Annotated in this window: 44 protein-coding genes and 1 pseudogene (1 of these 45 running past the window's edge); 27 read left to right on the forward strand and 18 right to left on the reverse strand. The window is 71.3% G+C overall.

The window, feature by feature from the left end; translation table 11 throughout:
* From ACH4NX_RS33940 to ACH4NX_RS33955, 4 genes are all read right to left on the reverse strand, one after another.
* Nucleotides 1-915, reverse strand: a 915-nt coding sequence (locus ACH4NX_RS33940) for an amidohydrolase family protein (protein ID WP_398153380.1), incomplete at its 3' end; no start/stop codon positions are given.
* Nucleotides 912-2042 (reverse strand): FAD-dependent oxidoreductase, encoded by a 1131-nt coding sequence (locus ACH4NX_RS33945; protein ID WP_351400083.1) that lies wholly within the window; start codon nucleotides 2040-2042, stop codon nucleotides 912-914. The genes ACH4NX_RS33940 and ACH4NX_RS33945, both read right to left, overlap by 4 nt.
* 23 nt (nucleotides 2043-2065) lie before the next feature.
* Nucleotides 2066-3028: a cyclase family protein gene (locus ACH4NX_RS33950; protein WP_351400081.1), complete on the reverse strand. Its 963-nt coding sequence runs from the start codon at nucleotides 3026-3028 to the stop codon at nucleotides 2066-2068.
* Nucleotides 3025-4026 (reverse strand): fumarylacetoacetate hydrolase family protein, encoded by a 1002-nt coding sequence (locus tag ACH4NX_RS33955; protein WP_351400079.1) that lies wholly within the window; start codon nucleotides 4024-4026, stop codon nucleotides 3025-3027. The genes ACH4NX_RS33950 and ACH4NX_RS33955 overlap by 4 nt, the downstream gene beginning before the upstream one ends.
* Before the next feature lie 127 nt (nucleotides 4027-4153).
* Between ACH4NX_RS33955 and ACH4NX_RS33960 the strand changes: the two genes are divergently transcribed.
* The gene (locus tag ACH4NX_RS33960) at nucleotides 4154-5071 is read left to right on the forward strand and encodes a LysR family transcriptional regulator (protein WP_351017640.1); all 918 of its coding nucleotides are present in this window, start codon (nucleotides 4154-4156) and stop codon (nucleotides 5069-5071) included.
* Nucleotides 5072-5343: 272 nt separating this feature from the next.
* On the opposite strand, the gene ACH4NX_RS33965 is transcribed toward ACH4NX_RS33960, so the two are convergent.
* Both ACH4NX_RS33965 and ACH4NX_RS33970 read right to left on the reverse strand, forming a co-directional pair.
* Nucleotides 5344-6387, reverse strand: a complete 1044-nt coding sequence (locus tag ACH4NX_RS33965; RefSeq protein ID WP_398129775.1) for a LacI family DNA-binding transcriptional regulator — start codon at nucleotides 6385-6387, stop codon at nucleotides 5344-5346.
* Nucleotides 6388-6456: 69 nt separating this feature from the next.
* Nucleotides 6457-7506: a LacI family DNA-binding transcriptional regulator gene (locus tag ACH4NX_RS33970; RefSeq protein ID WP_351400075.1), complete on the reverse strand. Its 1050-nt coding sequence runs from the start codon at nucleotides 7504-7506 to the stop codon at nucleotides 6457-6459.
* Between the two features lie 269 nt (nucleotides 7507-7775).
* On the opposite strand from ACH4NX_RS33970, the gene ACH4NX_RS33975 reads away from it, so the two are divergent.
* The 6 genes from ACH4NX_RS33975 (at nucleotide 7776) to ACH4NX_RS34000 (ending at nucleotide 18073) form a co-directional block, all read left to right on the forward strand.
* Nucleotides 7776-9095 carry an ABC transporter substrate-binding protein gene (locus ACH4NX_RS33975; protein ID WP_398129776.1) on the forward strand — a complete coding sequence of 440 codons (1320 nt, stop codon included), beginning with the start codon at nucleotides 7776-7778 and terminating at the stop codon, nucleotides 9093-9095.
* Between the two features lie 84 nt (nucleotides 9096-9179).
* Nucleotides 9180-10064: a carbohydrate ABC transporter permease gene (locus ACH4NX_RS33980; RefSeq protein WP_398129777.1), complete on the forward strand. Its 885-nt coding sequence runs from the start codon at nucleotides 9180-9182 to the stop codon at nucleotides 10062-10064.
* A gap of 5 nt (nucleotides 10065-10069) precedes the next feature.
* Nucleotides 10070-10978 carry a carbohydrate ABC transporter permease gene (locus tag ACH4NX_RS33985; RefSeq protein ID WP_398129778.1) on the forward strand — a complete coding sequence of 303 codons (909 nt, stop codon included), beginning with the start codon at nucleotides 10070-10072 and terminating at the stop codon, nucleotides 10976-10978.
* A gap of 110 nt (nucleotides 10979-11088) precedes the next feature.
* Entirely contained in the window at nucleotides 11089-13680 is a 2592-nt protein-coding gene (locus ACH4NX_RS33990) for a family 78 glycoside hydrolase catalytic domain (protein ID WP_398129779.1), read from the forward strand.
* A 496-nt stretch (nucleotides 13681-14176) separates the two neighbouring features.
* Entirely contained in the window at nucleotides 14177-16654 is a 2478-nt protein-coding gene (locus tag ACH4NX_RS33995; protein WP_398129780.1) for a beta-glucosidase, read from the forward strand.
* 150 nt (nucleotides 16655-16804) lie between these two features.
* The gene (locus ACH4NX_RS34000; RefSeq protein ID WP_398129781.1) at nucleotides 16805-18073 is read left to right on the forward strand and encodes an ABC transporter substrate-binding protein; all 1269 of its coding nucleotides are present in this window, start codon (nucleotides 16805-16807) and stop codon (nucleotides 18071-18073) included.
* Between the two features lie 1376 nt (nucleotides 18074-19449).
* Here ACH4NX_RS34000 and ACH4NX_RS34005 read toward each other — a convergent pair.
* The 8 genes from ACH4NX_RS34005 to ACH4NX_RS34040 form a co-directional block, all read right to left on the reverse strand.
* Nucleotides 19450-22785: an ATP-binding protein gene (locus tag ACH4NX_RS34005; RefSeq protein WP_398129782.1), complete on the reverse strand. Its 3336-nt coding sequence runs from the start codon at nucleotides 22783-22785 to the stop codon at nucleotides 19450-19452.
* 71 nt (nucleotides 22786-22856) lie between these two features.
* Entirely contained in the window at nucleotides 22857-25742 is a 2886-nt protein-coding gene (locus tag ACH4NX_RS34010; RefSeq protein WP_398129783.1) for an FG-GAP repeat domain-containing protein, read from the reverse strand.
* Nucleotides 25742-28300, reverse strand: a complete 2559-nt coding sequence (locus ACH4NX_RS34015) for a S8 family serine peptidase (protein WP_398129784.1) — start codon at nucleotides 28298-28300, stop codon at nucleotides 25742-25744. The genes ACH4NX_RS34010 and ACH4NX_RS34015 overlap by 1 nt, the downstream gene beginning before the upstream one ends.
* Nucleotides 28301-28388: 88 nt before the next feature.
* Nucleotides 28389-29390 carry a DUF389 domain-containing protein gene (locus tag ACH4NX_RS34020; protein ID WP_398129785.1) on the reverse strand — a complete coding sequence of 334 codons (1002 nt, stop codon included), beginning with the start codon at nucleotides 29388-29390 and terminating at the stop codon, nucleotides 28389-28391.
* A gap of 130 nt (nucleotides 29391-29520) precedes the next feature.
* On the reverse strand, nucleotides 29521-30795 hold the full coding sequence (locus ACH4NX_RS34025) for a DUF2254 family protein (RefSeq protein WP_398129786.1): 1275 nt from the start codon (nucleotides 30793-30795) through the stop codon (nucleotides 29521-29523).
* An 8-nt stretch (nucleotides 30796-30803) separates the two neighbouring features.
* Entirely contained in the window at nucleotides 30804-31166 is a 363-nt protein-coding gene (locus tag ACH4NX_RS34030; protein ID WP_398129787.1) for a SulP family inorganic anion transporter, read from the reverse strand.
* A gap of 78 nt (nucleotides 31167-31244) precedes the next feature.
* Complete coding sequence (locus tag ACH4NX_RS34035) at nucleotides 31245-31646, reverse strand: DUF202 domain-containing protein (RefSeq protein WP_398129788.1); 402 nt, start codon at nucleotides 31644-31646, stop codon at nucleotides 31245-31247.
* A 30-nt stretch (nucleotides 31647-31676) separates the two neighbouring features.
* Nucleotides 31677-33578, reverse strand: coding sequence for an alkyl/aryl-sulfatase (locus tag ACH4NX_RS34040; protein ID WP_398129789.1), 1902 nt, complete (start codon nucleotides 33576-33578; stop codon nucleotides 31677-31679).
* Between the two features lie 170 nt (nucleotides 33579-33748).
* Here ACH4NX_RS34040 and ACH4NX_RS34045 point away from each other — a divergent pair, with 170 nt between their 5' ends.
* The 8 genes from ACH4NX_RS34045 (at nucleotide 33749) to ACH4NX_RS34080 (ending at nucleotide 41604) form a co-directional block, all read left to right on the forward strand.
* Complete coding sequence (locus ACH4NX_RS34045) at nucleotides 33749-34015, forward strand: hypothetical protein (protein ID WP_398129790.1); 267 nt, start codon at nucleotides 33749-33751, stop codon at nucleotides 34013-34015.
* A gap of 116 nt (nucleotides 34016-34131) precedes the next feature.
* Nucleotides 34132-34341, forward strand: coding sequence for a hypothetical protein (locus ACH4NX_RS34050; protein WP_398129791.1), 210 nt, complete (start codon nucleotides 34132-34134; stop codon nucleotides 34339-34341).
* Nucleotides 34342-34551: 210 nt separating this feature from the next.
* A complete protein-coding gene (locus ACH4NX_RS34055; RefSeq protein WP_398129792.1) occupies nucleotides 34552-35133 on the forward strand; it encodes a hypothetical protein in 582 nt (193 codons plus the stop codon).
* On the forward strand, nucleotides 35079-35894 hold the full coding sequence (locus ACH4NX_RS34060) for a universal stress protein (protein ID WP_398129793.1): 816 nt from the start codon (nucleotides 35079-35081) through the stop codon (nucleotides 35892-35894). Before ACH4NX_RS34055 ends, ACH4NX_RS34060 begins: the two co-directional genes overlap by 55 nt.
* 407 nt (nucleotides 35895-36301) lie before the next feature.
* Complete coding sequence (locus ACH4NX_RS34065) at nucleotides 36302-38980, forward strand: LuxR C-terminal-related transcriptional regulator (RefSeq protein ID WP_398129815.1); 2679 nt, start codon at nucleotides 36302-36304, stop codon at nucleotides 38978-38980.
* Nucleotides 38981-39077: 97 nt separating this feature from the next.
* Nucleotides 39078-40715: an MFS transporter gene (locus ACH4NX_RS34070; protein WP_398129794.1), complete on the forward strand. Its 1638-nt coding sequence runs from the start codon at nucleotides 39078-39080 to the stop codon at nucleotides 40713-40715.
* 16 nt (nucleotides 40716-40731) lie between these two features.
* Entirely contained in the window at nucleotides 40732-41265 is a 534-nt protein-coding gene (locus ACH4NX_RS34075) for a hypothetical protein (RefSeq protein ID WP_398129795.1), read from the forward strand.
* Between the two features lie 141 nt (nucleotides 41266-41406).
* Nucleotides 41407-41604, forward strand: a complete 198-nt coding sequence (locus tag ACH4NX_RS34080) for a hypothetical protein (protein ID WP_003972591.1) — start codon at nucleotides 41407-41409, stop codon at nucleotides 41602-41604.
* 48 nt (nucleotides 41605-41652) lie between these two features.
* Here the strand turns inward: ACH4NX_RS34080 and ACH4NX_RS34085 are convergent, their stop codons facing one another.
* Entirely contained in the window at nucleotides 41653-43062 is a 1410-nt protein-coding gene (locus tag ACH4NX_RS34085; protein ID WP_398129796.1) for a DUF2252 domain-containing protein, read from the reverse strand.
* A complete protein-coding gene (locus tag ACH4NX_RS34090) occupies nucleotides 43059-43691 on the reverse strand; it encodes a potassium channel family protein (RefSeq protein WP_142194779.1) in 633 nt (210 codons plus the stop codon). The genes ACH4NX_RS34085 and ACH4NX_RS34090 overlap by 4 nt, the downstream gene beginning before the upstream one ends.
* Before the next feature lie 214 nt (nucleotides 43692-43905).
* Between ACH4NX_RS34090 and ACH4NX_RS34095 the strand changes: the two genes are divergently transcribed.
* Genes ACH4NX_RS34095 through ACH4NX_RS34120 form a run of 6 tightly spaced genes read left to right on the forward strand, consistent with a single transcriptional unit; the run spans nucleotide 43906 to nucleotide 48719 of the window.
* Entirely contained in the window at nucleotides 43906-44562 is a 657-nt protein-coding gene (locus tag ACH4NX_RS34095) for an HdeD family acid-resistance protein (protein ID WP_398129797.1), read from the forward strand.
* Nucleotides 44559-45962 carry a hypothetical protein gene (locus tag ACH4NX_RS34100; RefSeq protein WP_398129816.1) on the forward strand — a complete coding sequence of 468 codons (1404 nt, stop codon included), beginning with the start codon at nucleotides 44559-44561 and terminating at the stop codon, nucleotides 45960-45962. The genes ACH4NX_RS34095 and ACH4NX_RS34100 overlap by 4 nt, the downstream gene beginning before the upstream one ends.
* A gap of 43 nt (nucleotides 45963-46005) precedes the next feature.
* Nucleotides 46006-46479 (forward strand): SHOCT domain-containing protein, encoded by a 474-nt coding sequence (locus tag ACH4NX_RS34105; RefSeq protein ID WP_398129798.1) that lies wholly within the window; start codon nucleotides 46006-46008, stop codon nucleotides 46477-46479.
* A 30-nt stretch (nucleotides 46480-46509) separates the two neighbouring features.
* Entirely contained in the window at nucleotides 46510-46956 is a 447-nt protein-coding gene (locus ACH4NX_RS34110) for a hypothetical protein (RefSeq protein WP_398129799.1), read from the forward strand.
* A 27-nt stretch (nucleotides 46957-46983) separates the two neighbouring features.
* The gene (locus tag ACH4NX_RS34115; protein ID WP_398129800.1) at nucleotides 46984-48459 is read left to right on the forward strand and encodes a diacylglycerol/lipid kinase family protein; all 1476 of its coding nucleotides are present in this window, start codon (nucleotides 46984-46986) and stop codon (nucleotides 48457-48459) included.
* A complete protein-coding gene (locus tag ACH4NX_RS34120) occupies nucleotides 48456-48719 on the forward strand; it encodes a hypothetical protein (RefSeq protein ID WP_031038606.1) in 264 nt (87 codons plus the stop codon). The genes ACH4NX_RS34115 and ACH4NX_RS34120 overlap by 4 nt, the downstream gene beginning before the upstream one ends.
* 225 nt (nucleotides 48720-48944) lie before the next feature.
* Here ACH4NX_RS34120 and ACH4NX_RS34125 read toward each other — a convergent pair whose 3' ends face one another.
* Complete coding sequence (locus ACH4NX_RS34125; RefSeq protein WP_398129801.1) at nucleotides 48945-49655, reverse strand: HAD family hydrolase; 711 nt, start codon at nucleotides 49653-49655, stop codon at nucleotides 48945-48947.
* A gap of 446 nt (nucleotides 49656-50101) precedes the next feature.
* Between ACH4NX_RS34125 and ACH4NX_RS34130 the strand changes: the two are divergent.
* The 6 genes and pseudogenes from ACH4NX_RS34130 to ACH4NX_RS34155 all read left to right on the forward strand — a co-directional run bounded on the left by ACH4NX_RS34130 (nucleotide 50102) and on the right by ACH4NX_RS34155 (nucleotide 55384).
* A pseudogene (locus ACH4NX_RS34130) lies at nucleotides 50102-51089 on the forward strand (IS630 family transposase).
* Nucleotides 51090-51125: 36 nt separating this feature from the next.
* A complete protein-coding gene (locus tag ACH4NX_RS34135; protein ID WP_398129817.1) occupies nucleotides 51126-51677 on the forward strand; it encodes a site-specific integrase in 552 nt (183 codons plus the stop codon).
* A gap of 342 nt (nucleotides 51678-52019) precedes the next feature.
* Entirely contained in the window at nucleotides 52020-53375 is a 1356-nt protein-coding gene (locus tag ACH4NX_RS34140; RefSeq protein WP_351400058.1) for an alpha/beta fold hydrolase, read from the forward strand.
* Between the two features lie 44 nt (nucleotides 53376-53419).
* Nucleotides 53420-54055 carry an MBL fold metallo-hydrolase gene (locus ACH4NX_RS34145; protein WP_351400056.1) on the forward strand — a complete coding sequence of 212 codons (636 nt, stop codon included), beginning with the start codon at nucleotides 53420-53422 and terminating at the stop codon, nucleotides 54053-54055.
* Between the two features lie 72 nt (nucleotides 54056-54127).
* Nucleotides 54128-54907, forward strand: coding sequence for an exodeoxyribonuclease III (locus ACH4NX_RS34150; protein ID WP_398129802.1), 780 nt, complete (start codon nucleotides 54128-54130; stop codon nucleotides 54905-54907).
* Nucleotides 54908-54976: 69 nt separating this feature from the next.
* A complete protein-coding gene (locus tag ACH4NX_RS34155) occupies nucleotides 54977-55384 on the forward strand; it encodes a DUF6278 family protein (protein WP_398129803.1) in 408 nt (135 codons plus the stop codon).
* Nucleotides 55385-55929: 545 nt separating this feature from the next.
* Here ACH4NX_RS34155 and ACH4NX_RS34160 read toward each other — a convergent pair.
* Nucleotides 55930-57671, reverse strand: the final stretch of a protein-coding gene (locus ACH4NX_RS34160) for an SDR family NAD(P)-dependent oxidoreductase (protein WP_398129804.1). It continues 5632 nt past the right edge of the window; the window shows 1742 of its 7374 coding nt (coding positions 5633-7374); its start codon lies beyond the right edge, outside the window — the gene reads right to left on this strand; the stop codon is at nucleotides 55930-55932.

Below are 57671 nucleotides of genomic sequence, written 5' to 3' on the forward strand. Positions count from 1 at the left end.
GTCAGAGCCGAGCAGGACGCGGTCCGCCCCGGCGGCCCGGATCAACTCCCGCAGTACGTGCGGGTCGTGGACGAGCGAGTCGAAGTACAGCCGCTTCAGGTAGCTGCTGGGCGGGTGCGCGCAGCCCGCGCCCGCGTCGGAGCGGGCCGACCAGGCGTGGTCGGAGCGGCCGATGTGGGTGGGCAGGTACCCGCCGCCGTGCGCGGCGATCAGGGTCAGCCCCGGGTGGCGGTCGAGCACACCCGAGAAGATCAGGTGGGACAGCGCGACGGCGTTCTCGGTGGGCTGTCCGACCGTGTTGGACAGGTACCACCGGTCCAGCCGCTCGTCCAGGGTGCAGCCGAAGGGGTGCAGGAAGACGAGCGCGCCGGTCTCCCCGGCCCGGGTCCAGAAGGGCTCGTAGGCCGGGTCGGACAGCTCGCGTCCTGGGGCGTGGCTGGAGATCTCCACCCCGTCCAGGCCCTGCTCCAGGGCGTGGTCCAGGGCCCGGACCGCCTGCTGGGGGTGCTGGAGCGGGGCCAGGCCGAGTCCGCGCAGTCGGTCGGGGGCGGCTGCACAGTGTGCGGCCGTGGCCTCGTTGGCGAGCCGGTACAGCTTCTCGGCGGTGTCCTCGTCGGCCCAGTAGTGGTAGTGCGAGGGGGAGGGGCTGACCAGTTGCACGTCCACGCCCTGGGCGTCCATCGCGGCCAGGCGCACGGCGGCGTCGGTCAGCCGCGGGATGCGCTCGCGGACCATGGGGCCGCTGACGGCGAGGGCGGCGGGGCCGTTGCGGCGGGCGTCCAGTTCCTTGGCCTCGGCGTGGCCGGGCAGGCCGGCGACGAGCGCCTCGACCTCGGGCAGCAGGACATGGGCGTGCACGTCGATGGTGGGCGCGTTCGCCGCGGTCACGGCGGTGGGCGCGTTCTCGGCGGTCACGGCAACTCCCGGAGCAGGGTCATGGTGCGGCCCATCAGGCCGGGCACATCCGCGTCGCGCACCCCGTCGAGCTGCCACTGCCCGATCTGTACGGACGCCTCCACGACCGGGCGGACGCGGGTGATCCGCCGCTCGTAGTACGCCTGGAACAGCGCGTCGTCCCAGTCGTCGGTCCCGGTCAGCATCTGCGCGAGCACCCAGGCGTCCTCCAGGGACAGTGCGGCGCCCTGGGCGAGGGTGGGCGGGCAGCAGTGTGCGGCGTCGCCGACGAGGACGACCCGGCCGCGGTGCCAGGAGCCCTCGACCAGCAGCCGGTCGAACCAGGTGTAGTTGACCTTCGCCGGGTCGGTGATGTGCTCGGTGATCTCCGGCCAGTGGCCGCCGTAGGAGGAGATCAGGCGCCGCATCTCGTCGGCGTACGACTCCGGCGGGATCGACGCGCGGTCACGGTTGGCCTCTACGACGTACGCGTACAGGGTGGTCTCGCTGGTGGGGCAGTAGCCGGCGATGTAGGCCGGGCCGCCGTATGCGAGGTCGGTACGGACGACGCCCGCCGGACGCGGGGCGGCGATGCGCCAGATGGCCATGCCGGTCGGTTCCGGCTTGTTGGTGATGCCGATCGCGGCGCGGGTGCGGGAGCCGAGGCCGTCGGCGGCGACCACGAGATCGTAGCGGTGCTCGGTGCCGTCGGAGAGGCGCACGGAGACACCGTCCGCGTCTTGGTCCAGGATCTCGGCGGTGGTGCCGAGGCGGACTGTGGCGCCGCTGGAGCGCACGGCGTCGATGAGGATCTGCTGGAGCCGGGGGCGCTGCATGCCGACGGTGGCGGGCAGGTCGTCGCCGCCGGTGCGCAGGTCGTCCTGGGCGTGCAGGACGGTGCCGTCGGGGGCGGTGATGCCGACCGAGCCGAAGCCGTATCCGGATGCCTCCACCTGCTGCCAGACGCCGAGTTCGCGCAGGACGCGCAGGGCGTTGCCCTGGAGGGTGATGCCGGAGCCGGCGGTGGCGTTCCAGTCGTCCTTGGCCTCGATCAGGTCCACCGCGTACCCGGCGCGGCGCAGCAGGATCGTGACGGCATTGCCGGCCGCGCCCCCGCCGATCACCAGGACTTTACGGGCTTTGCTCATGGGGAACTCCCTTGTTCCGCTGGTTACTTGACGGCGATCGGGTTGACGGGTGAGCCGACGGCCCCGGTGATGGGCAGGGGTGCGGCGGTGAGCCAGAAGGCGTACTCCCCGTCGGCCGCGCAGTCCTCGGCCAGGGCGTCCAAGTCCCACATCTCGCCGATCAGCAGGCCGATGTGGGGGATGGCGACCTGGTGCAGCGGCTGGAAGGCGTGCTCGAACTCATTCGGGCGGACCTCGAAGCCCCAGGTGTCGGTGGCGATCGCGGCGATCTCGCTGCCGTGCAGCCAGCCCGCCGTGGTGAACGACAGCCCGGGCGCGGGCCCGCCGGCGTAGTCGCCCCATCCGTCGCGGCGCACCCGGGCGAGCTGGCCGGTGCGGACGAGGACGATGTCGCCGCGCCCCACCCGCACACCGTGCGCCTCGGCGGTCGCGGCCAGGTGCTCCTCGGTGATCGCGAAGCCGTCCGGCAGCTCACCGTCCTCACCGACGACCCGGCCGACGTCCAGGAGCACTCCGCGTCCGGCGACGTGCGGGGCCATGTGCTCGATGCCGGTGACCTGGTCGCCGTCGGAGGTGACGACCTGCTCGGCCGGGCGCCCGTTCCACGCCTTGCCGTGGTCGAAGATGTGCCCGAGCCCGTCCCACTGGGTGGAGCACTGCAGCGGCATCGCTATGACGTCGTCGGCGCCGCCGATGCCGTGCGGCAGGCCCTGGTTGCCGAGGGCCGCGTCCGTGCCGGTGTCCAGCATGGTGTGCACCGGATTGGTGCGCTTGCGCCAGCCCTTCTGCGGGCCGTCGATGTCGAAGCGCTGGGACAGGGAGAAACTAGTACCCCGCCGTATCAGGGCGGCGCCCTCGCGGCGCTTGGCCTCGTCGAGGAAGTTGAGCGTGCCGAGCACGTCGTCCTCGCCCCAGCGGTTCCAGTTGGAGCACGCCTTCGCGGTCCGGGCGATCGAGCCCTCGGGGTCGGTGCGGTCCAGCGTCATCGAGCCGCCTCCGCCACGCATCGGGTGCGCTGGGCACCGAGCCCGGTGATGGAACCGTCCATGACGTCACCGTCGCGCAGCAGCCGGCCCCAGTGCATGCCGTTGCCCGCCGGGGAGCCGGTGAGTACCAGGTCACCGGGCAGGAGGCGGGCGGTCTGCGAGGCGTAGGAGACCATCCGCGCCACGTCGAAGATCATGTCTTTGGTCGACTCGTCCTGCATGGTCTCGCCGTTGAGCTTCAGGTTGAGGCGCAGGTCGCCCGGGTTCGCGATCGAGGCGGTGGGCACGATCCAGGGTCCGAGCGGCGTGAAGCCCGGGGCGTTCTTGCTGCGCAGCCAGTCGGTCCCGATCTGCGGCATGTCCCGGCGGAAGACGGTGGCGCGGTCGGTCAGGTCGTTGGCGATCGTGTAGCCGGCGACGTGGCCCAGGGCCTCCTCGACGGACACCCGGTGGGCCGGGCGGCCGATCACCGCGGCCAGTTCCAGCTCCCAGTCGGGCTTCTTCGCCCAGGACGGCAGCACGACGTCGTCGTAGGGACCGGTGATCGCGCTCGGCAGCCCGATGAACACGTACGGCAGATCCTCGGCGGCCCGCCGGTCCATGATCTCGGCTGCCTCCGCGCGCCGCTCTGCCTCCGGCCGGTCGTCACCGGGCGCGCGGTGCGCGACGTGCAGGTCGATGACGTGCTGCCGGTAGTTGGCGCCGGACTGGAACACCTGGCGCGGCTCGACCGGTGCGTGCACCCGGAAGTCCGCCAGGGGCGCGCGTCGTGGCGCGCTGTCGCCGGCCAGGGCCGTCAACCGGGGCAGCACCGCCTCCCAGTCGTCCAGGAGGTCCCGCACGCTCAGGTCGGCGTCGTCCAGGGCGTCCCGCAGGTCGATCACCTGGGCGTCGGAGGTGACGAGAGCAGGGAAGGCGGCCCCGTCGAGGGCCGAAAGGGTGGCGAGGGCGAAGGGTCCGGCGAAGAGGGCGGACGCGGCTTCAGGTTTCACGGACATGTCCTCCTGATTGCGATGGCACTAATCTGGACTCGCCACCCGCGATCAGGGAAATAGATTCCGTGGATGACAGTCATCCATGAGTCGAATTTCCGCAGGTCACCGCCGAACAACGAGAAAAGCCGCCGTGAATCTCAGTCGCCTGGACCTCAACCTCGTCGTCGCCCTGCGCGCTCTCCTCGAAGAGCGCAACGTCACCCGCGCCGGACAGCGCGTCGGCCTCAGCCAGCCGGCGATGAGCGCGGCGCTCTCCCGCCTGCGCCGGCACTTCGACGACGACCTGCTGGCCCGGGTCGGCGGCCACTACGAACTCACCGCCCTCGGGCAGGTCCTCCTCGACCGCGCGTCCACCGCTTACGACCTGCTGGAACGGCTCTTCGCCAGCCAGGCGGACTTCGACCCGGCCAAGGAGAGCCGTGAGTTCAAGCTCGTGGCGTCCGACTACGCGGTCGCCGTCTTCGGCGCCGAACTCGCCCGGGTCGTGCACCAGGAGGCCCCCGGCATCCGGCTGCGTTTCGCGCAGACGCCGACCACCGTGGTGGACGCCACCGACACCCTGCTGAGCACCACCGACGGCCTGCTCATGCCGCACGGCGTCATCAGCGACTTCCCCGCCACCGACCTCTACCAGGACCGGTGGGTCTTCCTCGTCGCCGACGACCACCCGAGCGTCGACGACCGGCTGACCCGGGAGGACCTGGCCCGGCTGCCCTGGGTGACCTACCAGCGCACCTACGACGCCCCGGCGGTGCGCCAGCTCGGCATGCTGGGCATCGAGCCCCGGGTCGAGGTCTCCGTGGACAGCTTCCAGATCATGCCGCTGCTGGTCAGCGGAACCCGGCGCATCGCCCTGATCCAGGCCCGCCTGGCCCGGCTCCTCGCGCCACTCGCCGCCGTGCGCGTGGTGGAGCCGCCCTACGAGGCGGTGCCGCTGCGGGAGGCGTTGTGGTGGCACCCGGTGCACACGCACGACGCGGCGCACATCTGGCTGCGGGAGACGGCAGCCCGGGTCGGCAGGCGGATGGCCGACGAGACCGTGGGATGAGCGAGGCCCCGCACGTGAACGGAGGGCCCTATTCACGTTATGGATGGAATCCATCCGTAAAGTGAATGACGGTGGGGGTGGGCAGGGCCGGCCGGCAGGACGCATGCTCGGACGGGGCCCGTCGGTGCGCTCTTGCTCGACGTCTCTATCCGACAGCCGGAGATGATCATCGTCTCCGCGGTCGACCCTCCCGTACCGTCGGCCGGAGTTTCGCCGTGCTCGTTTTCCATGCCGTACCCGTCATCGCTCCCCACGGCCCCGAGCCGACCCGCTCAGCGAGCGGGAGCCGCCATGGTCGACCGGCGTACGACCAGTTCGGGTTGCAGCACGACGTGGCGGTGCGTGTGCCTGACTCCGTGGGCCGTGTCCTCGATGAGCAGTCGGCCGGCCTGCCGTCCCATAGCGGATGCCGGTCGTCGCACCGAGGTGAGCGGTACCACGGCCGACGCGGCGAACTCGATGTCGTCGTACCCGACCACGGCGATGTCGTCCGGCACTCTCAGACCGGCCTCGTACAGGGCCTGCAGGACACCGAGGGCGAGCAGGTCGTTGGCGCAGAAGACGGCGGTGGGCCGCTCGGGCAGGCCGAGGATGCGGTGCCCGGCGTCCTTGCCGGCCGTCACGGTGAGGGTGTCGCAGGACAGTTCTCTCAGCGCGGTGGACGGCAGGCCGGACTCGCTGATCGCGGTGAGGGCGCCGCGGCGGCGGTCCCTCACCTGCTGGAGGCGGTCGGGGCCGCTGACGTAGGCGAGGGAGCGGTGGCCCCGTTCGAGCAGGTGCCGTACCGCGGCCCGTCCGCCCACCACGTCGTCGATGCCGACGGAGCATGCCGCGGGCTGGGGCGCGTACTGGTCGGCCACGACGAAGGGCACGGCGTTGCGGCGGAAGGCCGCGACGGTGCGCCCGACTCCTTCGCCGGAGGCCAGCACGGCACCGCGGACCTGGTGCGAAGTGATCAGCGACAGGTGACGTGCCGCCTCTGCCGGATCGTGGGCGCCCGTGCAGACCATGACGCCGAGGTCCGCCTCACGGGCGGCCTGTTCCACCCCGGAGGCGAGCGCGGTGAAGAACGGGTTCGCCATGTCGAGCACCATGACGGCGATCACCCGGGAGGCCCAGCCGCGCAACTGCCGGGCGCCCTCGGCCCGGACGTAGCCGAGGGAGTCGATCACTTCCAGGACGCGCGAGCGCGTTCCCTCGGACACGATCTCGGGCCGGTTGAGGACGTTGGAGACCGTACCGAGCGAGACGCCTGCCTCCCGCGCCACGTCCTTGATGCCGACCCGGGGATGTGGGCGGCCGACAGGTCCGGCCACCGCCGTCGCTCCGTCGGAGTCACGTTCGCGGTGAGCTGGGGGAGTGGCGGTCGGTCGCCGGTCCACGGCCTAGCGTCCCTGCGGCGCGCCGGTGGTGGAGCGCACCACCAGACGGGGGGTCATCGTGGTCTGCATGGCTCTGTCCCTTCGGTTTTCGACGCGCTCGACGAGCATCCGGGCGGCGGCGGAGCCCATGGTGTGCCCCGCCTGGTCCACGCTGGTCAGTTGCACGGGGGCCAGGGCGGCGAGCGCGGTGTTGTTGTAGCCGACGAGCGACAGGTCCCGGGGGATGCGCAGCCCGAGTTCGTGCGCCGCGCGGTATACGCCCAGTGCGGCGACGTCCGCACCGGTCATCACGGCGGTCGGCGGACGGTCGGCCGTCAGCAATGTCATGCCCGCCTTGAAGCCGCCGTCGTCGGAGTAGGCGGTGTGGTGGACCCGCGCGAACCGGTCGAGTCCGTGCCGTTGCATCGCGTGCAGATAGCCCTCGCTCAGCACGGCCTCCGGAGTGCGCTTCCACTTGTTTGCCCGGGTGCCCGGGGCCGAGACCAGGGCGATGTCACGGTGGCCGAGCGAGACCAGGTGATCCACCACCAGACCGGCGCCGAGGTCGTCGGCGTCGACGACCGAGTCGTAGGTGTCGGAGGCGTCGTGGTGCCCGATGACCACGGTCGGTGTCGAAGCGGCCGTGTCCAGCACCTCCGCGCGCGGTGTCCCCGGGGCGATGAGGATCAGTCCGTCCATCTGCCGGTCCACCAGGGAACGGATGGTCCTGGCCTGTTCCTCGGGGTCGAAGCCGGCCGCGCCGATCAGCACCGTGTAGTCGGTGTGGCGGAGTTCGTCCCGGATGCCGTCGAGGATGTCGGCGAAGAACGCGTTGCGGACGTTGTCCAGCAGTACGCCGATGGTGTAGGTCCGGCCGCGCATCCCTCGCGCCGCCGCGTGCGGACGGTAGCCCAGGTCGGCGATGGCCGCCTGGACCTTCTCCCGCATGGCCTCGCTCACGCCGTAGGCATTGCGCATCACCTTGGAGACGGCGGCCGTGGACACCCCGGCGTGCCGGGCGACATCGGTGATGGTCACGCGCTTGTTCGGCTTGGCTGCGGAAGCCCCGTCCATGGTCCACGTCCCGAAGTAAGTAGTCGTTGGTGTAACGGTCTACACGTTACTCCCCGCTGTCCGTCAAGCCCTTCGTTGATCACCACGGTGTTACCTGCTTGTGTCTTGACGGTGGCGGGGGAGCGGTGCAGGGTGTTGCCCACTCGCTGTGAAGAACGTTTTACACGGCTCTGCCGGGTCGCTGCCCGCGTGCTGCCGGGCCCCGTACTACGCCCCTGGCGCTGTTTCCCGCACCTCGCCCCGCTCGTCATGATCCTTGGGAGTCCTTCGTGCCCCTTCGTACCTCCCGCGCCCGTCGTGCGCGACTGAGCCTGCTCACCGCCGGCACCGCCTCGCTCGCGCTGCTCGCCACCGCGTGCGGCGGCAGCGGGGCCGGCGGCTCCTCCTCCGCCCCCGAGAACTTCGACTACCTGAGCGTCACCGAGAACACCACCGTGAAGACGGCGCTGACCACCATGTCCAAGGGCGAGTGCAAGGCCGCGAACGACGCTCTGCCGCTGAAGGTGGAGACCGTTCCGCAGGCGAGCCTGGACCAGAAGCTCCAGCTGCTGGCCGGCCAGGACGCGCTGCCGGTGCAGTTCGCGGCGGGCAACGCCCCGGCGCTCACCCAGCAGCTGGCCAAGTCCGGCAAGGTCGCGGACCTGGAGGCGAAGCTCAAGGAGCTGGGCGTTCTCGACCAGTTGGAGCCGGCCGCCGTCTCCACCATCAAGGCCCTGTACGGCGGGGAACTCCAGGTCCTGCCGTACGAGTACAACATCGAGGGCATCTTCTACAACAAGAAGGTCTTCGCGGACAACGGGATCAAGGTGCCGGGCACCTGGGAGGAGCTGGTGTCGGCCGCGGCGAAGCTGGAGGCGAAGGGCGTCCAGCCGTTCTCCGCCTCCGGTCAGCAGGGCTGGCCGCTCACCCGTCTCATCAGCGGCTACCTCTACCGCAGCCTCGGCCCCGATGCCCTGCAGAAGGTGGCGGACGGCAAGGCGAAGCTGACCGACCCGGAGTACGTGAAGGCCGCCGAGGAGGTCGCGGCCCTCGGCAAGAAGGGCTACTTCGGCAAGGGTGTCGGGTCCATCGACTACGACACGGCGATGAACCAGTTCCTCACCGGCAAGGCCGCCATGTTCTACATGGGCAGCTGGGCACTGGCTAACATCTCCGACGACGAGCAGAACAAGATCGGCGCGGAGAACACCGGCTTCATGCCCTTCCCGGCGGTGGCCGGGGGCAAGGGCTCCGTGGACCAGTACCCGTCCAACGTCGGCCTGGGTATCACCTTCGCCTCGAAGTCCTTCGACAAGAAGACCGGCGACTGGGTGTCCTGCATCGCGAAGAACTACGGCTCCACCGCGCTGAAGGACCACGGCTCCATCTCTGGCTTCAAGGTGAACACCGAGGTCAAGGACGCGAACGAGGTCACCACCCAGGTGCGGGACACCATCAGTGCCTCGAAGCAGAACGTGCTGTGGTTCGAGGCCCTGTTCAGCACCAAGGCAACCACCGTCAGCCAGCAGAACGCGGCGGGTCTGGTCAGCGGCAGCACGAGCCCCGAGCAGTTCATGCAGACGGTTCAGGACGCGCTGGCCGCCCAGTGACCGGCCGGGGACGGCCCGCTCGCTCCTGCCCGCCCCGCCGTGCGCGGGCCGTCCCCGTCCCTCCGAAGAAAGTGGACACCACCCATGCACCGCGTACTCGGTGACCGCAGGGCCATCGCGATCCTGCTCGGTCCCGCCCTCCTCGTCTACTCCCTGATCATGCTGGTCCCGATGGTGTGGTCACTCGGGTACTCCTTCACCAAGGGCAACACGATCAACGGCTTCACCGGAAACGGCGTCGCCAACTTCTCCCGCCTCCTCGACGACCCGGCCGTCCACGACGCGCTCTGGTTCACCCTGAAGTACGCCGTCGTCGTCACCGCCGGGCAGGTGGCCGCCGGGTATCTCCTGGCGCTGCTCTACGTCTTCTTCCTCAAGCGCGCCTCGGCGCTCGTCCGCACCCTGGTGTTCTTCCCGGTCGTGCTGCCCACCGTCGCCGTCGGCCTGCTCTTCCAGAAGTTCTTCCAGGTCGCCCCGCAGACCGGCCCGGTCAACTCCCTTCTCAACGCCGTGGGCATCGACTCGATCGACTTCTTCGGCAGCGCCGGCAGCGCCTTCTGGGTCCTGATCGCCATGGACATCTGGCGCTCCATGGGCTTCTACGCGGTACTCCTCTTCGCCGGCCTGGTCGACATCCCCGACGAGGTCCTGGAATCGGCCCGCCTCGACGGAGCCACGGGGCTCAGGCTGGTCCGCCACATCGTGCTGCCGCTGTCCCTGCCGGTCCTGATGTCCTCGCTGATCTTCAGCATCAACGGCACGCTGAAGGTCTTCGACTCGATCGTCGCGTTGACCAACGGCGGTCCCGGCACGGGCACCACCCCGCTGACCCTGTACATGTTCCAGACGTCGTTCACCTACAGCGACTACGGCTACGGCAGCACGATCGCTCTGCTGCTGACCGTCGTGTGCCTGCTGGTGAGCCTGGTCGTCTACCGCGTCTCGCGGCGCGACCTCACGGAGGGCTGAGAGTCATGGCCACCATCGACACACCCGTGAAGACCTCCGCAGGCGGCTCCGGGCAGGCGCCCGTGCGTGCCCCGCGGGCCCGGCGCGGCCGTCCGGGAAGCCGCCTGTGGGTCAAGGTCGTCGTCGCTCTCCTGCTGGTCGTCGAGGTCTACCCGATGATCTGGATGTTCCTCACCTCGCTGAAGTCCAACGACGACTACCTGAACAACTCCACCTGGAGCCTGCCCACCACCTGGGAGTGGGGCAACTACACCGAGGCGTGGACGACCGGCAACATCGGCCTCTACGTGCAGAACAGCCTGCTCGCCGTCGTCCCCGCGCTCGCGCTGATGCTGCTGATGGGCACCGCCGCCGGCTTCGCCCTGCAGGTCATGGTGTGGAAGGGCCGCAGCCTCACTCTGCTGGTCTTCCTCGCGGGCATGATGGTCCCGCCGCAGATGATCCTGCTGCCCCTGTTCACGGTGTACTTCCAGACCGGCCTGTCCGGCACGCTGTGGCCGCTGATCCTCACCTACACCGGCACGGGCCTGCCCCTGACCGTCTTCATGATGGCCACCTACTACCGCAGCGTCCCCCGCGAGCTGTTCGAGGCCGCCACGATCGACGGCGCCGGCATCCTGCGCGCCTTCTGGACCATCAGCCTCCCCCTGGTGCGCAACGCCCTGCTCACCGTCGGCCTGGTGCAGTTCTTCTTCATCTGGAACGACCTGCTCATCGCGCTGACCTTCACCAACAACCAGGACCTGCGCACCATCCAGGTCGGCCTGCTCAACTTCACCGGCGACTTCGGCGCCACCCAGTACGGCCCCCTCTTCGCGGCCATCTGCATCAACGTCTTCGGCACCCTCGTGATCTACCTCTTCCTCAACCAGAAGGTCATGAAGGGCCTCACCTCGGGAGCGTTGAAGGGCTGACCCGGTCCTCGCCCCGGCCTGCCGTCTCCCCGGCACTCGGCTCCGGGGAGTTCGCCGCGCCCACCCGTCACGCTCCCGACTGTGACCACACGTGAAAGAAGGGTCGCCCCTTGCTCCCCCCTCAGCCCTCCCCGGTCAGCTTCGAGCACCTGCCGGACGGACTCGGTATCGGTGTCGCCTCCCCCCGGCTGACCTGGACCTTGCCCGCAGGCACCGGCCGCCAGGTGTCGTACGAGCTGGAACTCGAACGCCGTGGCGGCATCCGCCGCACCGGGCGCGTCGACAGCGCCGAGCAGGTCCTCGTGCCGTGGCCCGGCGACCCCCTGACATCCCGGGAACGCGCCACCGTCCGCGTCCGCGCCTGGACCCCCGACGCCGCAGGCCCCTCGGAGTGGAGCACACCGAGAGACGTCGAGGCCGGACTCCTCGACGCCGCCGACTGGCAGGCCGTACCCGTGGGCGCCGACTGGGACGAGGAACCCGAGGGCGAGCGCCGCCCCGCCCGCGTGCGCAAGGACTTCCGTCTCGACCGGCCCATTGCCCGCGCACGCCTCTACGTCACCGCTCACGGCCTGTACGAGGTGGAGATCAACGGACACCGCGTCGGCGACGAGGCGCTCGCACCGGGTTGGACCGTCTATCCGCACCGGCTGCGGTACCGCACCCATGACGTCACCGCCCACCTCACCGAGGGCGCCAACACCGTCGGTGCCTGGCTCGGCGACGGCTGGTACCGCGGCAAGTACGGCTTCGACGGCGGCACCCGCAACATCTACGGCACCGACCAGTCCCTCATCGCCCAACTGGAGGTGGAGTACGACGACGGCACCACGCAGGTCGTCGCCACCGACCGGACCTGGGAAGCGGCGCCCGGCCCGATCCTCACCAGCGGCCTGTACGAAGGGGAGACCTTCGACGCCCGCCTGCACGATCCCGCGTGGGCCACACCGTCCGCGGCCGGCACGGCGGACTGGACGCCGGTCCGCACGGGCGCACGAGATGCCGGCACCCTCGTCGCTCCTCTCGGACCGCCCGTGCGCTGCACCGAGGAGGTCACCCCGGTCACCGTCACCCGCACCGGCGACGGGCGTCACCTGCTCGACTTCGGGCAGAACCTCGTCGGCCGTCTCCGGGTCACCGTCGACGGACCGGCCGGGACCACCCTCACCCTGCGGCACGCCGAAGTCCTCCAGGACGGCGAGCTGGCCACCCGCCCCCTGCGTGAGGCGACGTCCGTCGACACCCTGGTCCTCTCCGGCGTGGGACCACTGACCTGGGAGCCCCGTTTCACCCTGCACGGATTCCGCTACGCAGAGATCACCGGCTGGCCGGGCGACATGACGTCAGGTCAGGTGACCGCCCGCGTGTACCACACGGACATGCGCCGAACCGGATGGTTCGAGTGCAGCGATCCGCTCGTCAACCGCCTGCACGAGAACGTCGTGTGGAGCATGCGCGGCAACTTCGTCGACCTGCCCACCGACTGCCCCCAGCGCGACGAACGCCTCGGCTGGACCGGCGACATCCAGGTCTTCGCCCCGACGGCGAGTTTCCTCTACGACTGCGCCGGCCTGCTCGACTCCTGGCTCACCGACGTCGGCCTCGAACAGCTCCCGGACGGCACGATCCCCTGGTACGTCCCCGTCATCCCGGGCGAACCGATGTGGACGCCGATCCACCCCGGTGCCGCATGGGGCGACGTCGCCACCCTCACTCCCTGGACGCTCTTCCAGCGCTACGGCGACCTGGAACTCCTGCGCCGCCACTACCCCATGGCCAAGGCGTGGGTCGAGCTGGTCGAACGCCTCGCCGGTCCTACCCGCCTGTGGGACACCGGCGTCCAGCTGGGGGACTGGCTCGACCCTGCCGCCCCACCGGACGACCCGGCCGCAGGCCGTACCGACCGCTACCTGGTCGCCACCGCCTACTTCGCCCACTCCGCGCGACATCTCGCCCTGGCCGCAGAGGAGTTGGGGTTCGACGCGGACAGCGAACGGTACGCGGGAGTCGCCGCCGAGGCAGCCGACGCATTCCGGCGACGGTACGTCCTGCCCTCGGCCCGCCTCACCAGCGACAGCGCCACCGCGTACGCGATCGCCCTCGCCTTCGACCTGCTCACGCCGCAACAGCGCGGACCGGCTGCCGACCGCCTCGCCGAGATCGTGCTCGCCGACGGCGCGCGCATCTCCACCGGCTTCGTCGGCACCCCGCTCATCTGCGACGCCCTCACCGACAACGGTCACCTCGACGTCGCCTACCGGCTGTTGCTGCAGACCGAGTGCCCCTCCTGGCTCTACACCGTCACCATGGGGGCGACCACGATCTGGGAGCGCTGGGACAGCCTGCGGCCCGACGGCACCCTCAACCCGGGCGGCATGACCAGCTTCAACCACTACGCGCTCGGAGCCGTCGCCGACTGGCTGCACCGGGTGGTCGGCGGTATCAGCGCCACCGCCCCAGGCTACCGCCGGCTTTCCTTCCGCCCCCGCCCGGGCGGCGGCATCAGCTGGGCCCGTGTCCGCCACGAGACTCCCTACGGGACGGCCGCACTGTCCTGGGAACTCACCGCCACCGGCATGACGGCCGACATCACGGTGCCGGAAGGCTGTACGGCCACAGTGGAACTCCCCGGCTGCGCACCCCTCGCCCTCGGGCCGGGCGACCACGTCCTGGACACCGCGGAACTCGGAGCGGCGGCCTGACCGTCTCCCGTACGCGAACAGGGACAGCCCGACGCATCACGCGATGCGTCGGGCTGCTATGTGTCTGCTATTTGTCTCGCGAATTCAAATCATCCAGGGCGTCGATGGCAGAGAATTCCATCGGTCCGTTCAATTGAAATTTCAGGGCGCCATTAAAATTCCAAGGCAGGAACCTGCTGGTCAGGGCCTATTTTAAAGAGGAGGTCCCGGAGGGTTGACCTTGCATCGGAGGAGGCCATAGTTTCCAGCCTGCTGGGAAGAACTTCGTGGCCGAATACGGCCGTGGCGCCGAGAGTTCACCGTGGGACGCGGCGAGCACTCTGCCGCCGAGAAGTGAAAAAAGGGAAATGCGATCCCTCGGGGCTCCGCGACCACGCGGTTCTCCCAGAGCCCCATCGAGCCGAGGCCGGCCGTGACCTGACCCCTCGGCCGGCCTCACCTCCCCCAACCCGCGGCGGCGCGTCGTACTGCCGCCATCTCAGTCCGGAGAGCCGCTGTGAACCGACGAACGTTCCTCTCTGCCGCAGCCTTCACGGCCCTGGCCGCGAGCATGGCCCCCGCGGTCACCGACCGAGCGGTCGCCGCGCCGCGGTCCGTGGCGCAGGACCGGGCCGCCGAACTGCTCGCCCGCATGACGGCCGACGAGAAAGAGGCCCTCATACGCTGCGACTTCGCCGCCGTGGCCCACCTCGGCATCCCCGCCCTCACCATGGTCGACGCCTCTGCGGGGCTGCGCGGAGAGACGGGCGTCACCGCCTTCCCCGTACCCGTGGCCCAGGCGGCCACCTTCGACGAGGCGCTCGCCGGCCGGATAGGCGAGGCCATCGGCACCGAGGGCCGGGCCAAGGGGTACAACAACGCCCTCGGCCCCACCATCGACCTGACCCGCACCTGGCACTTCGGCCGTCAGGCCGAGGCCATGGGCGAGGACCCGGTGCTCGTCGGACGGCTGGGCGCCGCCCTCACCGTGGCCATCCAGTCCCAGCACATGGCGGCCACCCTCAAGCACTTCGCCGCCTACACCCAGGAAGTCAACCGCTTCTTCATCGACACCAAAGTGTCCGACAGAGCGCTCCACGAGTACTACCAGGCGCCCTTCCGTCGCGTGATCGCCGCCGCCCCCGCCACCTCGGTGATGATGGCGTACCCGAAGATCAACGGCACGTTCGCGACACGGCACACCGGCCTGTTCGACGACCTGAAGAAGGGCATGGGCCTCCAGGGCTACACCGTGCCCGACTTCTGGGCAGGGGACGACCAGGTCGCCGCCGCCCGGGCCGGCATGGACCTCGCCGGGCTCGGCCCCGGCGGTGTCCAGATCCCAGCTGGTTCCCTCACCGGCGGTGCGATACCGGCCGCCCGGCTCGACGACGCGGCCCGTCGCATCCTCGTCACCATGTTCGCGAACGGCCTCTTCGACCACCCCGTCCCCGCACCCGCCGGCAACGTCAGCACCCAGGCGCACAAGGACCTCGCGCACGAGGCGGCCGTCGCCTCGACGGTGCTCCTCGCCAACCGCTCCGCGGCCCTGCCGCTCACCAGCGCGGTGAAGTCGCTCGCCGTCATCGGCCCGGCCGGGTCCGACACCTTCACCGGCGTGTCCGGCTCCACGTACGTGGACCCCGGGACCTGGACCACCCCGCTCGACGCGATCCGGGCCCGCGCCGGAAGCTCCGTCAAGGTCACACACGCCCAGGGGACCAAGGGTGACCTCCCCCTCACCACGGTTCCCTCCACCGTCCTGCGCACCCCCACCGGGGCGGCCGGACTGAGGGCGAGCTATTACGCCGGTGCCGACGGCACCGGCACACCGGTCACGACCCGCACCGACACCACCGTCGACTTCACCGCCGCCCCCGTCGAGGGCCTGCCGCAGGTGTGGTCGGCCAAGTGGACCGGCACGCTGACGCCGACCACCACCGGCCTGCACCGCTTCTCCCTGCTGCCGTCCGGGACGACCACGCTGAAGATCGACGGTCGGACGGTCGTCTCCGGCACCCGCCAGATGGCCCGCTTCTTCCTCGGCCCCTACGACTACCCGCTCCAGGGAACCGCCGTACTGACCGCCGGACGCGCCGTCACCGTGGAGATCACCTACAACAACGCCACCGCGGAGCCCGGAACGTGCGGCCTGGCCTTCGGCTGGCAACCCGAGTCCCTCATCCTCGCCGCCGTGACAGCGGCCCGCGCGGCCGACGCCGCCGTCGTCTTCGTCAACCGGGTCGCCGGCGAGGGCATGGACCACGACGGATACGCACTGCCCGGAGACCAGGAGCAGCTCATCACCGCCGTCGCCGCCGCCAACCCCCGCACGATCGTCGTACTCAACACCGACGGCCCCGTCGCCACCCCCTGGCTGAACGACGTGGAGGCCGTCGTGCAGGCGTGGTACGCGGGCCGCGGTGCCGGAACCGCCATCGCCGCCGTCCTCTTCGGCGACAGCGACCCGGCCGGCCGCCTCCCGGTGACCTTCCCCACCGACGCCACTCAGGGCCTTGGCACCACCCCCGCCACCTACCCGGGCACGAACGGCACCGTCTCCTACGACGAGGGCATCGCCGTCGGCTACCGCTTCTACGACGCCAGGAAGCAGGAACCCCGCTTCCCCTTCGGCCACGGCCTGTCCTACACGACCTTCGCGCACGGCTCCCTGGAAGCCACCTACGACAAGGCCGCCCAGCAGGTCATCGTCGAGGTCACCGTGACCAACACCGGACGGCGCGAGGGCACAGAGGTCCTCCAGGTCTACGCCACGCTTCCCGCCTCGGCGGCGGCGGAGCCTCGCCGCCTGGTCGCGTTCCAGAAGGTCACCCTTCCAGCAGCCGGCTCCAAGCGACTGAGCCTGACGATCCCGGTCCAGGACCTCAGCGTCTGGTCGTCGGGCGCAATGACGCTCACCCCGGGTGTCTACACCTTCGCGACGGCGCGTTCCTCCCGCGCCGTCACCGCACAGCGTGCCCTCACACTCGGCTGACCACCGTCGGCCCCCTGGGGCGCGGGCGGCTCGTGTGACCGCTGCGCGGTCGAGTGAACGTCACACGAGCCGCCGCCGGCCGACCCAGCCCTGACACCCCACGCCTCGCGCCGGCCAACCTCATTCCTCCTTCCCGCCCGGAGACCGTCCGTGACACGCACCTCACACCTGCTCGGCCTCGCCATCAGCCTGGCGCTCGCGGCCACCACGACCACCGGATGCGGCCCGTTCGGTACCGAACAGGACGGGCCGGTCGAGTTGTCCGTCAGGGCAAGCGCCACCGACAAGTCCGCGATGGACGCCGTTGTCGCCGAGTTCCACCGCCTCAACCCCGACACACACGTCACGATCGACTACTCCGACACCGGCGACCTCCAGCAGAAACTGCCAGGCCAGCTCCGCGCGGGTGACGGCCCCGACGTGTTCACCGTCTGGCCCGGCAACGGCAATCCCGCCTCCGTCACCGCGCTGGTCCACGACGACCTGCTGGAGAACCTGAGCCTTCGCCGCTTCAACCTCACGATGCCCATAGGCGTCAAACCGGTCACTGACGTGAACGGCAGCACGTTCGCGGTACCTGTGACCTTCAGCGGCATCGGAACGGTCTTCTCCACGGAAGCTCTGGACGCCATCGGAGGAGCACCTCCCCGGACCTGGACAGAACTCCTGACCCTCTGTGACAAGGCCCGCGACCACGGCAAGGTCCTCCTCGCCCTGGGCAACGCCACCCCCTGGGTCACCCAACTCATCACCTACGCCCTGGTCGGGACAACCGTCTACGCCGACGAACCAGACTTCGACAACGACATGGAACTCGGCAAGATGACCTTCGCCGGCTCCGGCTGGCGAACCGCCCTGCGTAAATACATGGAGATGGACGAGCGCGGCTGCTTCAACGCCGACCCACTGGACACGACGTACGAGGAGACACTCGACCAGGTGGCCACGGGCCGGGCCGTGGGAGTCGTCCAGGTCGCGAGCGTACTGTCCGAGCTACGTGCCGCCGCCCCCGGCCTGACACTGCGCATGACCGCACTGCCCGCCACAGATGACCCCGACGACACACGGATGCCGGGTGCGGTATCGGCCGCCTATGGCCTCAACCCCGACACTCCACACCGCAAGGAGGCCCTCGCTTTCATCGACTTCCTGGGATCCGATCGCGGACAGAACCTGTACAACCGCTCCGGCGCCACCCTGCCCGCCATCCCGAACGCCTCCTTCACCGTCGACCCCGCGATCAGGGAGGTCGCGGAGCGGCAGAAGGCCGGAACCACCGTTCCCTTCATGGATCAGCGCTGGCGGAACTCCGCCGTCCAGCAGACACATTTTGCCCAGGTCGAAGCTCTGTTCTCCGGGACCACGGACATCGAAGCGGCCTTGGCCGCCCTCGACAAGGCTTATCGGGAGCGAACTTGAGGCAGGCATGGGTAGTGCATCCTTGAGGGCCGGTGAGCGGATATCGTCCAGACCTCGTCGCGACTCCACTCATTCCGGTTCGGCTTCCGATGACATGTCGTGCCCGGCCTTCACGACCAGCGCCCAGCCGTTCCTGTGTTTGAACGCAGTAACAGTCCCCGCTGTACGCACGAGTTGATCGCCGTGGCGCCGAGCACGATTGCTTCGCGGCCGAGCCACAGGGCGTGTCCCCGTAGGGGCTTTGCCGATGATCAGGCGCCATCACAGTTCGGACCGCCCGGGTCAGTGCCGGCTGCTCAGCACCTCACGACGCGGAAGGTGAACCACCATGACGAGTAGGACGAGTAGGACGAGTAGAAAGCACAACTCCCCCTCCGATACGGGTCCGCCGTTCGGCGGGAGGTCGTGCTGGCGTGGACACACACGGCGAAGTCCATGTCGCGGCCGTGATCTCCCCACTGGGTGAGGTCCTGGGAACCGAGTCCTATCCGGCGACGGCGGCCGACTACCGACATTTGCTCGTCTGAGCCAGCAAACGGGGCACGGCGCGCCGAGCCGGCGTGGAGGGCACGGGCACCTTCGGTGCGGGCCTGTCCCGTTATCCGCTCGCTCAGCAGATCCAGGTGTCCGAAGTGAACCGGCCCGACCGCTCGGCCCGCCGTCCGCTCGGCAAGTCGGACCCGCTCCGCGGTAAAGGCCCGCACCCAGGCGGTCAACCAGCTCAAGGCCGTCCTGGTCATCGCCGACCCCGCCCTGCGGGAACGGCTGTCGGGCCTCGGCAACGCCGAGCTGTTCCGCACCTGCGCGCGCCTCGGCCCACCCGGTGGTGAGGGAGACGAGGACGCGGTGGCCCAGGCCACCGCATGACGCTGCGCATGCTCGCCGAGCACCACGCCCCGCAGCTACTCGAACCGGTGGGCATCGGTCCGGACAGCGCAGTCACTGTCCTGATCACCATGGGGGACAACCCGGGCGACTGGACAGCGAGGCGTCCTTTGTCGCCCTTTGCTGAGTCAGCCCCACCGAGTACTCCGTGCGTCGGAGCACGCGCCGACTCAACTACGGCGGTGACCGCCGGGCCAACGCGGCCCTACACCGCATCGTGTTCACACGCCTACGGGTCGATCCCCGCGCCCAGGCGTATGACGAACGCCGCACCCAGGAGGGCAAGAGCCGGCGTGAACTTGTCCGACCCCTCGAGCGGTATGCCGCCCGCGAGGTCTTCAACCTGGTCAGACCGGTTTCCTACACCCCCGCGTTGTATGGGGCGTCCGAGCGGGACCGGAGCAGTGCCCCGGCGCGGCGAGTGCCGGGGACGGTGCAGAGGCGGATGCCGGTCCGCGCACGCGGATGGTGTGCGGAACGGTGCCCGGTGGTCACCGCGCCGATTCCGCCAGCTCGCGTGCCCACCTCACCCAGCGGGCCCCGGCCGGGTAGGGCAGCGCCCGCGCCAGCGATCGGGCACGATCCAGTTGCCGTGTGCCCTCCTCGGGACGCGAGAGCCGGGCGAGGGCTGCTCCGAGGGCTGCCCGGGCCTCCACCTCGGCGAGGCGCTCCCCCGTGCGACAGGTCCGCGTCACCTCGGTCCGTGCGAGGCTCAGGGCGGTCTCGGGGTTGCCGGTGAGGAGACGGGCCCAGGCGGTGAGGACGGGAGCGCCGTCCGTGTGACCGTCGAGGACGCGCAGCGCGTCCTCCGGGCGTCCGGTGTGCAGGGCGAGTTCGGCGCGGGCGGTGCGTGCTTCGTGCTCGGCCTGCCGGTCCCCCTGTGCGGAGACGACCCCCTCGGCACGGTCCAGAAGGATGGTGGCTTTCGTCGCCGCGCCGTCGCGTGCGTGTACGCGCGCCAGCGTCACCAAGGCGTACGGGAGACACCAGGCGTCGTACGATTCCGCACCCGCGACGGCCCGTCCGGCGAGGTCCCGGGCCGGACCGGGTTCTTCGAGCAGCAGCCACAGCTCGGCGAGATTGGCACGTTCGAACGCGGCGGCGGTCGGATCTCCGGACCGTTCGGACAGACCGAGGGCGCGGGTACCGATGTCCACGGCCTCGCGCAGCCGGCCGGCCCGGCGCGCGTTCTCCCGTGCCGTCGACAGGACCGAGCCGAGCAGTGTCGGGTCGCCGTACGCCTCGGCCGGTGCCAGCGCCAGGGCGCCCGCATTCCGGGCCTCGTCGAAGCGGCCGGCCAGGCCGAGGTTGGCCGCCCGCAGGGCGTGGGCGCGTGCCGTCAGTGCCTGGCCCGGCGCGTCGGGTACGAGACGGGCGGCCGTCAGGGCGTCCAGGGCGGCCTCCGCGCCGGCCCCGTACCGGCCCTGCACGCAGTGGACGACCGACCGGGCCAGGTGGTGGCCGGCCGCGGGGGCCGGGGCCGTGTCCGGTGTGACCGGATGCTCGCCCAGGGTCCGCAGGGCCGGGCCCGGGGCACCGGTCTTGACGAGGGTCTCGGAGAGCAGGGCCGCCGTGAGCACCGTGTCGTCGTGGTCCCCGCGCCGCTCGAATTCGGCGAGGGCCGGCCGCAGCGCGTCGGCGGCCCGCTCGAAGTGGCCCATCCTGCGCAGCACATGGGCGTGGGCCAGCCGGGCGCGGGCCGCGTCCACGTCGAGCCGGGCCAGCAGGTCCCGGTAGTAGCGGTCGGCGGTGTCGTTGGCGTACAGGCCGGCGGCGCGCTCGGCGGCCCGGCGCAGGTACTCGGCGGCCCGGGAGTCGTCGGCGCGCGTGTAGTGCGAGGCGAGGGCGTCGACGGCGTCCGGGCGGCGCTGGGCGATGGTGCGGGCGAACGCCGAGTGCAGCGCCCGGCGGCGGACCGCGCCGAGTTGCTCGTAGCAGGTGAGTCGTACCAACGGGTGCCGGAAGGCCAGTCCCGCCTCGGGTCTGCCGGCGACCACCACCTGCCGTTCCTCGACGAGGGAGGCCGCGACGGCGCGCTCAAGGGCCTGGGCCGCGGCCGCTCCGGTCACCGGCGGGAGCAGCCCGTGCGCGGCGACGTTCAGCAGCTCGGTCAGTGCCGCTTCGCCCCCGGCGACGGAGAGCGCCTCCACGACCCGGCGGGTGTCCGGATCGAGCCGTACGAGCCGGTCGGCCACGAGTTCCCGCACCCTCTCCGGGGTGACAGCGTTGTCATCGTCGACTGGGCCGCGGGCGAGTTCCAGGGCGAACAGTGGGTTGCCCAGGGACAGCCGCCACACCCGCAGGGCCCGGCCGTCGTCCGGTCCGGGGCCGGCCGCGTCGCGCACCACAGCGCGGCACGCCTCCTCGTCGAGCCGGCCCAGCTCCTCGCGTACGGCGAGACGCTGCCGCAGCAGGGAAGCGAGGACCGTTCGGCGCGGGTCGCCGGCGGCGAGCTCCTCCTCCCGGAGCGTCACGACGAACCGCAGCGCCGTTCCGCGTTCCCTTGCCCGCCGGGCGAGGTGCCCGAGGAGCTGGAAGGACCCCGTGTCCGCGGCGTGCAGGTCGTCCAGGACGACGAGTACCGGGCAGCGGGCGGCCAGGTCGGCGAGGAACATCGCGCCGGCCCGGAACAGCCGGTCGCGTTCCTCCTCCGGGCTGCGCTCGCCACCGGTGCCGACCCGGCCGAGCGAGGGCAGGAACGCGGCCAGTTCCGGGTACTCCGCGCCGACCCGGGCCCGTTCGGCGGCATCGTGTTCGGCGAGGCGGCCGTCGAAAGCCTCCGCGAACGCCCCGTACGGGGTGTGCCCTTCCGCCTCCTGGCCTCCGCCCCACAGGACGGCCGTACCGTCAGCGGCGGCCCGCCGTGCGGCCTCGCCGGCCAGGCGGGTCTTGCCCACGCCGGCCTCGCCGGTGAGCAGGGTGACGGGCGGTCCACCGGGCGCGAGCAGTCGGTTCAGGAGGTCCTCGCGGCCGCGCAGCGGCGGGGTCTCGGGGGCCGCCCGCAGCGGTGCGGGCAAAAGTGAGGCGGCGGGTACGGGGGCGGGGCCGGCGGCGAGCGCGGCGCGGTGCAGGCGTTCCGTCTCCGGGCCGGGCCGTACGCCGAGTTCCGTGTCGAGCAGTTCGCGGCACAGGTGGTACTGGCGCACCGCGCGCCGGCGCAGTCCCTGCCGCAGCCAGGCGTCGATGAGGACCCGGTGGGCGACCTCCTCGGCGGGGCTGGTGGCGAGGACCTCCTCGGCGGCCGAGGCGGCCTTGGCCGGGGCCCCTTGAGCGAGGTGCTGCTCGGCGAGGCGGAGCAGCAGGTGTTCGCGCAGCTGCGCGAGCTGCCCGCGCCGGTCCGCGGCCCAGGGCGCGTAACGGTCCTCCGGCAGCAGCTCGCCGGTGAACCGCTCCAGCGCCCGGGCCAGTTCCGCCGTCCGTCCGTCGGCCAGGGCCGCCCGGCCGACGACCTCGGCCTCGTCGGCGTCGATCCACACGGTCGCGGGGGAGAGGGACAGCAGTCCGCCGTCCGCGATCAGGTACGAGGAGGCCGCGCGCGGCGCGAGTTCGGGTTCCAGGGCGTGCCGGGCGGCGTGCAGGGCGACGCGCAGGCTGCCCGCGGCCGACCGCGGCTCGGCGTCGGGCCAGCACACCGCCATGGCCTGCTCGCGGTGGAGCCGGTGGCCGGGGATGACGGCGAGCAGTTTCACCAGGGCGCGGGCGCCGGGCCGCGGCCAGCGCTCGGCCGGAGCGGGACCGCCGTCGCGGGTCACCCGGAAACCGCCGAAGAGGTGCAGGCGCAAGCGCGGAGCGGTGGTGTCGTCACCGTCCGGAAAGCGCGCCTTCATGGGACCGCACTGTAATCGAACGTACCGGGTGCTCCCCCCGGGGGTGACCGGGGGGAGCACCGCCCCCCGGCTCAGGAGAGCTTGTACGTGGTGACCTGGTGGATGCCGTTGTCCTGGACCAGGTACCGGCCGCCGAGGTCCTCGGCGATCCGGTCCCGGCCGTAGTCGTCGCCGTTGAGCGAGAGCACCTCGTCGGTGCCGTCGCCGTCGAGGTCGGCGGCCAGATGGTTGCGTCCGCCCATGAGTCCGGCGCTGCCGACGCTCGGCGCGTAGGAGCCCGGGGTGTCGAAGACGTTCGAGTCCCAGGCGTAGACGCCGCTCTCCACGCCGCCGACCAGCAGCTTGCGGCCGCCGGGCCCGGTGGCGAAGCCGGCGGCGTAGGACTGCGGGACGGCCAGGACCGTCAGGTCCTCCTCACCCTCGCCGCGGAACGCCCGGAAGGACGAGGTGCCCGCCTGGTACAGCACGCCGCCGTCGGTGAAGAAGGCGTTGTGCGTCCACAGTCCGCCGATGACGGCGGTGTGCACGACCTCGCCGGTGCGGCCGTCGCGGATCTCCAGGTACTGCTGGAGGCTCACGGCGTCGGTGCCGCCGACCCGCCCCCTGAACGCCCACAGGTGGACGACGGCGTGGCCGTCCGCGTACGGGATCTCGGGGGAGGCGAAGGTGCCCCGGTAGGTCAGGGCGGCGTGGATCACGCCGTCGGTCGACGTGGACGGCGCCTCGGGTTCGGCCTGCCACTCGGCCTCGCCGGTCCCGGCGTTCAGAGCGACCGCTTCCGCTTCCGGGTCGGCCAGCTTGATCGCACCCGTCTTGGAGTACGAGGTGTGGACCCGGCCGTCGGCCACCGACGGATCGGCGAAGACGACCTCGCCGAGGTCCGAGGGCGCCGCGTACGTCCACAGACGGTGGCCGGCTCCGTCGTAGGCGTCGAGCGTCCCGGTCGGCACCAGCAGGTCCCGCACGCCGTCGCGGTCGAGGTCGGCGAGGGTGACGGAACGCACGAAGGCGCCGCCGCCGTCGACCGTGGTGAGCGTCCGGCCGGTGCGGCCGTCGAGGACGACGACGGCGGTGTCGGCGGCGACGACGATCTCGGGCCGGCCGTCGCCGGTGACGTCACCGGTCACCAGGTCGTGGACCGCGCCCGGCACGGTCGCCTGCCACAGTTTCTCGGGCCGCCCGGAGACGAGGGACGGCCCCGAGTAGGCCCACACGCCGTTCGAGGAACCGGCCATCACCACGTCCGACGTGCCGTCCCGGTCCAGGTCGGCGGCCTCGGCGTACCCGATGTCGGCCTGGAGCGGTGTCACCGACCGCTGCTTGCCGTTGCCCAGCTGGAAGGTGCGGACGTTCTCGCCCTGGTCGACGACCCGGATCCGGGTGCTGTCCCCGTTCCGTACGACGTCCTGGTACATCGGCGAGGCGTCGGTGCCCCTCTCCTGCCACTTGACCGCGCCCTTGGCGGAGAACACGGTGAGCGCCGCGAGGCGGCCGCCGCCGACGTTCTCGGACGCGCCGATCTTCTCGTCGTTCTCCCCGGAGGCGATCAGCCGGCCGTCGGCCATCGCGATGCGCCAGACGCTCGCCCCGTTCTGGAGGTTGCCGGGGTCCCGCTTGAAGGTGTGCGACCACAGCGCCGAGCCGGGGGCGTCGCCGTCCAGCGCGCGGACGGTGGCGGCGTTGACGTACAGGTTGTTGTCCAGCGACGACTCGGAGACCGCGTACTCGGCGCCCTCGCGGGAGTCGAGGGCGCCGACGGCCAGGGCGGTGGGCAGCACGTTGACCCGGCTGTCCAGCGTTTCGCGCCGTCCGGAGTCGAGGTCGTACGCGGCGATCTCGTAGCGCACGCCGTCCGTGGGGTCGGCCTGCTCGACGGCGACGATCCGGCCGCGTCCGGCGTCCAGGCGGAGCTGACGGCTGTAGAGCGCGCTGTCCGCGGACCAGGCGACGGTGCCGTCCGCGGTGTCGAGGAGAAGGGTGCGGCCCAGACCTTCGGCGTCGTCGGTCCTGGCCCGGTCCCAGGAGACGACGGCCTTGCCCGTGCCGAGGTCCTGGAGGTCGCCCCAGTTGACGGACCCGGTCTCCCCGGTGTCGTACGTCCACGTCGACGCGGGCGTCAGCGTGCCGTCGGCCAAGGAGAAGCGGATGCCGGTCAGCTTCGCGGTGTCGGCGGCGGGGGAGTTGAGGCTCATCCGCGGGGCGTCGGCGACCAGCAGGGTGCCGTCGACGATCCGGACCGCGGAGGCGTAGTCGTACAGCTTCGACCACAGGGTCTTGCCGGTGGTGCCGTCGACCACGGTGACGAAGGTGCCGGTGGGCAGTGAGGAGCCCGGTGAGGTGAACGGGCGGTAGGGAACCGCGCCGACGCTCGCGGTGAAGACCAGGTCGTCGGTGCCGTCGCCGGTCAGGTCGCCGGTGGAGTACCCGTGGTCGGACGTGGGCGAGAACGGGGAGACCGCGTTGTAGCCCATCAGGATGCGGGCCGGGTAGGGCTCGGTCTGCCAGGGGCGGAGCGGCTTCACCTGCCAGTCCGCGTACAGGGAGCTGTTGGTCCGCTCCCACACCGCGTCGCCGTCGGCGGTGCGGCGCTGGACGCTGCCCAGGCCGGTGAGGGCGAAGTAGTCGCCCTTGCTGCCCACGGACACGGTGGCGCCCATGCCGCGGACGCCCTCCAGGGTGGAGGTGGGGGTGAAGGTGACCGGCGTGGAGGCGTCGGCTGCCGTGGTGGCGGCCGCGGTGTCCTGCTCCGGTGTCTCCCGCACGTCGCCGTAGGCGTCGAGGGTGACGCGGGCGGCGAGCTTCTCGGCCTGGGCGGCGCTGAGCCGTCGGGCCTCGCCGTCGCCGGTGGCGTCGCCGGTGCCGGCGGCCAGGGCCGGCGGGGTGGCGGTCAGGCACAGCCCGGCCGCGACCAGGACGGAGGCGAGCCGCAGGGCGCGCCGGGGGTGGTCGGTGGTCATCACTTGGCTCCCTGGGAGAAGCGGACGGCCGAGCCGTCGGCGAGCACCGGCTGGTCGTGGGTGTACTGGAGGGCGTCGGTACCCGTCTGGTTCTGGAGGCCGACGGTGGCGCCCGCGCCGTGGTCGGGGACCTTCTTGTACTGGAGGGTGACGGAGCCCGTGGCCTCGTCGAAGACGGCCTCGAAGGTGGCGCGGCCGGCGGTGCCGGTGGCGTGGGCGACGTTGTTCCAGACGATGGCGAAGGTGCGGTGGCCCGCCTTGCCGGTGGTGGCGGTCTGCACCGACGACTTCTTGTCGAGGGCCAGGTCGTCCCAGAGCACGGCGATGAAGCCGTTGGGGTTGTTGACCGTGGGCAGCGCGGTGTTGGCGTAGTCGCCGACGCGCGGGGCGAGGAAGTTGAGCATGCCGTTGGTGGTGACGGATGTGCTGGTGTAGGACACCCCGTACAGCCGCACCGGGAAGGGCAGTCGGACGGTGGTGGCGTCCTCGTCGCCGCTGAGGGCGACCTTCTCCTTGCCTGCGACCCACGAGTAGGCGGCCGGGGCGCAGGTGGTGCCGGAGGCGTCGGACCGCGCGGGCACCCGGACGTCCTTCGTCAGGCCGGCGGCCGTGACGGTGGCGGTGCCGGTCCAGGTGCCGTTGCACAGCGCGGGCTCGGCGGGCGTCACGGTCAGGGTGTAGGCGCCCTCGGCGACCTCCGGGATCGTGTACGCGCCCGCGTCGTCCGTGGAGACTGCGTCGACGGGGACACCGGGCAGCTCGACGCGGGCGTCGGCCAGCGGGGCGCCGGTGACGTCGAGGACGGTGCCGGTGACCCGGTGCGAGGCGACCGGGATGAGCGCGAAGTCGCGGCTCAGGGCCTGGCTCACGCCGACCTCGATCTCGGCGGGGGCGGCGTCCGCGTAGCCGTAGCCGCTGACGGTGAGGCCGTAGGTGCCGGGCGTGAGAGTGAGGCGGTAGCCGCCGTCGGCGCCGGTGGTGACCGTGCGGGCGGCGCCGGTGGTGTCGGTGGCCTTCACGGTGAGGCCCGCCAGAGTGGCGCCGGTGTCCGTGTCCGTGACCGTGCCGGTGACGGTGCCCGCGGTGTGCGGGGCCCGGTCGACGGAGGCGAGGATGTCGAGCCTGCCTTCGCCCCACACGTTGTTCATCCCGGCGGTGCCGCCGCAGTGGGTGTCGTCGGCGTCCCGGGCGCCCTGGCCGAGCAGCTCACGGGTGGCGTCGATGTCGCCGATCAGCGACGGGGCCGCCGACCACAGCAGCGCCACCGCGCCCGCGACGTGCGGGGTCGCCATCGACGTACCCGATGCGACGCTGTACGCCGAACCCGGCCAGGTCGAGCGGACGTCGACGCCCGGTGCCGAGATGTCGGGTGTGGCGGAGCCGTCCACCAGGGACGGTCCGAAGCCGGAGAAGGAAGCGATCGCGCCGTCCGCGTCGTAGGCGCCGACCCCGTAGGCCGGGGCCTGGGCGCCGGGGGCGTGGGCGGTCGAACAGGTCGTGCCGTCGCCGTCGTTGCCGGCCGCGAACGCCTCGAAGATGCCGGCCGCGTTCCACGCCTCGATGATGTCCTGGTAGAACGTCGTGTTGCCGCCGCCCCAGGAGTTGTTGACGATGTCCGGCGCCAGGTCGGGGCGCGGATTGCGCCCGTTGCGGTCGGTCGGGGCCAGGACCCATTGGCCGGCCTTGAGCAGGTACTCGTCCGAGCACTCCGAGGACTCGCAGCCCTTGGCCGCGATCCAGGTGGCGTTCGGTGCCACCCCGACGCCGTTCTTCCCCACCATCGTGCCCATGGTGTGGGTGCCGTGGCCGTTGTTGTCGCAGGGGACGCCGGAGATGCCGCACTGCCCGGTGGGGTCGTACCAGTTGTAGTCGTGGGCGAAGGTGCCGTCGCCCGCGGTGCCGCGGTAGTTGGCGACCAGGTCCGGGTGGTCGTACTGGACTCCGGAGTCGATGTTGGCGATGACGATGCCCTCGCCGCGGTCCTCGTAACGGTCCCAGACCTGGTCGGCGTTGATGTCGGCGACGCCCCACTCGGGGGCGGTCGCGGCCGTGCCGGTGTCAGCGTCGGTGCGAGAGGCGGTGACGCGGGAGTCGTCCGGCGTCGGGTCGTCGAGGCGGTAGTGCTGCTCCTTGACGATCCGTGCCACGTCCGGGCGCTCGGCCAGCTCGGCGACGAGCCTGTCGTCGCCGGTGACCTGAACCGCGTTGGTGATCCAGTAGTCCTGGTGGCCGATCTTCTTCTTGTCGAGGAAGGACCGGAGCGGGCCCTGGGTGTCCTCGGCCGTCGCGCGCAGCTCCTGGAAGGCGGCCTTGCCCTTCGCCGCGTGCGAGCCGCGGGCGCGGGCGCCGGTCAGGTCGGCCTGGTCCTTCAGGACGACGAAGAAGGAGGACTCGCCGCCGTCGGCGAAGGCGGCGGTGAGCGCGGGGTCGACGGCGGCCGCTGTCGTGGCGCCGTCGGCCGCGGTGGCGGGTGACGGTCCGCTCAGTACGGCGGTGGCCACGAACACGGCCGCCATCCAGGGCGCTCGGTGCCGCCACGGCGGTCGGGACAGGTGCATCGGGGTGCTCCTCCGCAGGAGGGTCGGGGGAGCCGGGACGCTAGGCGGAGGCCGTTACTCGGGTATTACAGACACCGTCCGAAGGGCCTCATCCACCGACCTTGCCGGCCGTGATCTGCCGGCCCCGTGTGCTGTCGACCACGATGGGGATGCCGTCGGGGAGGTGCCCCTCCAGGCTGTTGAGCAGATCTTCGATCGGGGGCAGGTCGCTGGGACCGCGCACGTGGATGTACAGGGTGCGGGAGCGTGCGTCGACGCTGGTGACCGTCGCGCCGGGGCTGTGCGAGAGCCACCGCTCGGCGGCGCTCTCGGCTCTGAGGGTCCAGGTGTTGAGCAGGACGGTGACGACCGTGTTGGCGCCCAGGGGGAGCAGGACGGCGGCGAAGAGCAGTCCGAGCATGACGTGGGCGCGGCGTGGCCTGTGGTGGGTGCGCCGTCCGGCGGTGTGGGTGTAGCCGAGGGCGGTGAAGACGCTCATGCCGGCGAAGACGAGGGCGAAGAGGTTGGACAGGAAGAGCACCAGGGCGCCCAGCGCCGGCCACCATGCCGCCTGGCCGGCGCAGACGCCGGTGACGACGAGGGGTGGTACGAGGGAGATCGCGATGGCCACGCCCGGCAGTACCGCGGCGACGTCCTTGCGGGCCAGTGCCACGGCGCCGGCGAAGCCCGTGGCCAGGGCGGAGATCAGGTCGAGCAGTCCCGGTGATGTCCGGCCCGAGACCTGGCTGTTGGTCAGCAGGTCGTAGGACTGCGGCACCACCAGTGAGGCCACCGCCCCGACCAGGATCACCAGCAGGCACCCGAGGGCCACGAACGCGGCGGCGGTGGTGCGGCGGCGCTGTACGGCACCGAGGGCGATACCCATGATGGGCGTGGAAAGCGGGGCGATGATCATCGCCCCGATGACGGTGGCGGTGGAGTCCGTCAGGATGCCGCCCGCCGCGATGACGGCGGACAGCGTGAGCATGGTCCAGAAGGCCGACTGCTTCGACCGGCTGTCCCCGGACGAAAGATCGAGGTCCTGCTGGAGGTCGTCCAGAGATCGGCGTTGCCGGTCCGGCAACACTTTGGCGCGGAGTTGGCCGGGCATGTGCTCAGTATCGGGAGCGGGGCGGCCTCCGCCGGGCAGCAACACGATCCCGCCGGTCGGCGTCGCGGTGTGGTCCGCGGGGTGTCCCCCCGGCCGGTTCCGCCCGGGCCGGCTGCTGAGCGCCCGCGGGTCAGGCCGGGCCGCCCAGCCCCTGAGGGTCCTCGATCGCGGCGATGTCGGTCAGGGCCGGGGTGGGCAGTGCGCGGACCGTGTGGTCGAGGGTGGCGCGGAACGGGGTCAGGCTGGTCGCGCGGTGGGAGGGGAGCGTGCAGGCCAGAGCGGCGAGGAGGGCGCGCAGGCGGCGGTGGACCTGGAGGGAGTCGGCGCCGTAGAGGACGATCTCGGCGAGGGCGAGGTCCAGCAGGGCGTGCCAGTCGGGGCGGCTGAGGGTGAGGCGGTCGGTGCCGTCCTCGTTCCGGAAGACGATGGTGCCCAGGGTGCGGTGGGCGAGGCGCAGCAGGGCCGATTCGATCTGGTCGAGGGCCTGGACGGCGGTGGTGGGGTCGTTGACCGCGGGGGAGAGCGCTCTGATGGCGACGTCGACGAGGAGACGGAGGCCGTAGGCGGGGTCGTGGTCGATGCGACGGGCCGGCCCGAGGCGCACGGCGCGGGTCAGAGAGCGCACGGTGGCGTCGGAGGTGGCGGGGGAGACGCGGAGCAGTGGCGCGCCGGGTTCGACGAAGCTGCCGACGGCGACGAGGCAGGTGACGTGGAGGTCGAGGCGGCCGGCGACCGCCATGATGGCGGGGGCGTCGATGTGCTGGACGATGCCGCCGTACGGTGCGGGGATCTCGGCGGTGTCGGTGTCGGTGTCGGTGTGGGGGAGGAGTGTGGGGCCGGTCGAAGAGGGCGGGGTTTGCGGATCGTGCCACTCGTGGTCGAGAGCGGTGTGCAGGAGCTGGCCGACGGCCCGTACGAGGCCGCCGCCGGTGACCAGGTCGCGCAGTCCGGCGAAGCTGCGCAGAATCGCCGCGGTGGACAGGACGACGAAGACGATGGCCAGGGTGACGGACAGCCGGGGCGCGTGGTCTTCGCGGACCTGGGCGAGCACGACCAGGGTGTAGACGGCCGTGCCGGTCAGTGCGCCGAAGAGCACCAGTGAGCGTTCGAAGTAGCCAAGGACTCCCGCGAGTCTGGGAGACATGCTCTGCACGGACTGGATGACGAGGGTGACGGCGGTGAGTACGAATCCGGTGAGGGTGATGGCGCCGGCGGCGATGGCGCCGAGGGTGGCCTGGGCCGTGGCCGGGTCGTAGGTCAGTCCCCCCAGGGAGTGGGAACGTTCCGCGCGCGGCAGCCACCAGCCCAGCAGGGCGCCGCCACCGGCGAGCGCGACCGCCAGGCCGCGGTTGGGCCAGGTTGCCTTACGGCGGCGATGGAGTGCCGTGGGGCGGGGGTGTGGCATGTCAGTCGTCACTCCTGTCGCGTCGGCGACCGGGGGCCCGCGACCGCGGCGGACAGGCCCCCAGCGTGCCGCGGGTCGAAGCTCGCGTCGGGGACGGTGGCGTGGGACAGCACTGCCGCCGCCGACATGACCCCGACGGTCAGGAACCGGGAACGGTCCAGCGGCGCGTAGGAGACCAGCGCCACCGGCGCGGCGTGGAAGGCGTTCTGCGGCGATACACCCGCGATCTGCGCGTACGCCACGCACTCGGGCACCATCAGAGCCCACGCCGTCAGGGTGCCGAGCACATGGCCGTGTGCCCGGCCGCCGCGCGAACACCCCAGGCCCGGCAGCGCCGGGAACCGCGTCGTCCCACCGGGACGTTCGGTCACCTGCGTGTCCTCCCTCCGCGGAGAGACGTGCCGCGCCGGCTGCCGCACACCACCCGCCTCCTCGTCGCGGCCGGCCGTTCAGGGCGCCAGGGCCGTGACGGCGACGACGAAGCCGGCGAGGACCAGCAACGCGAGGGTGAAGAGCGGTGCTCCCGGGCGCCGGCCCGGTGGTTCCGGTCCGCTGATGCGGCGCTGGCGTGTGCGCCACTGCACGAAGCTGGCGACCACCATGGCCATGGCCAGCGTGTTGAGATAGGCGCCCAGCGCCAGGCGCAGACCACGCGGGGTGAGGTCGGTCAGCTTGACGACGGCGAACGATGCGGCCAGCAGGGCCAGCGCGGTGCGCAACCACGCCAGCAGGGTGCGCTCGTTGGCCAGGGTCGTCCGGTCGTCCGGTTCCCGCTGCCGGGAACCGCCGTCCGACGGTTTGCCCTCCTCGGACGGTCCGTCCCGGGCCGGAGGTACGGCGTCTCCGGGCATCTGTGTCTCCCTTGTGTCGCAACCGGGGGTTCAGGGAGTGACGATGGCGAAGTCCGGATCGGGGTCGGTGAGGTGGCCGAGGAGTTCGGTGAGCCTGCCGGGATCGCCCGACACCTCGGCGCGGCCTTGGCGGGCGAGGTCGGTGAGGTCGGCGCTGCCGAGGAGGAGGGCGCGCAGGTCGGCTTCGGTCAGGGCGATGTCGGCGTCGGGGTCGCGCCCGGCGGGTGCCGCTCCGGTGGAGTGGACCAGGACGCCGTTGCGCAGCCGCAGCGTGATGGGGTCGGCATCGCGTACCCGGAAGCGGATCGCGAGGTCGGCGTGCCAACTGCGAGGGCCGTCCACACGAATCGCCAGGGAGTCGAAGAGCTGGTCGAGGGAGAGCGCGCGCATCAGGTCCGGGGAGGCGGTCACGGTCGGGGTGCCGACCAGGCCTTTGCGCAGTTCCAGGGCTCCGGTGAGGTAGAAGTTGCGCCAGGTGCCGTTCTCGCTGCCGTAGCCGAGCTGTTCGAGGGCGTCGGCCTGCAGGGCTCGTGCTTCGGTGTTGTCGGGGTCGGCGAACAGGACGTGGTTGACGACCTGGGCGACCCAGCGGAAGTCGCCTGCGGCGTAGGAGTCGCGGGCACGGCGCAGGACGGCGTCGGCGCCGCCCATGAAGTCGACGTAGCGGGAGGCGGCTTCGATCGGCGGATGCTCCCACAGGTGGGCCGGGTTGCCGTCGAACCAGCCCAGGTAGTGCTGGTAGATCGCCTTGGTGTTGTGGTTGACCGAGCCGTAGTAGCCGTGGGTGTGCCAGGCGCGTTCCAGGCTCGGCGGCATCTGGATGGTCTCGGCGATCTCCAGCGGAGTCAGGCCCTGGTTGAGCATGCGCAGGGTCTGGTCGTGCAGGTAGGCGTACAGGTCCCGCTGCTCGGAGAGGAAGGCCAGGACGCGCTCGCGGCCCCACGTCGGCCAGTGGTGGGAGGCGAAGGCCACGTCGACGCTGCCCGCGAACAGCTGGATGGCCTCGGTGAGGTAGCGGGCCCACACGTGCGGGTTGCGGACCTGGGCGCCGCGCAGGGTGAGCAGGTTGTGGAGGTTGTGCGTGGCGTTCTCGGCCATGCACAGCGCGGCGCGGTCGGGGAAGTGGATGTTCAGTTCCGCCGGTGCCTCGGTACCGGGGGTGAGCTGGAAGGTCATCCGGATGCCGTCGACGGTCTCGCTCTGCCCGGTGCGGGTGACGTCCAAGGTGGGCGGGATCAGCCCGACCGCGCCGGTGGAGGTGCTCTGCCCGAGCCCCGCACCGATCCGTCCGCGCTCACCGGCGGGCAGGGCGGCCCCGTACATGTAGGCGGCGCGGCGGCCCATGGCCGTCCCGGCGTACACGTTCTCGCTGACCGCGTGCTCCAGGAAGCCCTCCGGGGCGATGACCGGCACCCCGCCGTCGACGTCCTCCTGGCTCACCACCCCCTTGACGCCGCCGAAGTGGTCGACGTGACTGTGGGTGTACAGCACGCCGGTCACCGGCCGCTCCCCACGGTGGCGCCGGTACAGCGCGAGGGCCGCCGCGGCTGTCTCCGCGCTGATGAGGGGGTCGATCACGAGAACACCGCGTTCGCCCTCGACGATCGTCATGTTCGACAGGTCGAAACCCCGGACCTGGTAGATGCCCTCGACCACCTCGAACAGGCCATGCCGGGCCACCAGGCGGCTCTGGCGCCACAGACTGGGGTTGGCGGTGTCAGGGCAGTCCCGGTCCAGGAAGTCGTACGCGGTCAGGTTCCAGACCTCGTTGCCCTCACCGTCACGCACCACGGTGTCCTCGGCGGTCCCCACGAACCCCCGGCGGGCGCCCTCGAAATCCTGGGTGTCATCGAAGGCACCGCGCTCACGGACCTCGGCGTTCCGCGCGGCGATGCCGGGTTCCGCGGCTCGGGGCTCCTCGTTCTCGGCCATCGCGTGTTCTTCCTTCCGGGCGGCGGCGCTCGTTCCTGACACAGTCCCTCAACGTTCCGCCAAGGCCGCGGTGGCAGCCAGCGCACGCCGCCGTTCGGGGCACCTCGGGCAGGCGGGGAAGCGATGGCGGAGTACGCCCCATCACCAGTAAGCGGCACGAAGGGACGTTCGTGCCGCCCAACAAGATCACCGTGAACGAGTGGCTGGATCAGTGGCTCGTGATGAAGGCCGAAGACCTGGAGCCGACCACGGTCTACGACTACCGGGTGACGCTGGATCGTGTACGCGGGAAGCTCGGGAACGTCCGGCTGCAGGAACTCACGGAGGACCACGTGGTGGCGTGGATGCGGTGGGCTTTCCATGGAGGCCGTGTGCGGGGCGGGAAGGCGGGAACGGGTCTCGGCATCACCTCGGTTGACATGGCCTGGCCAGACTGAAAGAGCCCTGAACCGCGCTGTCACGCGGTTGTCCAGCCATGGAACGCCTCGTAGGTGGGTGCCTTCGTCGCTGCGATGAAGGGTGCCGCCTGTTCGCGCCGCTGCTGCTGTCCCAGATGGGGCTCCGTCCGGCGGAGGTCTGCGGACTGCGGTGGTCGGACATCGACCTGGACGCGGCCCCGCTCGGCATCGCCAACACCGGGACCATGATGGGCAACCGCACGGTGGTGGAGAAGGACACGAAGAGCATGGCGGGTGCGCGTGTGTTGCCGCTCCCGAGCCTCGTACGGGAGGCGCTGAAGCGGTTCCGCGCCACGCAGGCCTGACAGGGCGGCTGCGTCGGCTCTCTGCGGGCATCGACGGGAGGCGATCTCCTCGTCGGCCGTCCGCACGTCGACGCGTCGTAGACGTCCTACGGAGCACCGCGAACGATCAGGGCCGGACGACCCATGAGGAACGCGGGCGGTGCCCGAAGGGCCCCTGTTGCACCGGATCCCACGGCGTGAGGCTGGAGACGACAGCCGGAGGTGGTCACGATGCGCGGGAACAGAACCATTCGACGGTCTCTGTGGCGCTGGCGCCGCAATCCGTTGCGTCGGCGCGAGGACGTGCTCGAGGCATGGATCCTGCTGATCGTCTGGCTCGTCATCGCCCTGGTGGGCCCCGTCGCAGAAGTGCTCGGGGCACAGGTCTCCGCCCACAGCGCCGCGCAGCGACGCGCGGAACGCCACGCCGTCACCGCCACGCTCGTGTCGGACGTGCCCCACAACGCGCTGGCCGACGGGACGACGGGGGGCCGCGTCGACGCGACCGTGCGCTGGACTGCGTCCGACGGTACCCGACACTCGGGCAAGGCCGCGGTCGGCGGAGGACTCAAGGCGGGTTCCCGAGTGTCGGTCTGGACGGACCGGCAGAACAACTTGACACCCGCGCCTCCGACCGTGACACAGGCAGGCGTGGACGCCGCCTTCATGGGCGCCGCCTCGTCGTTCGCCGTCGCCACGACGGCGGCGGCCGGCTACTACGGGGCCAGGCTGGTCCTCAACCGTCGACGACGCACGGCATGGGAGGACGAGTGGCAGCAGATCGGATCCCAGTGGGGACGCACGGCCAGCTGAGCCGAGCCTCGTGGGGCCTGAGGACCCGACGTCCCGGAGCGTGGCCGGGGAAGAGTTCTCTCCGGGCTTCGAGAGACCGTGAGGCGGAAGGAGAGGCGCTGAGCGGCGTCTTGATCGTAAGGGTGGCTGGTTCCGCCTCGAGTCTCCATGCCATCGCCTGGGCGGCCCGGGATGCCGAAGTAGGGAACCTTGATCTCCGGGTGGTGCACACACGCTGTCCCTGCCCGCGCCTGCCATGGGACACCGCCCCGCCCAGGCCGGTCAGGAACCATTCCAGAAAGGCGGCGGACTCGGTCGTGCGGGAGGCTGAGAACCGGGCGCGGACAGAGGCAGCTGCTGTCAAGGTCTCGGCAGTGGTACTGCGGGGCGAACCGCTCAGCGTGCTTCTGGCACAGTCCCGGTCCGCAGCAGCGGTCGTCGTGGGGCACCGGGGCCTGAACCCGTTCACCGAACTGATTCTCGGCAGCACGACGACCGGGCTCGCCGCACACGCCGAGTGCCCCGTGGTCGTCGTACGGGGAACCGCGGCACGGACAGGGCCTCTGGTGCTGGGCGTGGACGGATCGCCCATCGGGGTGACAAGCGTCCGGTTCGCCTTCGGGTGTGCGTCCCGCGCACGGCGCACACATCACAGCGCTGCACGCGTGGGCAGCCTGGAACGCTCCGCTGCCTGCTCCCACGGGCCCGTACGAGGATGGAGTCTCCCACCGCAGCCCACGAGGCACGGCCGACGGCGGTCGCGAGGACCCTGCCGACGGTAATCTCGAACCGAACCCTCCCGTGCCTCGCGGTTCAACCGCCCCTACGCTGCGCCTGACCGGTTTGTCCAGCAAGCGTTGCCAGGAGTGGGCCGCCCAGATCGCCTTCCTTGCCTGCCCAGGGCCGGTCAAGCCTTCCACATGCCCAGACAGGTGCCGGAAGCGATACTGGTACCAGCCGCAGGGCGGCACCTGCCACGAGTCCCTGGGACTCGGAAGATCCCACGGCCGGCCACCGCGGCGGCGTGGTCGCCGCCGGAAGGGGGCGTCACGATGCGCTATTGGAGCGCCTGCTCGGGCGCACCCGTCACCCTCATCCCGGTCAGCGCGAAGGTGGGCGTCCGTCGGACGCCCCATCTGAACGTGCCGTTCTCGCGTGGGCCTTGCCCCGGGCCGTGGGCGTGAGGGACGTGGGCCCCTCCGACGGCACTGGGCGGTCACCGGCCGAAACGGGCACCGACCCGCTGGGGGACCCGTACCTGCGCACACGGTTCGCGCTTCCCTCTCGGCCCGCCACCTTCTTGCGGCGGCAGCGGCTCGTCGTTCACCTGAACCAGGCCCTACACACACCGCTGACGCTGGTCAACGGGTCGGCTGGCGCAGGGAAGACACTTCTGGCAGCCGACTGGGCCGCGGGGCTGCGGTTGCCGGTCGCCTGGCTGACCGTAGAGGCCGGCGATCACCGGCCCGGGGTCTTCTGGGCCTACGTCTTCGAGTCCCTGCGCGTGTGCGGGGCGCGGGCAGCTGACGCTGCCGGGGCGCCGGCGGACTCGAGCGGCGTGGGAGGCGGTCTGCTGGCATCGCTCGCCGCCGAACTGAACGCCCGCGACGGCCCCGTGGTCCTCGTGCTGGACGAGTACGACCGGATGGCCCTCCCTAAGGTCGCGGAACAGCTGGAGTTCGTCCTTCACCACTCCGGGCAGGGACTGCGCCTCGTGCTTGTCACCCGCACCGAGCCACTGCTCCCGCTGCACCGCTACCGCGCCGCCGACGAGCTGACCGAGATCCGCGGCGCCGAGTTGTCCTTCACCCCGGAGGAGGCCGGTGCGCTGCTGCGACTGCACGGGCTGCACCTTCCCGAGCCCGCCGCGTCCGCCCTGGTGGACCGCACCCGGGGCTGGGCCGCCGGGCTGCGGCTGTCCGCCCTCGCGGCCCGGGAGAGCACCGACCCCGAGCGGTATCTGAAGGAGTTCGAGGCGGACCACAGCACAGTCGCGGACTTCCTGCTGGCGGAGGTCCTCAAGGGGAGGACGGAGGAGACGCAGGACCTGCTGTTGCGGGTGAGCGTCCTGGACCGGTTCTGCCCGGACCTGGCCGACGCCCTGACGCTGCGGGCCGACGCCGAACGCCTCCTCGCCGGGCTGCACCGGGAGAACGCGTTCATCGAGCGGCTGGGGCACTCCTGGTACCGACTGCACCCGCTGTTCCGAGAGATCCTCCGGGCTCACCTCCGTGAACGCCTGCCCGGTGCGGAAGCGGAGCTGCACCTGCGAGCGGCGCGATGGTTGCGCCGTTCCGGCTTCCTCCCGGAGACGCTCGCCCACGGGGCCGCGGGCGGCGACTTCGACCTGGCCGCCGGCGCGCTCGTCGACGACCTCGCGATCGGGCAGCTCTTCACCGGCCTGCGCTCGGACGCTCTGGCCCAGCTCTTCGCCGGCATGGGGCCCGAAGCGCGGAGCCCGGCGAGCGACCTCGTGCGGGCGGCCGGCGCACTTGCCCGACGCGACCTCGGCCACGGTCTGGACCGGCTGCGGCGGGCCCGGGAACAGCTCTCCGAGACCGAGGACCCTCCCGGCCCGGTGGCAGCCCGGCTGAGCTGCACCCTGCTCGAGGCACTCGCCGCCCGGCTCACCGGCTGCCCTCCGCGGGCCGAGCAAGCCGCCGCGACGGCCGAGGAACTGCGCCGGGACCTGCCTGACCACCTGCTGGACGAGCATCCGGAACTGACCGCCCTGCTGATGACACACGTGGGTTCGGCCCGCCTGTGGGAGGGACGCTTCGACGACGCACGCGCCGTGCTGCGCCGTGCGGCCGGTGCCCCGGGCGGATCCGCCACCGTCCTGCCCCGAGTGGAGTCGATGGGGCACCTGGCCCTGCTCGACTATCTGAACGGCTGGCTAGGCCGGGCGGAACGCAGGGCTCTGGCCGCGGTGGCCGAGGCGGAGCGGGCGGGGCTGCCCCGGCCCCCCGGTGCGGGCCTGGGCCGGCTGGTCCTGGCCGCGGTGGCCGTGGACCGACAGGAACTGGGCCGGGCCCGGGTCCTGCTCGACGAGACGGCACGGCTTCCGGCGCGGGAGCACGACCCGGTACCGACGGCGGGCCGGGCCATGACCGTCTCACGCCTTCTGCTCGACGACGGTGAAACGGACGCCGCCGCCGAGGCTGCGGAGCCGACCGTGTCCACGGCGGTGGCGTCCCCTTGGGCGGAGAGTCAAGCGGCAGTCGTCCGCTCTGCCGCCTGCCTCACCGACGGGCGGCCGGACGAAGCCGTGCGCCTTCTCCAAGGCGTCGGTGGCGACCAACCGGTGTGCGCCGTCGAAGCGGCGGGGATCCAGGTCGCCGCGGGGCGTCCCCGCGCGGCGGCAGAACTGCTCGACGCCGTTCGCTCCGAGGGACGCACCGGCCCCGCGGTGAGCGTGGGGGCGGTGCTGGTGCGGGCCCGGGTGGCGCAGGAGTCGGGAGACACGGTCACCGCCCGCCGGCTCGTCGCACGTGCACTTCTCGACGCACGGCGCGAGCGACTGCGGCGTCCTTTCCTCCAGGCAGGAGGCTGGATCGAGCCGCTGTTGGCCGCAGCCCCGCTGCACGAGCTCGCCGAGGGCTGGCTCCCGTCCGGCCGACGACAAACGCACGGCGAGCCGGTGCAGCCCGTAGCCGACCCCGCGCTCCTGGTGCCGGTGGAACTGAGCGGACGCGAACGTGACGTGCTGCAACGGCTGGCCCGCATGATGTCCGCGGAGGAGATCGCCGCCGACCTCTACGTGTCGGTCAACACGGTGAAGACCCATCTCAAGAGCGCCTACCGGAAGCTGGCGGTGAACCGGCGCGGCGACGCCGTACGCCGGGCGCGCGACCTCGGCCTCCTGTGACCTCCCCCGCGAGGGGTGAGGCACGCGGCGCCGCCGCAGAGGTGCGATGGGAGGAACGTGCCGCAGCGCACCGGTCGACCCGGCGAGGTGAGACGACGTGAAGCACTGGCGGGCCCTGGCAGTCCTCGGTACGGCCCAGTTCCTGATGGTTCTGGACACCTCCGTGATGAACGTGTCGATCAGCCAGTTGGTCGAGGACTTCGACACGGAGGTCACCGCCATCCAAGCCGTCATCACCCTGTACGCGCTGGTCATGGCCGCTTTCATGCTCATCGGCGGCCGCTTCGGGGACATCCTGGGACGACGGCGCATGTTCCTGACGGGACTGGCCGTCTACGGGGTCGGGTCGGCCGTGACCGCCGTGGCACCCAGCCTGTGGGTGCTCACGCTGGGCTGGTCCGTCATCGAGGGGCTCGGGGCGGCGATGGTGCTGCCGGCCATGGCGGCCCTGGTCGCGGAGTCGTACCGCGGACGGGACCGCGCCATCGCCTACGCGGTCGTCGGAGGGCTCGCCGGCGCCGGGATCGCGGTCGGCCCCCTGCTGGGCGGCTGGATGACGACCTACCTCACCTGGCGGCTGGTCTTCGCCGGTGAGGTACTCGTCGTCGTGGCCGTGCTGCTGTGCCGGCGGGTGATCGCGACGCCCATCCCTGCCGCGCAGCGACCCCGGCTGGACGGGGTCGGCGCGGCGCTCTCCGCCGTCGGGCTGGGACTGGGCGTGCTCGGGGTGCTGCAGAGCAGCACCTGGGGCTGGGTCGATCCCCGCAACCCTCCCTTCACCGTCCTGGGCTTCTCTCCCACCCTGTTCGTCGTCGGTGCCGGAATCGCCGTACTGGCCCTGTTCCGGGTCTGGGAAGGGCGACGTGAGGCCCGGGGCACCGACCCTCTGGTACACCTGTCCCTGCTGGGCAGGCCCGTACTGCGGGCCGGCCTGACGACCCTGCTCAGCCAGAACCTCATCCTCCTCGGCCTGTTCTTCGCCATCCCGCTCTACCTCCAGGTGGTGCAGGGCTTCAACGCCTTCCAGACCGGGCTGCGCCTGCTGCCGGTGTCGGCCACCATGCTGGTGACCTCCCTGTGCGGGTCCGCGCTGGGGCACAGGATGGGACCGCGCCGGGTGGTGCGGCTGGCCCTGGCGATTCTGGCGGCGGCCGTGGTGTGGCTGCTCGCCACGATCGACCCGGTCATCGACGACGCCCAGTTCGCCGGGGCGATGGCCGTGCTCGGGGTGGGCGTCGGTCTGCTCGCCTCGCAGCTCGGCAACGTCGTGCAGTCCGGTGTCGGTGAGGAGGAACGCAGCGAGGCCGGAGGGCTGCAGTTCACGGCCCAGAATCTGGGCTCGTCGCTGGGCACCGCGCTCATCGGCTCGATACTGGTCGGCGCGCTGGCAGGCGCCTTCACCACCCAGGTCGCGGACGACCCCCGGCTGTCCCCGGCCGCCCGGGACGAGGTCGGGGTCCGTCTGGAGGCCGGCATCACCTTCGTCCCGACCGAGCAGGTGCGTTCCGCGGCCGAGGAAGCCGGGCTGCCGCCGTCCGAGGTCGACGCCGTGACGGACTCCTACGCCTCCGCCCAGTTGGACGGGCTGAAGGCGGCGATCCTGGCCACGGGCGGCGTCGCGCTCGCGAGCTTCCTGGTCACCTCACGTCTTCCGACCGCCCGGGCAGGCCGCCCGTCCGAACACGAACCGGGTGCCGGGAGCCGGACAACCGGGCCGTCCCGCCCGACAGGCTGAGCGCGAGGAGACACAGGTGACCGCGGGCGAGACAGGGACAGGGCGGTCCACGGACCGGCGGGAGCGGCGGGCCGCGCACCGGGCCCACGCGGACTACACCGGCGGTGTCTACGGCTCCATGCTCGCGGCCTCCGTCGTGATCGGCGCCGGCACCCTGGGCTCGTTCCCCCGCGCCGAACTGGTTCTGCTGCTGTTGCTCACCAGCCTGGTGTTCTGGATCGCCCACGTCCACGCCGAACTGTTCGGTGCGCGTCTGGCGCGGCGCCCTCCGGACCGGCGGGTGATCCTGCGGGTGTGCCGCGAGGAGTGGCCCATCGTGAAGGCCGCCGTGCCTCCGGCCGCGGCGATCGCCGTCAGCCCCGTGCTGGGGCTGGACGTCCAGGGCACCCTGTGGCTGGCGCTGTCCGTCGCCGTCACCGGGCAGGTGGGCTGGTCCGTCGCCGCGGCACACCGCGCGGGCGCCCCACTGCGGCTGATGGCCACCACGGCGACGGTCAACGTACTGCTCGGTCTGGCGATCGTCGTTGTCAAGATCGCCGTGACGCACTGAAAGGCACGGGGCCTGCGCCGGAGTCACCTGTACCGGGTGAGGGCGCCGGAGGGCGAGAAGGCGCAGGATCGTCGCACAGGACACCGTCCGCCCCGGAGCCCCGGACGGTGTCCCGAGCCCCGTCCGGTGGAGGGACCGCTCGTGCGCTACGAGATCCGCATCGAGGGACACCTGTCGGAGACGCTGGCCAACGCGTTCCCGGAGCTGGAGCACGTCGTCATGTCCGGCCAGACCGTCCTGTTCGGCACGGTGATCGACGAGGCCCACCTGTACGGGCTGCTCACCCGCTGCCAGTCACTGGGACTGCGCGTCATGGAGATGCGGCAACTCCCGGAATGACGCCCACGGACGGCGTGCGTCGGCCCGCTCGTCGTTCCACGGCCGGCCTCACACCCGGGCGGCCGTGATCCGGCCGGAGCGGCAGGCCGCCGTCAGGGCTTCGTGGTCGCGTTCGTTCTGGTCGGCGTAGGCGTGGGCGAACTCGGTGAGCGCGCGGTCGAAGCGGTCGCTGCCACCCAGGTACGCCGCGAGCGCGATGGGGTCGCCGGAGCGGGCATGGGCTCTGGCCAGGCAGGCTCCACACAGCCGGGCGAAGCGGGAGAGCAGTTCGGGCCCCATGGTCTCCGGTCGCGCGATGCCCTTCCAGTCCCACAGTTGGCGTACGTAGAAGTCCCGGCCCTTCCCGTCGAGGCCGGTGACGTGCGTCCAGCCGAGGAAGATGTCGCTGGTGGCCTGGATCAGGCGTTGGCCGGTCACGACCCGGCGGCCCTGGTTCGCGTGGCGTTCGCCGCCCGTGTGGGCCGCCAGCACCGATTCCGAGGCTTCCTTGGCCTGGAGCAGCAGGGGGTCGTCGTCGTCCCTGCCGAGCAGGAGCAGTACCCAGCAGCGGGTGCCGACGCTGCCGACGCCGACCACTTTGCGGGCCATGTCCACGAGCCGGTAGTGGCGCAGCAGGTGCCGGCGCTCTGGCGGCAGGGACCGTGCGTAGCCCTTCACGACGGACCGCAGTTCCTCCTCCCGTCCGGCCTCGGCCGGGTCGGTGAGCAGATCGGCGAGTGGGGTGATCAGCGGCGGGTCGGGGGTGATGCGCCGGCCTTCGGCCGTGACGCGAGTGAGTTTCGCGAACGCTCGCATGTGGGTGCGTGTGCGGGCCTTCACAGCCGCGTTCCTGAGCCGGTGCTCCGCTTCCCTCGCGCCCTCCGTCGCCAGCAGCTGCCGTACGTGGTCGGCGTCGTCCTGGGCGTACCAGATGTCCAGGGTCGGCATGCCGGCGAATCCCCGCATGCGCTGCCGGTAGGCCCGCGCACAGGCCCGTACGGTGTGGTCCTGTTCCTTGGGCGAGAAGCCGTTCGACCGGGCCGCGATCACGAACCCGGCCGCAAGGCGTTTGACATCCCATTCGAAGGGGCCTGACAGCGTCTCGTCGAAGTCGTTGATGTCGAAGACCAGGCGGCGCTCCGGTGAGGCCAGAAGTCGGAAGTTCAACGGGTGTGCGTCCCCGCACAGTTGCACCTGGAGTCCGCTGCTGGGCAGGGGCGCCAGGTCCGCCGCCATGATCGCTGCCGCGCCGCGATAGAAGCGGAACGGCGACTCCAGCATGCGGCCGTAGCGGATGGGCACCAGGGCCGGGACGCGCTCGCCGGACTGGCGTTCCAGCAGGTCGACCGGATCGCCTCGTCGTTGTCCCGTCTCGTACCAGCCGTGGCACGAACGCGAGGCCCGCTTACGGGCCTTCCTGCCGTATGCGGCTCGCTCGGCCGGTGGCAGGGAGGCGGTGAAGACGCTGGGTATCGTCATGGTCCGGCCTCCGGTTCTTCCACGGACCCGGCTGCGGAACGCGGCGGAGCCGTCGCCCCTCGGCGCTGGCGGTTCAGTCCTGCCTGCACCGCGCTCGCCAGGATCCGGGCGGCGACACCGACCAGCAGCAGCCCTCCCGTCATCTGGGCCATCGTGAGCACTCGCCCGGTCTGGGAGCGTGCCGTGATGTCGCCGAAGCCGACGGTGGCGAAGGTGGTCAGGGTGAAGTACAGCGCGTCCGTCCTGTTCAGCGGCTCGCTGAACGAGCCGGGTGCGGAGCGCTCCAGCAGGTAGTAGGAGCCGGCGAAGAGGACCAGAAAGAGCACTAGGGTCGCGGCCAGGCCCTCGATGGCTCGCAGGCGTGGATGAGGGGAACGTGCGATGGCCCGCACTTCCCAGCAGAACACCAGGAGGACCGCGAGCAGTCCGCACACCAGCAGCACCGCTGTACCGGCCGTGAGCCGCTCGTCCAGGGGCAGCAGGTAGTAGGCGATGACGAGCCCGACGGCGACGGACACAGCGCGCACGACCGTGATCGCCCCGGCGGCTCGGCGAGAACGGAGCCCGCCACGTGGGGGCGGCCCTGACGAGGTGCGGCCCTTGCCGCCTCCTGAGGTGGTATCGCTCATCTCACGTCTCTTCGTCTCGTCCGGGCCCGTTGGACAGGTGTTCCCGAATCCCACCTCGCTGCCGCGCCGTCAGGCCGGGATCACCCCTGACGGGTGATCCCGGCCCTCGGTGCCGGCCCCGACCCTGGAACGGACACCTACCAGTCCTGCGGTGCTCACGGGCTGTCCCCACCGGACGGCCCGGCGGCGACCGGCCGGTTCACGAGGAGGCGCCATGACCGTGCCCCGAGATGCGGGACCCCCGGGCCGGGGAGGCTGGTCCGGCGGGGCGGTTCCCGGAGCCATGGACGATCCTGCGCACGTCCTCACCCGGCTCGGCCGGTCCTGGACCTGGCTCATGGGATCGGCCGTCGCCACGCTGGTCCCCGGCGTCCTGGTCCTGGTCTGGCCGGAGGCGACCCTGCATGTGCTGGCCGTCCTCATCGGCTTGTACCTGCTGCTGACCGGTGTGTTCCGATTCGTAGCCGTCTTCGCGCGGGAGGGACACGAGCGGCTGCCCGGGCTCCTGCTGGCCGTGCTGTACCTGCTGGCCGGGGTGCTGTGTCTGCGCAACCCGCTGCAGACCATCGCCGCGCTGTCACTGATCGTCGGCATGGTCTGGCTGTTGTCCGGCATCCTCACCCTCTACACCGCCCTGGTCACCCAGAATCTGCCGCACCGCGGCCTGGTCATGGGGATGGCGGTACTGGCGGTCGTCGCCGGGATCGTCGTCCTCGCGCTGCCCGCGGAGTCGGCCCGTGCCCTGACCCGGCTTCTCGGCCTGTGGCTGGTCCTGCTGGGGCTGGCCGAGGCGGTGGTCGCCCTGGGGTGGCGGTCCGCGCTGCGCGGGGCACGCCCGCCGAAGGCAGGATCGCCGGCTGCCATGACCTGACCACGGGCCGGTGGAAGGAACATCGATGGCCCACGACCACCCCGGCCGGATCGCCCGACTCCGGCGGGCCTGGCGACCGCTCCCCCGCCCTGTCGGCCGGTGAGCGGGCGGAGTACGAGCTTCTGCGTCGGCAGGCGTCGGTACGCCACCGGCGGGCCCGCGTGGCCGGCTCCTCGGTCCTTCTCCTGCTGACTCTGTTGCTCGCCCCCTTGGCCGTGGTCGCGGCCTGGGTGCAGGAAACCGCCTCCGACACCGACCGGTACGTGGCGACCGTGGCGCCGCTGGCGTCGGCGCCGGCCGTGCAGGACGCCTTGACCGACCGGCTCACCGACCGGGTGGTGGCACAGGTGGACGTGAAGGCGGTGACCGACTCGCTCGCTGCCACGCTCCGGGAGGCCGGGGCACCGCCCCGCCTCGTGGACGGCGCCGAGTCCCTGGAAGCCCCACTGCGCGACGCCGTACGGTCCACCGCCGAGGACACCATCAGCGGCGTGGTCACCAGCGATGTCTTCCGGCGAGCGTGGGAGGGTGCCAACCAGCGGTCACACGCCGCGGTGGTGCACATGCTCACCGGAGAAGGGCGGGGTGCTCTGAGCACCGGGGAGGGCTCCATCCTGCTGAACGTGGGGGAGGTCGTCGATCAGGTACAGGCGCGGCTGGCCGACGCGGGCTTCGACAAGGCCGCCGCCGCGATCCCGGACAGCGACCGGACGGTCACGCTGTTCGAGTCGGAGCAGCTGGGCAAGGCGCAGGACTTGATGCGGCTGCTGAACGTCGTCGGCGTCTGGCTGCCCGTACTGACCACCGTCCTGGCCTCGCTCGCCGTGTGGACCGCACCCGCCCACCGTGTGATGCTGATGGCCACCGCGACCGGTGTCGGGGCGATGATGGCGCTGCTGCTCGCGGCCCTGGCGGTAGTGCGCCGGGCCTACCTGGACTCGGTACCGCCCGCGGCGCTGCCGCCCGACGCGGCGGCGGCCGTCTACGACACGTTCGTCCGGTTCCTGCACGACAGCACCCGCACGCTGCTGGTCGTCGCGGTGGTCACCGCGCTGGCCGCGTACCTGTACGGGCCCGGGCGCGCTGCCCGTGCCGCCCGAGGGGCGGCCGTACGTGCCACGGCCGGCGCCGGCCGGGCCCTGCACCGAAGTGGTGTGGACACCGGGTCCACGGGACGTCTGCTGGCGAAGCACCGGACGTGGGCCACCGGCGCCGTCGTCACGGCGGGAGCGTTGACGTTGTTGTTCTGGAACGACCCCACGGTCACCACGGTGGCGCTCGTCCTCGGGATCACCTCAGCCGCCCTGCTCGTCATGGCGGTCCTGGCGGCAGCCGCCGGACCGGCGGCCAGCTCACCCGTGCCGGGTGATGCCGGGCGCCGAACCCCACGACCACTCTGAGGTTCGGTACGCAACGACGGCCCGCCCGGGACGGAGGACGGACATGAACGCGCAGACCTACCTGGCGTACGACTACCCCTTGCTCAACATGTTCTGGACCATGCTTCTGGTCTTCCTGTGGATCATGTGGTTCGTCCTGCTCTTCCGGGTCATCGGTGACATCTTCCGCGACGACCGGCTGAGCGGCTGGGCCAAGGCCGGCTGGCTGGTGTTCTGCCTCCTCCTGCCCTTCCTCGGCGTATTCGTCTACGTCATCGCACGCGGGAAGAACATGGGCCGCCGGGAGACGGAACACGCCCGCGCCCACCAGGAGGAGTTCAACGCCTACATCAGGAAGACCGCGGGCGACGGACAGCGCTCCAGCGTCGACGAACTGGCCCGGCTCTCCGAGATCCGCGATCAGGGTGCCATCACGGACGAGGAGTTCCGCAGGGCGAAGGACCTGGTCCTGAGCGGCCACGGCCCGGCGGAACACGCGGGCCATGCCCCCACCACATCCAGTCCTTCCGCCCGCTGACCATCCGCACGCCACGAATCGAGGCGCACGATGACCGCCACACACACCCGGCCGACGCACTCGTCGAGGCAGGCGTGGGCGACCGGCCTGACCGTCTTCGCCGCCGTCATGCTCCTGCTCGTCGGCCTTCTCGACATCCTCCGGGGCATCATGGCCATCGCCGAGGACGACGTCTTCGTCACCACACCCGACTACATCTTCCAGTTCGACCTCACCAGCTGGGGCTGGATCCACCTCGTCCTGGGCATACTCGCCGTGATCATCAGCGCCGGGCTGCTCAAGATCGCGACGTGGGCGCGTGTGTCCGGCGTGGTCATCGCCGCACTCGTGATCCTCGCCAACTTCCTCTCCGTGCCGTACTACCCGCTGTGGTCCGTCGTGATGATCACCATGTCGGGCTTCATCATCTGGGCCCTCAGCGTGATCAAGCCCGGCGGCAACCTCTACGACCTGTCCGGGGAACGCAGCCCTGACTAGACGTGTGACAGAGCGGAAGACCAACACGTGGGTGCACGAGGCGCGGACACGAGCAGGCGGCGCGTCAGGGGCGTATCGCCCGGGGGCGAGGGCGGCACCGCTCTCGCCCGCCTCGCCCTGCTGGCTCTGTCGGCCTGCATCCTGGTGCCGCTCGTCACCGCCGGGCTGCGCAGCGTGGTGTGGGCTTTGACAGGCATCGCGGGACTCGCGCTCGCGGCCGTCGGCGTGTGGTGGGCCCTGGCTCATACCGGTGTCGCCCGCATCATCGGAACAGCACTCTCGGTGGCCGCGCCGCTCACCGTCCTCGCGCTCTGCGCCGCGGCCGGCCTGCTGGGGGCCGCCCTGCTGTCGTTGGGCCTTTGGGTACTGGCCGTCGTCGCGGCGCGTTGGGCCCTGGCCCCTGCTCCCGCCCTCTACGAAGAGGTCGCCGGAACGCCCCGCCGCCCCTGGGTGCTCATGAACCGCCGATCCGGCGGCGGCAAGGTGGACCGGTTCCACCTGGTGGACAGGGCACGGGCCGCAGGTTGCCGTGTGCACGTGCTCGACCCCGGCCAGGACGTCACCGCGCTGGCCCGGCAGGCCGTCGCCGACGGAGCGGACCTGCTGGGGGTGGCGGGCGGCGACGGCACCCAGGCTCTGGTCGCCGACGTCGCCGCCCGCCATGACGTGCCGTTCGCGGTGATCCCGGCCGGAACCCGCAACCACTTCGCCCTTGACCTCGGCCTCGACCGCGACGATCCGGTGGCGGCGCTGGAAACCCTGACGGGAGGTGCGGAACTCCGCGTCGACCTGGCGTACGCCGCGGACCGCGTCTTCGTCGACAACGCCTCGTTCGGCACGTACGCGTCCGTCGTCAACGACCCCGCCTACCGGGGCGCGAAGGCCCGTACGATCCTGCAGAACCTCCCCAGACTGCTCATCGGCGAGGACGCGCCCGCCTTGCGGATGACAGCCGACGGACGACGCGTCACCGGCCTCAAGGCCGTGCTAGTCGGCAACAACTCCTACGGGCGCGCCATTGACGTAGCCCACCCGGGGCGCAGAGAGAGGCTGGACTCGGGGCTCCTGGGAGTGGTGTGCATCCGGGTCGGCAGCACCGCCGAAGCGGCACGCCTGGCGAGCCGGCCGCGCTCCGGCGGCCTCGTCCGGCTCAGCGCCGGCGAGGTCACCATCGAGACCGACACCGCCACGATGCCGGTCGGTATCGACGGTGAACACGTCGTTCTGCCCTGTCCTGTGGTGTGCCGCAGCGCGCCCGGAGCCCTACGGGTCCGCGTGCCACGCCACCGCCCTGGTAGGCCGAAGCCCCGTGGGACAGCGTCCGACTGGCCTCGCGTGACCCGGCTGGCACTGGGACGACCGCTCCTGTGCCCGGAGCAACCGGACCTCGACGAAGGGACAGATGCGGAAACTCCCGCGACGGGCGCCACACCTTCAGTAGGGCCGTCCGTACACCGAAGCAACACCGTTCGTAGGGGGAGCGAGATGGGGAGCACCTCATGACTCAGCCAAGCACAGAAAAGACGCACAGGTCGCTTCTTTCCCGCCCTGCCGTCCGCCGCCTCGTACCGTTCGCCCTGATCACTGCGATCGCTCTGGTCTTCATCTTCGAGAACCGGTCGAGCGTCGAGATCCGCCTCCTCATTCCCATGGTCACGATGCCCCTGTGGGGCGCCCTCCTGATCGCCTGGGCGCTTGGCGTCCTCGCCTGCGTCTTCACCGTGCGCCGACGGTCGAGCCGGCACTCACGACGACACGGCTGACCGTGGCTCACGCCTACGCCTCAGGTGCAGCACGCGTCCGCATGGTTCTGCTGCCGGGAATTGCCGGGCCACAACAACCGGTAGTCGCCGCTGTCCTCTCCCCGAGAGGCCGGTTGTGCAGACCGACGGCGCGGCGGTGTCATGGGTGCCTTCCGCACCACCAGGGTGTCGCCTTCTGCACCCACCGGGGGTGAGCGCTTGGCGTCGTCGGACCGCGGCCGGCCCTCAAGGCGCTTGTGGCCCCCGCGAGCTGCCGAGCGCGTGGGCCCAGGCCAGCAGTTCGGGAGCGTCCAGTGACGGTAACCACCCGTCGGCCCGGGTGGCGCCGTTGCCCTGCGGCCGGGGACCGACGCCCAGGACCCGCAGGCTTGCCCGGCGGGCCGCTTCCACACCGGTCAGGGAGTCCTCCACCGCCAGCGCCCGGTGCGGGGGGACACCGCAGAGCCGGGCCGCCACGGCGTACACGTCAGGATGCGGCTTGGGGCGCACCCGGTCCCCGGCGTCGGGGACGACGAGGTACTGGAAGTGCCCGAGCAGCCCGGCCCGCTCCAAGCTGCCCTCCACCACCACCCTCGGGCAGTTGCTGGCCACCGCCAGCGGCAGGCGGCCTGAGAGCAGCCGTACGAGCCGGACCGCACCCGGCATCGTCACCGGCTCGTCGGTGACCAGTGCCAGGAAGTGGTCGAGGAGCGCGGCTGTCAGGTTCTCGGCCAGTTCGGGTTTGTGCACGGACCGCGCCATGAGCCGGCCGCAGTCCTCGTAGTGCAGGCCAAGGGCCTGCTCCGCGAACCCGGGCGGTGGCTGAAGACCGTGCTCCCGGAAGGCCCGGCTGCGAGCCTCCTGCCAGTGGCGTTCGCTGTCCATCAGGGTGCCGTCGCAGTCGAAGACAACGGCTTCGGGCGACCAGTCGAGCAGATCGTGGGCCGAGGTGGTCACTTGGGCCTCCCATGCTTTCGCATGTATGTGGCGTTCCCATCTCCGCAGAAAACGGAAAGATAGTTTTCGCTACGTTATTTCCGCCCAGGCGAATCAGGCAATAACCCTTTTCGGTGACTCGATGGGCGCCGGAAACAGACGGGTAGCTGTGCGGCGACCCGCCTCGCGCGGCCGTGGAGGACGTCAACGCCACGCGTCTGCCCGACGGTTGGCACGCACGCTTGACCGTGCAAGGCCCGGAGCGTCGTGCCCCATTACCACTCGCGCGCGTTCGCATTCGAAAGAACTGTGTAATTGCCGTCCGAAAGTGCCCGTTTGGGCTCCGGGCTTACGCTGGCGCACTATTTTGATCCGATACGCTTTGGGTTCATGCTCGTTGTCAGTGCGTGAGTGATCTGGTGGGGGATGCGCGGACCTGGTCGCCGGAGGCGCAGGAGGCTGTGCGGTTGCTGGCGGTGTCCGCGCTGGTGGAGGGCCGGGACCGGGAAGAGGTCGCGGCCCTGTTCAAGGTGTCGGTCAGGGCCGTGGACAACTGGTGGGCGAGGTGGCAGACCGGTGGCCGGAACGCCCTCCTGTCCCGTCCGCGTGGCCGCCGGGTGGGTGAGCATCAGGTCCTGTCCGAGGCCGAGCAGGCCGCCGTCCGGCGGGCCGTCCTCGATCACACCCCTTCCGGCCTGGGGCTTTCCGGTCGGCTGTGGACACGAGGGCTGGTGGGCGAGCTGATCTTCAAGCTGTACCGGGTCCGCTTCACCGACCCGGGGGTGGGCCAAGTACCTCAAACGCTGGGGGCTGACCTTCCAGCGTCCGGACAAGCGGGCGGTCGAGCAGGATCCGGAAGTGGTCCGGATCTGGCACGAGGAGGCCTGGCCGGCGATCCGGGCCAGAGCGAAGGCGGAAAGAGGCGAAGTCCTCTTCGCCGACCAGGTCGGAGTCCGCTCGGACCAGGTCACCGGCCGTACCTGGGGTGAGCAGGGCCGGACGCCGGTCGTCCGCCGCACCGGGAACCGGTTCTCCGTGAACGCGATGTCGGCGATCAGCACGAAGGGCCGGATGCACTTCATGGTCTTCACCGGGACCTTCGACGCGAAGGTCATGTGCCGCTTCCTTGACCGGCTCGCCGGGCACTTCGACCGCAAGGTCCACCTGATCGTCGACCGGCACCCGGCCCACCGCTCGAAGACCGTCCGGACCTGGCTCGCCGACCACGAGGACCAGATCGAGCTGCACTTCCTGCCGGCGTACTCACCCGAGCTGAACCCCGACGAGCTGGTAAACGCCGACCTCAAACGCAGCCCGCCCCACACCCACCGCGCCCGGAACCAGACCGAACTCGCCGCCGAAACCCGCCGGTTCATCCACCGCCGACAACGCCCGCCCCACATCGTGCGCGGATACTTCGGCGGCCAGTACGTCCGCTACGTCCTCGACGAGTGAACTCAATGAGTTTCTGATCAATATGCTCCCCTTCTGCTGTCCCTCATGGGTCTGCGTCCTGCTGAAGTCTGCGGACTTCGATGGGAGGACGTCGACTTGGACAATGCCACGATCACCATAGCCAACACTCGGACGATGATGGGGAATCGATACGTCGTGGAAAAGGACACCAAGTCCATGGCCGGAGAACGTGATCTTCCTTTGCCGGGTCCAGTACTGATGGCCCTCAGAACGTTCAAGGCTCTCCAGGCCAAGGAGAGGCTCGTCCTCGGTGAGGCTTACTCGGACTCCGGATACGTCGTGGTGCACGAGACCGGGGAGGCTTTCACGATCAAGCAACTCCGCAGGCGCGCGTACCGGCTCATGGAGGTCCTTGGCCCGCGCAGAGTACGTCTCTACGACGCTCGTGCCTCCTGCCTCACTTTCCTTGCCAACAACGGCGTGCCGGATCACATCCTCGCCCGGTGGGCCGGGCACACGAACGTGAAGACCACGAAGAAGTGGTACGTGAAGCCAGATGTGGAAGACCTCCGCGAAGCCGCCACTACATGGGACGGCCTGCATGGTGAGGTGGAGGGTCGTGCGTGAGTTCGGCGGCGTTTCTAAGGGTGGTTCTCAGGTGGTGATCGGAGCGGCCCGAAAGGTTTCCCGCTACGTTGTCCCGTCCTTCGGGGCGGCATCACATGCTTTGCTGCAAACTCGGGACAGCCGGCAGCTGTGCTGATGGAGGAAGCAGCGCGACGACGTGAGGACCGAGCGAGAGCGCGGCCAGCAGGTCACGCTGCGTCAGGGGCGCGCGTACACGCTGAGAGGCTCAGCCTCGATCGACGAGGCCGTCGGCAGTGCCCGACGAGTCGAGCCGCGGGTGCATCGAGCCGCCGGCTTCCCCGGGCTGTGTGAGATTTCGTGAGACGTGAGAGGGTCTGGGGCGTGAGTGAGACACCGCCGAACACCCTGCAATACCGCTTTGACGGGCCAGAAGACGCACCTGTCCTGATCCTCGGTCCCTCACTGGGTACCACATGGCACATGTGGGACCGGCAGGTGCCGGAGCTGGCGCAGCACTGGCGGATCTTCCGTTTCGACCTGCCGGGCCACGGAGGCGCCCCCGCCCACCCGGCGGGCTCCGTCGCCGAGATCACCACACGGTTGCTGGCCACACTCGACGGACTCGGCGTGCAGCGCTTCGGCTACGCGGGCTGCGCGTTCGGCGGTGCCGTCGGTGTCGAACTGGCGCTGCGCCATCCCGAACGCCTCGCCTCCCTCGCGCTGATCGCCACCTCACCGCGGTTCGGCACGGCCGACGAGTTCCGCCAGCGTGGGGTGATCGTCCGGACCAACGGGCTCGACCCCATCGCCCGCAGCTCGCCGGAGAGGTGGTTCACCGGAGGGTTCGCCGCCGCCCAGCCCGCGATCACCGAGTGGGCCGTGCAGATGGTGCGCACCACCGACCCCGGCTGCTACATCGCCGCCTGCGAGGCGCTGGCCGCCTTCGACGTGCGCGGCGAACTCGGCCGCGTGGGCGCCCCGACTCTCGTCCTCGTCGGCTCCGACGACCAGGTCACCGGCCCGGCCGAGGCACGCACCCTGGTCGCCGGCATCACCGACGCCCGCCTCGCCGTCGTGCCCGGCGCGTCGCACCTGGTGCCGGTCGAGCAGCCCGCAGCCGTGACCGACCTGCTGGTGCGGCACTTCAGCACCGCCTGGCAGACCGCCCACGACGCCTCCACGGGCCAGATCGCCGTCCCGGCCGTTCCCGTGCCCGCCCACACCGCCGCCCCCATGGCCCCCGCGGTCTCCGCCGCCCCCGCCCAGCCGGCGACGGCCCCGCCGCCGCAGGCCGCGCCGCCCATCGCCGAGATCGCTCCGGCCGTCGTACCGCCGCGGACACCGGCGCAGGGGCGGCCCGACCCGTACGGCGCCGGACTCAAGGTGCGCCGCGAAGTGCTCGGCGACGCGCACGTCGACCAGGCGCTGGCGCGGGCGGACGAGTTCTCCGGGGACTTCCAGGAGCTCCTCACCCGGTACGCGTGGGGCGAGGTCTGGGACCGGCCGGGCCTGGACCGGCGCACCCGCAGCTGCGTCACCCTCACCGCCCTCGTCGCCGGCGGCCACCTGGACGAACTCGCGCCCCACCTCCGGGCCGCCCTGCGCAACGGCCTCACCCCGGACGAGATCAAGGAAGTACTGCTGCAGGCGGCCGTCTACTGCGGCGTACCGGCCGCGAGCGGCGCCTTCCGGGTGGCGCAGCAGGTCATCCGCGAGGAGACCACGCCGCCGGAGTGAGTCCCGCCGAGCCGGGAGCCGGTGTGCGGCGGCAGGATGGAGTCATGAAGCTCACCAAGAAGTCGCACGCCTGCGTCCGCCTCGAAAAGGACGGGCAGACGCTCGTCCTGGACCCCGGCGGATTCAGCGAGGAGGACGCCGCCCTCGGCGCGGACGTCATCCTCGTCACCCACGAGCACCCCGACCACTTCGACGAGCTGCGGCTGCGTGCCGCGATGGAGAGCAACCCGGCCGCCGGGATCTGGACGCTGGAATCCGTCGCGGACAAGATCTCGGCGGCGTTCCCCGGCCGCGTGCACACGGTCGGCCACGGTGACACCTTCACCGCCGCCGGATTCGACGTGCAGGTGCACGGCGAGCTGCACGCGGTGATCCACCCGGACCTCCCGCGCGTCACCAACGTCGGCTTCCTCGTCGACGGCGGCAAGGTCTTCCACCCCGGCGACGCCCTCACCGTCCCCGACCGTCCCGTCGAGACACTGATGCTCCCCGTCATGGCGCCGTGGAACAAGATCTCCGAGGTCATCGACTACGTCCGCGAGGTGAAGCCACAGCGCGCCTACGACATCCACGACGCCCTCCTCGCCGACCTCGCCCGCCCGATCTACGACGGCCAGATCGGACAACTGGGCGGCTCGGAGCACCTGCGCCTGAGCCCCGGGGACTCCGCCCGGGTGTGAGGCGCGACCCGTCGCGACGGCGGGACGGGGACCCGGGCCGGGTTGTCAGTGCCGCCGGGTAGGTTGTGGGACATGCGCATCGCGACCTGGAACGTGAACTCGATCACCGCCCGCCTGCCGAGGCTGCTCGCCTGGCTGGAGAGCAGCGGCACCGACGTGCTCTGCCTCCAGGAGGCCAAGGTCGCCGAGGAGCAGTTCCCCTTCGACGAGCTGCGCGAGAAGGGCTACGAGGCGGCGGTGCACGCCACCGGCCGGTGGAACGGCGTGGCGGTGCTCTCCCGCGTGGGCCTCGAGGACGTGGTCAAGGGCCTGCCCGGCGACCCGGGATACGACGGCGTCCAGGAGCCCCGGGCGATCTCCGCCACCTGCGGCCCGGTCCGCGTCTGGTCGGTGTACGTGCCCAACGGCCGCGAGGTCGAGCACCCTCACTACGCCTACAAGCTCCAGTGGTTCGAGGCGCTGCGCGCGGCCGTCGAGGGCGACGCGACCGGCAGCCGCCCCTTCGCGGTGCTGGGCGACTACAACGTCGCCCCGACGGACGACGACGTCTACGACCGCGCAGCCTTCGACGACTCCACCCACGTCACCCCCGCCGAGCGTGCCGCCCTCGCCTCCCTGCGCGGCGCCGGACTGTCCGACGTGGTCCCGCGCCCGCTGAAGTACGACCACCCCTACACCTACTGGGACTACCGCCAGCTCTGCTTCCCCAAGAACCGCGGCATGCGCATCGACCTGGTGTACGGCAACGAGCCCTTCGCCAAGGCGGTCACCGACTCCTACGTCGACCGCGAGGAGCGCAAGGGCAAGGGTGCCTCGGACCACGCGCCGGTCGTCGTCGACCTGGACGTGTAGGCACCCCGGCTCCCGGCTCCCCCGCGTGCCCTGTGGTGCACATGGCGGTATGAATGACAGTCTGTAGGTATGAACTTCCCCTTCCTGGGCAGGCGGCGCGAGGACACCCGGGCTCACGACGCCGAAGGCATCGGTGACCTGCTCGCCGACTGCGACCTGCTGCGCTCGCAGGCCGTGCGGGAGGGTGTCCGGCTCGACGACTCCGAGCTCTCGCTGGAGCAGCTCGACCAGATGCTGCCGCGCTGGCGGAGCGACGAGGAGATCCTTGCCTGGCTCGGCAACGACGCCGGTCTGTACCTCGGCACCGTGATCGTGCGCACCGTGCCCGGTGCCGCCTGGTCCATCCGGTCCGACGGGCAGCCCGTCGTCCGCCTGGCCTCCGGCCGGGAGTTCGACGTGGTGGCGTCCGGCCACGCGTGGGCGGAGGACGGCGTGCCCGAGCTCTCGCAGCTGTACGGCGAAGTCGCGGAGGCGTGAACCCCGGCCCCGCGAACGCCGTAAATAGGGCTAATGCCCGAAAGGTGCGTGTCGTAGGTGTGCCTGCCGCTTGTGTCGATACGTTGCGGTGGTCAGGACGGACGCACGCGACCGTACAGGGGCATACGCGGGGTGCAGCCGGAGATCACTGCTCGCGCCGCGCGGCGGATCGGACGCCACGACGGGCCGTCCGCGGGTGAGGAGAAGGTCAGCTGCGCACCGGGCTCGGGCCCGGTGGGAGTCGCGGGGTGTGGGCGCCGGTGCCGGCAGGGGGCTCGTCGCCGCCCGGGTCACGTCCCCGACGAGCTCGACGACGTCCGGGCCGTACGCCTGCGAGTCGATCACCTTCAGCAGCAGCACGAAGGAGTCGCTGCCGTGCTCGCGGCCCGCTGAGGATCCGCACCCGGGCAGCATGGCCGCCGGGTGGCGCCCGTGTGCCGGCTCGGACGGGTTCCCGGCGCCACGGCAGCAGGTCGCAGGCCGGCCCTCCCGGCCGCTCCGGCCCGCTGTACCGGGACTTCGGCACAGCGGGCGTTCATGTCGGTCTACTCCTGCTCGGCGGGGTCCAGGCCCAGCCGCTGATGGATCAGCTGCGCGAAGTGGGCCAGGGTGCGGCCGGTTGCCAGGTCGGCCGGGGCCAGCCGGATGTCGAAGAGATCCCTTGCCTGGACCAGGAACTGCATGCCGAGCAGCGAGTCCAGTCCGAAGTCGGTGACACTGCGCGTGGGGTCCATGTCGGCCGGATCAGTCTGCAGGACACCCGCGAGAAGCTGGGCGAGCGTCTCGACGATCCTGTGCCGTGCCTCGTCCGACGGAAGCCCGGCCAGCGTCCGGAGCAGGTCCTTGCGGGCGTCCGGGGAGGCGACGGAGCCCCACGAGGCCAAGCGGGCGAAGCGGGGCGTGGCCAGGGCCGGCAGCAGGTGGCGGGCGGCCCCCCAGCGGTAGCGGCCCGCTCCGGCGACGTCGGTACCGGTGGCCAGCAGACGGCCGGCGATGGTCAGGGTCTCGGCGGGAGTGAGGAGTTCGAGGCCGCGCTCGGTCATGGCGGCTTCCATACCGCTGCGGGCGACATAGCCGGTCTCACCGATCGGGCCCCAGGCCAGTGCCGTGCCCGGTTTACCGGCGTTTCGCCGGGCCCGGGCGAGCGCCTCCAGGTAGGCGTTGGCCGCCGCGTAGGCGGCCTGGCCGGGGTTGCCGATGGTGGCGGAGACGGAGGAGTAGGCGAGGAACAGGTCCAGACCGCGGTCGGCGGTGAGACGGTCCAGCAGAGTGGCGCCCGCCGCCTTGGGCGCCAGTACGGCGGCGAATCGCTCGTCGGTGACGTCGGACAGCACCGCGTCGTCCATGTGCATCGCCGCGTGCACGATGCCGCACAAGCGGTGCCCGGTGGCGTCCACGGCGTCGATGACCTGGCTCAGCGCGGCTTCGTCGGTGACGTCGGCGGCATGGGCGGTGGCGTGGACGCCGCGGTCGGCGAGTTCCTGGAGGAGGGCCGGTGCCTCGGGGGCGTCGGGTCCGCGGCGGGAGAGGAGGGCCAGGTGCCGGACTCCGTGGTCGGCCAGCCGACGGGCGGTGGCGGCGCCGAGGCCGCTCAGTCCTCCGGTGATCAGGTAGGTGCCGTCCCCGTCGAGCCGGACGGTGCCGGGGGCGGGCTCCACGGGGACGGGTTCGTCCAGCGGGTCGAAGGTGATGACGACCTTTCCGGTGTGCCGGGAGTGCTGCAGGAGGTGGAAGGCCTCGTCGGCCCGGGCGGCCGGATGGACCGTGTGGGGCAGGGGACGGTAGGCGTCGGAGGCGACCAGTTCGCCGAAGTCCGCCAGGAGACGGGAGCGCAGGGCGGGGGAGTCGACGACGGCGTCGAGGTTGAAGCCGATGAAGGTGAGACTGCGGTCGAAGGGGCGCAGCGGAATCGGGTTGTTGAGGAAGATGTCCCGCTTGCCGAGTTCGACGAAGCGGCCGTTGGGGCGCAGGAGGTCGAGGCCCTGCGCGATGGCCTCGCCGCTGAGGGAGTTCACCACGACGTCCACGCCCCGGCCGCCGGTCAGCTCCCGTACCCGGGGGACGAAGTCCAGGCTGCGGGAGTCGAGCACGTGCTCGGCGCCGAGCGTGCGCAGCAGGTCCCGCTTGGTCTCCGTGCCGGCGGTGGCGATGACGCGGGCGCCCTGCCGACGGGCGCACTGGAGGACGGCCAGGCCGACCGCTCCGGCTCCGCCGTGGACGAGCACGGTCTCCCCGGCGGAGAGCCGAGCCTGATGGACCAGGGTGTGGTGGACGGTCAGGAAGGCGA

The organism is Streptomyces sp. NPDC017225, from assembly GCF_044331465.1.
In the GTDB taxonomy this organism is placed as follows: domain Bacteria; phylum Actinomycetota; class Actinomycetes; order Streptomycetales; family Streptomycetaceae; genus Streptomyces.

Excerpts from the sequence above, each read along its gene's own strand:
- ACH4NX_RS34060 (WP_398129793.1), top strand. The coding sequence starts at position 35,079 with ATGGGAGGACGAGTGGCAGCAGATCGGATCCCAGTGGGGACGCACGGC.
- ACH4NX_RS33950 (WP_351400081.1), bottom strand. The coding sequence starts at position 3,028 with ATGACGCTGGACCGCACCGACCCCGAGGGCTCGATCGCCCGGACCGCG.
- ACH4NX_RS33980 (WP_398129777.1), top strand. The coding sequence starts at position 9,180 with ATGCACCGCGTACTCGGTGACCGCAGGGCCATCGCGATCCTGCTCGGT.
- ACH4NX_RS34090 (WP_142194779.1), bottom strand. The coding sequence starts at position 43,691 with ATGAGCGATACCACCTCAGGAGGCGGCAAGGGCCGCACCTCGTCAGGG.
- ACH4NX_RS34040 (WP_398129789.1), bottom strand. The coding sequence starts at position 33,578 with ATGGCCGAGAACGAGGAGCCCCGAGCCGCGGAACCCGGCATCGCCGCG.
- ACH4NX_RS34120 (WP_031038606.1), top strand. The coding sequence starts at position 48,456 with ATGACTCAGCCAAGCACAGAAAAGACGCACAGGTCGCTTCTTTCCCGC.
- ACH4NX_RS34035 (WP_398129788.1), bottom strand. The coding sequence starts at position 31,646 with ATGCCCGGAGACGCCGTACCTCCGGCCCGGGACGGACCGTCCGAGGAG.
- ACH4NX_RS34105 (WP_398129798.1), top strand. The coding sequence starts at position 46,006 with ATGAACGCGCAGACCTACCTGGCGTACGACTACCCCTTGCTCAACATG.
- ACH4NX_RS34110 (WP_398129799.1), top strand. The coding sequence starts at position 46,510 with ATGACCGCCACACACACCCGGCCGACGCACTCGTCGAGGCAGGCGTGG.
- ACH4NX_RS34145 (WP_351400056.1), top strand. The coding sequence starts at position 53,420 with ATGAAGCTCACCAAGAAGTCGCACGCCTGCGTCCGCCTCGAAAAGGAC.
- ACH4NX_RS34055 (WP_398129792.1), top strand. The coding sequence starts at position 34,552 with ATGCGCGGGAACAGAACCATTCGACGGTCTCTGTGGCGCTGGCGCCGC.
- ACH4NX_RS34095 (WP_398129797.1), top strand. The coding sequence starts at position 43,906 with ATGACCGTGCCCCGAGATGCGGGACCCCCGGGCCGGGGAGGCTGGTCC.
- ACH4NX_RS34085 (WP_398129796.1), bottom strand. The coding sequence starts at position 43,062 with ATGACGATACCCAGCGTCTTCACCGCCTCCCTGCCACCGGCCGAGCGA.
- ACH4NX_RS33955 (WP_351400079.1), bottom strand. The coding sequence starts at position 4,026 with ATGTCCGTGAAACCTGAAGCCGCGTCCGCCCTCTTCGCCGGACCCTTC.
- ACH4NX_RS34015 (WP_398129784.1), bottom strand. The coding sequence starts at position 28,300 with ATGCACCTGTCCCGACCGCCGTGGCGGCACCGAGCGCCCTGGATGGCG.
- ACH4NX_RS34025 (WP_398129786.1), bottom strand. The coding sequence starts at position 30,795 with ATGCCACACCCCCGCCCCACGGCACTCCATCGCCGCCGTAAGGCAACC.
- ACH4NX_RS34005 (WP_398129782.1), bottom strand. The coding sequence starts at position 22,785 with ATGAAGGCGCGCTTTCCGGACGGTGACGACACCACCGCTCCGCGCTTG.
- ACH4NX_RS34150 (WP_398129802.1), top strand. The coding sequence starts at position 54,128 with ATGCGCATCGCGACCTGGAACGTGAACTCGATCACCGCCCGCCTGCCG.
- ACH4NX_RS34020 (WP_398129785.1), bottom strand. The coding sequence starts at position 29,390 with ATGCCCGGCCAACTCCGCGCCAAAGTGTTGCCGGACCGGCAACGCCGA.
- ACH4NX_RS33970 (WP_351400075.1), bottom strand. The coding sequence starts at position 7,506 with ATGGACGGGGCTTCCGCAGCCAAGCCGAACAAGCGCGTGACCATCACC.
- ACH4NX_RS34050 (WP_398129791.1), top strand. The coding sequence starts at position 34,132 with ATGGGGCTCCGTCCGGCGGAGGTCTGCGGACTGCGGTGGTCGGACATC.
- ACH4NX_RS33985 (WP_398129778.1), top strand. The coding sequence starts at position 10,070 with ATGGCCACCATCGACACACCCGTGAAGACCTCCGCAGGCGGCTCCGGG.
- ACH4NX_RS34155 (WP_398129803.1), top strand. The coding sequence starts at position 54,977 with ATGAACTTCCCCTTCCTGGGCAGGCGGCGCGAGGACACCCGGGCTCAC.
- ACH4NX_RS33945 (WP_351400083.1), bottom strand. The coding sequence starts at position 2,042 with ATGAGCAAAGCCCGTAAAGTCCTGGTGATCGGCGGGGGCGCGGCCGGC.
- ACH4NX_RS34010 (WP_398129783.1), bottom strand. The coding sequence starts at position 25,742 with ATGACCACCGACCACCCCCGGCGCGCCCTGCGGCTCGCCTCCGTCCTG.